Below are 53,643 nucleotides of genomic sequence, written 5' to 3'. Positions count from 1 at the left end.
CCCCGGTTCGGCCACTTCTCGACTACGGTCCTGGCATGACCACTCCCGCCTCCTCCGCCGTCTCCACCGCCCAGGGTGTGGGCCCGCTGCTGCGGGCCTGGCGGGAGCGGCGCCGGGTCAGTCAGCTGGAGCTGGCGCTGCGCGCCGACTCCTCCGCCCGGCACATCAGCTTCATCGAGACGGGCCGTTCCCGACCGAGCGAGGAGATGGTGCTGCGGCTGGCCGAGCACCTGGACGTGCCCGTCCGGGAGCGCAACGCGCTGCTGCTCGCGGCCGGTTACGCCCCGCGCTACCCGGAGACCCCGCTGGACGATCCGGCGCTGGGCGCGCTGCGCGAGGGCATCGAGCGGCTGATCAGCGGCTACGAGCCCTATCCGGCGCTGGTCGTGGACGCCACGTACAACGTCGTGGCGGCCAACCGGGGCGTCATGATGCTGCTCGACGGGATCCCGGAGCAGCTGCTCACGCCGCCGCTGAACGCGATGCGACTCACCCTGCACCCGCGGGGCCTGGCGCCCCGCATCCGCAACCTGCGCGAGTGGCGCGGCCACCTGCTGGCACAGATGGAGCGGCAGATCGCGCTGCACCGCTCGGCGCCGCTGCGCGCGCTGTACGAGGAGGTGGCGGCGTACCCCGTGCCGGAGGCGGGGCCCGGGCAGGCGGACGAACCCGCCGATCCGGTGCCGTACTTCGCGCTGCCGATGCATATCGAGCACGAGGGCCGGACGCTGTCCTTCATCTCCTCGATCTCCACCTTCAACACGCCGATGGACGTGACCGTCGCCGAGCTGGCCATCGAGACGTTGCTCCCGGCCGACCCGGCGACGGTGAAGTACCTTCAGTCGCTCATGGCCTGACGGGCCCTCAGGGCCGTGTACTGGAGGACCGCGAACCCTGCCACGGTCAGCGCCTGGAGCACCGTCCAGACCGCACCCGCCGTGCTCGGCGTGAGCCACAGCGCGAGGGCGACACAACTCACCGCCGCCCAGGCGAGGTTGGACTCGACGACGACGCGCACACCGAGCGCCGACGGCCGGCGCCGCGAGGCCAGCAGGCCCACACCCGCCGCGAACACCGCGAGGAACACGCCGAGTTCGAGCAACAGGGTGCCGTCGACGTCGAAGAGCCGTCCGAGCGGGCCGGAGAGGGCGAGGTAGGCGAGCGCGTTGGCGCCGGTCACCACCGCGTCCAGCGCCAGGAAGCGGCGCAGCATCGACTGCGGCTCGGAGGTACGGGCGAGCGCGGCAAGCTGGGTCGCGGACATGGTGAATCACCCTCCGTCGGGTTCGGGTTCGGCGTCGGCCTTGGGGCCGGGGCACGAGAGCGGGAACCGGATCCCGGGCCGGAGTGCGCCGGCCCGGAACCCGATGGCTCCACGATCCCGTCCGGGCCTGGGCCGGGTCGATTACCCAAGGGGTAATGCCGTAGGTAATGCCGTGGGGGCACGTGGTCGGCCGGATCTGGGCCGTCAGCGGTGACAGGGGGCGGCCCCGCAACGTGCAGGGCGCGCAAAACAACCCTTCCGTGCGCCGAGCGGCTCCTCGACCGTCACGCAGGGCCCGCGGGACTGGTTCCTTCCCTCCCACCCCGTGAGACTGTCGGCGGAACATGACAGACTGATCGCATGCTTCGGCGCGTTGGGGAGGCGTGGCGTGAGTGATCGGCGGGCCGCGCCCACTGTGGGCCAGGTGGTGCTGGGAAAGCGGCTGCAGGAGCTGAGGGAGGCGGCGGGCCTCGGGCGTGAGGAGGCCGCCCGGGTCCTCAGGGTCGCCCCCGCGACGGTCAGGCGGATGGAGACGGCCGAGGTCGCGCTGAAGATCCCGTACGTGCAGATCCTGCTGACCGCGTACGGGGTGCCCGACGACGAGGTCGCCGCGTTCGTCGACCTCGCCGAGGAGGCGAACCGGCCGGGCTGGTGGCAGCGGTACCACGACGTGCTGCCGGACTGGTTCAGCCTGTACGTGAGCCTGGAGGGTGCCGCCCGGATCATCCGCTCGTACGAGCCGCACTTCGTGCCCGGCCTGCTGCAGACCGAGGACTACGCGCGAGCCGTCATGGAGGCCGGGACGATCGGCACCGCGGGCCCGGAGACGGTCGAGCGGCATGTGTCGCTGCGCATGGAGCGGCAGCGGCTGCTGGAGCGCCCGAATCCGCCCCACCTGTGGGTGATCATGGATGAGACGGTCCTGCGCCGCCCGGTGAGCGTGGACGGTCAGGTCATGCGTGACCAGCTCGACAAGCTGCTGGAGTACGCGGCGCGTGACCGCGTCACGCTCCAGGTCGCCGAGTTCCGGGACGGCCCGCATCCGGGGACGTACGCGCCGTTCTCGCTGTTCCGGTTCGCCGAGCCGGAGCTGCCCGACATGGTCTTCACGGAGTACCTGACGGGAGCGCTGTACCTGGACTCCCGCAGGGAGGTCTCGGCGCACCTGGAGGTCCTGGATCACATGACGGCACGCGCCGCCTCCACCCAGCGCACGGAGAAGCTCCTGCGGGAGTACCGCGAAACCTTCTGAGGCGTGTGCGGCAACCTCCGGGCCGTGGGCGGCGTCTTCCCGACGACCCGACCGTTCTCGTCCTGGGCGACCAGCCGTCCCCTTTCCCGGGCGAACACCCGTTCCTCGCCCCGTACAGCGAACTTCGAGGACAAGACAGCGCATGACCGGATCCGACGCCGTGTCCGCCGGCATCGACACCAGCCGGCCGCATCCCGCCCGGGTCTACGACTGGTGGCTGGGCGGCAAGGACAACTACCCGGTGGACGAGGAGCTGGCGCGGAAGATCCTCGCCGTGGACAGCACCGTGCTGCGCGGGGCGCGCGCCAACCGCCGGTTCATGCACCGGGCCGTGCGCACCGCCGCCGAGGCCGGGATTCGCCAGTTCCTGGACATCGGCACGGGCATCCCGACTGAACCGAACCTGCACCAGGTGGCGCAGACGGTCGCCCCGGAGTCCAAGGTCGTGTACGCGGACAACGATCCGATCGTCCTCAGGCACGCCGAGGCGCTGTTGCACGGCACCGCCGAGGGCAGCACCGATTACGTGCACGCCGACGTCCGCGACATCGACATCCTGCTGCGCCGGGCCGGCGAGGTGCTGGACTTCGGGAAGCCCGTCGCGCTGTCGCTGGTCGCGCTGACCCACTACCTGGGCGACGACCCCGACGGCGACGACGTGTACGGCCTGCTGAAGAGGTACGTCGCCGCGCTCGCTCCCGGCAGTTGCCTGATCCTGTCCCAGGTCACCCCGGACCTCAGCCCGGAGGCGATCGAGCAGGCCGCGAACCACTTCCGGCGCAGCGGCACCCCCTTCCACCCGCGCTCGCTCGCCGGGTTCTCCCGCTTCTTCGAGGGGCTGGAGCTGCTGGGTCCCGGTGTGATCCCGGTCCACGGGTGGCGGCCGGAGGCCGAGGACGTGGCGGCCCAGGCGGAGGGCATCGTCCCGGTGTACGCGGGTGTGGCCCGCAAACCCTGACCGCACGAGGGGCCCGTCCTGACCGTACGGGGGGGCTCACGAGGCCTCACCGTACGAGGGGCCCCTGACCGTACGAGGGGCCCGCAAGACCCCTGACCGTACGGGCCGGTGGCGGCCCACTGACCCGTACGGGCCCCGTCGGCGGGTGCGCTCCGCTGTCCGCCCCTAGCGTCGGAGCGGAGGCGAGGCAGGGGAGCGCACGCGAAGGAGGCCCGATGCCCGGCTTCGAAGTGCTGTACCAGGCGGCCGCGCTGTGTCTGATGTACCCCGGCGAGGACTTCCGCGCCCGGCTGCCGCTGCTGCGCGAAGCCGCCCCGCAGCTGCGGGAGTTCACCGATCACGCGGCCGTCACCCCGGCCGGGGAGCTGGCCGCGCACTATGGGGAGGTCTTCGCAGCGGACAACGGCCCAAGCCTGTACCTGAGCGCGTGGCGCGGCGGCGACTCGCGGCCGCAGGCCTCGTTCAGGGAGCCGTACCGGGCCCACGGCCTGGAGTTCACCGGGGAGGAGCCGCCCGACTTCCTGCCCGCGGTGCTGGAGTTGGCGGCCCGCACCGGCGACACCGACCTGCTGACCGAGCACCGCGACGGCCTGGAGCGCCTGCACTCCCGGCTCGTCGGCATCGGCACACCGTACGCGTCCGTCCTCGACGCGGTGTGCGCGACTCTGCCGGCCGTACGCACGGAACCCCGGGCGGCCCCGCCCGGACGCTAGGCCCTGTCGTCGAACTCCCGCCTGCTCCGCGACGCCATGCACGCACTCTCACCGCACCGGGGGCCCGGCCCAAGTACATCCAGTACGTGGGCCAGGGCCCGGCACGCCGAAAGCACGCACCTGACGCCGCAAAGCCCGTCCTCCAGGCGGACGACGGGAGTTTGACGAAGGGCGGCCTAGGCCGCCCCGCCCTTCGAGCCCTTGTCGTCCTTCTCCTCGTCGACGATCTCCGCGTCGACCACACTCTCCTCGTCCTGCGGGGGCGAGGAGGCGGAGGCCTCTTCGGTGGGGGGCTGCTGGGTCTGGGCCTGGGCGTACATCGCCTGGCCCATCTTCTGGCTGACGGAGGCGAGTTTCTCGATGCCTGCGCGCAGTGCGGCCGTGTCGGCCTGCTGCTCCAGCTGGTTCTTCAGCTCGGCGACGGCGGCCTCGACCTCCGACCTGGTGTCGGCCGGGACCTTGTCGCCGTTGTCCCGGACGAACTTCTCGGTCTGGTAGACGAGTTGCTCGGCCTGGTTGCGGGTCTCGGCGGCCTCGCGGCGCCTGCGGTCCTCCTCCGCGTACTGCTCGGCGTCCCGCATCATGCGGTCGATGTCGTCCTTCGGCAGGGCCGAGCCGCCGGTGACGGTCATCTTCTGCTCGCGGCCGGTCGCCAGGTCCTTCGCGGAGACGTGCATGATGCCGTTGGCGTCGATGTCGAACGCCACCTCGATCTGCGGGACGCCGCGCGGTGCGGGCGGCAGGCCGGTGAGGTCGAAGACGCCCAGCTTCTTGTTGTAGGCGGCGATCTCGCGTTCGCCCTGGTAGACCTGGATGCCGACCGAGGGCTGGTTGTCGGTGGCCGTCGTGAAGATCTCCGAACGCCGGGTCGGGATGGTCGTGTTGCGTTCGATGAGCTTGGTCATGATGCCGCCCTTGGTCTCGATGCCCAGGGACAGCGGGGTGACGTCGAGCAGCAGCACGTCCTTGACGTCGCCGCGCAGGACGCCCGCCTGGAGTGCGGCGCCGACGGCCACGACCTCGTCCGGGTTGACGCCCTTGTGCGGGTCCTTGCCGGTGAGGTCCTTCACCAGGTCGGTGACGGCGGGCATGCGGGTGGATCCGCCGACGAGGATCACGTGGTCGACCACGGAGAGCTCGATGCCGGCGTCCCGGACCGCCTGGTGGAAGGGCTTCGTGCAGCGGTCGAGGAGGTCGGCGGTGAGCTCCTGGAACTGGGCGCGGGTCAGCTTCTCGTCGAGGTGGAGGGGCCCTTCGGCGGAGGCCGTGATGTAGGGCAGGTTGATCGTGGTCTCGGTCGACGAGGACAACTCGATCTTGGCCTTCTCGGCGCCCTCGCGCAGCCGCTGCACGGCCATCTTGTCGGTCCCGAGATCGATGCCGTACTGCCCCTTGAAGCGCTTGACGAGGTGGTCGACGATCCGCTGGTCCCAGTCGTCACCGCCGAGGTGGGTGTCACCGTTGGTGGCCTTCACCTCGATGACGCCCTCGCCCATCTCCAGCAGGGAGACGTCGAAGGTGCCGCCGCCCAGGTCGAAGACGAGGACCGTCTGGTCGTTCTCCTTGTCCAGCCCGTACGCCAGCGCCGCCGCCGTCGGCTCGTTGATGATCCGCAGGACCTTCAGGCCCGCGATCTCACCGGCCTCCTTGGTCGCCTGCCGCTGGGCGTCGTCGAAGTAGGCGGGCACGGTGATCACGGCATCCGTGACGTCCTCGCCCAGATACGCCTCCGCGTCCCGCTTCAGCTTCTGCAGCACACGCGCGGAGATCTCCTGCGCGGTGTACCGCCTGCCGTCGATGGAGCCCTGGTCCGGGAAGCGCCAGGGTGCGTCGCCCATGTGGCGTTTGACCGAGCGGGCAGTGCGCTCCACGTTCGTCACGGCCTGCCGTTTCGCCACCTCACCGACCAGCACCTCGCCGTTCTTCGCGAACGCCACGACCGAGGGAGTGGTCCGCTGGCCCTCCGCGTTGGCGATGACGGTGGGCTCACCGCCCTCCAGCACGGCCACCACCGAGTTCGTCGTCCCGAGATCGATTCCGACCGCACGTCCCATCGCTGTCCCCTTCCGCCAGGGCACCTCCGGAACTCCAGCACAAAACTTGAGTGGCCCGTTGTCAATCCCTTGAGTGGGTTCTTGTCAACGAGAGGGGTGTCCGAGGGGGCGCATGGAAGGGGCGCGCGGGTCCGGTGGCTGCCCGCGCAGGTCCACGGCGCGCCGGGGGCGGTCGGTGACGAGCACGTCCACGCGGTCGTCGGTGAGGAAGGCCCGCATCAGCGCGTCGTCGTTGACGGTCCACACCAGGGTGAACAGGCCGCCGCGGGCGGCCTCGCGCAGCACGGTGGCGCGCGCGAGCCGATGGTGCACGGCCACCCCGTGGGCGCCGCAGGCGCGGACCCGGCGCATGGGCAGCAGCTCGCTCAGCCGGGTCCCCGGCAGCCGGGCCGGCCCCAGCTCCCTGCGGTCCCGGCCCAGGGACAGCGCGGTGCGCACGCCCGGGAAGGCCCGGGTGACCGCGGCGACGGAACGGTCCTCCAGGCTCGTGGCGACGAAGCCGTCGACGCCGAGCAGGGCGATCGCGCGGTCGATCACGTCCCGCTCGTACCCGGCCTCCTTCAGGTCCAGGTGGCCCAGCAGCTTCCCGGCGATCAGCTCCATGACCTCGTCGACGACGGCCACGGGGTATCCGGCGTGCTCGCACAGTTCGGCGTAGGTGAGCGTGGACAGCAGTGGCCCGGTGTGCCGGACGCGCGGGTCGTGGTGGACGACGAGGACGCCGTCCGCGGTGCGCCGGACGTCGAACTCGACGTACTCCGCGCCGGAGTGCAGGGCGTCCTCGTACGCCTTCCAGGTGGCGGGGCGAACGCGTTCTGCTCCTCCCTGGTGGGCGGACACGGCGGGTCGCGTCATGGGTCAACTCCCGGAGGAAGGGCGTGGTGCGGGCACGGGAACGGGGTCGTCGCCGGGCGGCGGAGCGGGCGTCGGTGGTCGGTGACGAGGTGAGGCGCTCGACCATGCGGGCGGCGATCAGCAGGCTGCCGCCGTGGGCCTCGACGCCGAAGGCCGGATCGAGCGGGAGCTCGTCGACGCCCGCCGAGAGGCGGGAGATGAGCGGCACGGCGGGCGTCGTCCGTGGCCTGCGGCGGCCGCTGCCGCAACCGGCCGCAGAGAAAGCCGAGTGGGGCACGTACGCGCGGCCGAAGGCGAGCGGGCGGGGCGGGGCGAGCCGTTCGGCGAGCGCCGCCGGCGGCAGCGCTGCCGCCCGTCGCCCGCCCGTCGCCCGACCGATGCCGACGGAGAGCTTCGTCCCGGTCCCGGGCATACCCGTGCCCTGGGGCCGACGACATCGCGCAGGCCGCCCGGGGGGATGGGCGGCCTGCGCGACGTGGCGGGTGACGGGCCGGTCGTCAGGCGAGCTTCGCCGTCAGCGTGATCGGTACGGCCTTGAGGGCCTGGCTGACCGGGCAGTTGACCTTGGCGTCCTCGGCGGCGGCGAGGAAGGCGGCCTCGTCCATGCCGGGCACGGTGCCCTCGACGGTGATGTGGATGCCGGTGATGCCCTCACCGGGCTGGAAGGTGACGTCGGCGGAGGTCGTCAGCCTGGCCGGCGGGTTGCCCGCCTTGTCGAGGATGTTGGAGAAGGCCATGGAGAAGCAGCTGGCGTGGGCGGCAGCGATCAGCTCCTCCGGGCTGGTCTTGCCGTTCGCCTCCTCGGTGCGTGCCGCCCAGGTCACCGGCTGCTCGGCGAGGATGCCGGAGGAGTCGAAGGTGACGACGCCGCTGCCCTTGAACAGGTTGCCTTCCCAAACGGTGTGTGCGGAGCGCGTGGCTGCCATGACGCATCCTTTCGGATTTCCGGCTGTACGTGGTCATCGGTTCCCGTGTCCGGGTTCCTGGCCCCCATCCGATCACACTCCGGCTCAGCTCACCCGGAAGACGGGTCCTCTCGCGGTGAACGGCAGCCACGCGCCCCGCGGGATCAGATAGGCGTGCTCGCGCCGCACCCGCAGCACGTCGCACCAGCCGTCGGTGATGACGAGGAGCGGCGCGCCCGGAGGGAAGTCGCCGGCGCGGTGCAGCAGGTCGATACCGGGCTGGAGCACCGTGCCGCCGCGTCCGTGGACGCGGACCTTCCCGGCGATCTCCGTGACCGGCAGATAGCCCGCGTCGTGCGGGGCCGCGTCGCAGAACACGACCCGGGCGGCGGGTACGTCGCGGGCCTCGGCGTAGGAGGCGATGGCGCCGAGCGCCTTGCCGAGCAGGCCCCGGTTCACGGAGCCGGAGGTGTCCAGGACCACGCCGAAGGTGCAGCGGGCGACCTCCTCGGGCGGGAAGTACCGCCCGGCGCGCGGAATGCCGGGGGTGGCGGCCTGGCGGCGCGAGGGGCGGGCGTACGACCGTACGGGCTCGGGGCGGGGCACGAACTCGTCGAACCAGCGGGCCAGCCGGGCGTCCCACGGCAGCGGGGGATGGCTGAGCGCGCGGATCTCCTCGACCAGGCCGCCGGGCAGGAAGCCGCGCTCCTGCCGCTGGTGCAGGTCCAGGCCGTGGGCGAGGCCGCGGCGGTAGAACCCGTCGAGGTCGACGTGGTCGCGGGGGCTGCCGAGCGGGCCGCCGAGGATGTCGCCGGCGCCCTTGCCGCGCAGGGTGGCAAGGCGCCGCATGCGGCGCAGGTCGCCGGCGATGCGGTCGTAGACCTCCTCCGCGGACAGGCCGGCGAGCTCCGGGTCGTACAGCAGCCCGTCGGGCATGGTGCCGACCTGCATCTCGCGCAGCCAGCCGTTGATGACGTAGTCGCAGGCGATGTTGAACAGGTACGGGTCGCGGGTACCGCAGCGGTCGCCGTGGCGCAGGGCGGCGTGCAGCATCTCGTGGGCGAGGATGAACCGCCACTCCTCGTCCTCGAACTGGCGGACGGGGTTGATGTAGATCTCGCCCGCCTCCGCGTTGACGGCGGCGACGGAGATGCCGTGGGCGCGGGCCAGTTCGGCGTCGGCGACCAGGGTGATGCCGACCGCGATGCCGCCGAGCAGGGGGTAGGAGGAGACGAACCAGCTCAGGGCCCGCTCCCAGGGGCGCAGCCGGGTGGGTTCGCCGGACATGGAGTCGCGGCGGCCACCGGCCATGTCCAGGGCGGTGGACATGGTGCGGGTCAGGGCGTGCGCGAACGACAGCTGCCAGTCGGGGATCTGCCCGCTCCAGCGGGCCCACGGCACGAGCAGCTGATCGGGTTCGCCGCCCGCCGTGCCGCAGCGCTCGTAGGCGGCCGGGATGCCGTCCCGGCGCCAGCGGGCGGCGAGCTGCTCCTCGTCGCCGTCGGGGTAGGACGCGGGCAGGTCGTCCGGGGGGCTGCCGACCGGGAGGGTCTGCAGGAAGCGGTTGACGACGACGCAGCGGGCGGCGAGGTCGTACCGGTCGGGCTGTACGCGGGGGCCGGCCGCCGCGGGGACGTGGCCGAAGCCGAGGTGGATGAGGGCGTGGGCGACGGCCCACGCCCACTGGGCGGGTGCCGCGAGGCGGGTGGCGTGCAGGTGGAGGCGGCCGTTGGAATCGATGCGGACCAGTCCGTGCCGGGGTCCTGCGTCGCAGTCCTCGGAGCGGCAGGTCGTGGCCTCCAGCGCCGCCAGCGCGGGGTTGGCCCACACCATCCGCAGGCCGTCGGCGCACGCCTCCGTCGCGGGGTCCGGCTTCTTCTTCCGGGCGCGGCTCACCGCCGGGCCTCCACCAGGCGGGGCATGTCGCGGGCCGCCTCGATGAGGAACCAGGCGGGCAGTACCGGGTTGCCGTCGGCGTCGGAGGCGATGACGCTCTGGGCGACCTCGACGGAGATCTCGGCGAGCTGCACGAGCAGCGACTTGGCGCGGTACGCGGTCTGCCGGCCGCTCGCCGACATGTGCTCCTTGGAGGCGGGCAGTTCCTTGATGAGCCGCCGCGGAAGGACTCGGCGAGGTAGTACAGCAGGTCGCGGTCCTGAAGGCGGTGCGGCCAGCGGGCGTCTCCCTTGAGGATGGCCTCGATGCCGTACCGGCTACGGACGATCTTGACGTAGCCGCAGAAGGCCGTCGCGTGCGCCGGCGTGAGCGTGCCGTGGGCGAGGACCTTCAGGGTCTCCTCGTCGAGGCCCTGCCCGAAGGAGTGCAGCGCGTCGGAGAGCATGTGCCAGGAGCGGGGCGTGGAGAACGGCTCCTCGGTCTTCGGCGGCTTGGACCACAGGTGGTCGGGCCGGTCGGTGAGGTGGTCCAGGATCCACGGGTGGATGCCGTTGTTCGCGGCCCAGGTCAGCCAGTCCTTGGGGGAGGCCTCCAGGTGCACGTGGGTGAGGCGGTTGACGAGCGCGGAGGCGATCGGGCGGGCGAGGGCGTTGTCGGTGGCGCGGTTCCCGGCGCCGATGACGATCGAGCCCTCGGGCAGCTCGTAGGTGCCGATACGGCGGTCCAGGATCAGCGAGTAGAACGCCTTCTGCACATCCGGTGTGGCCGCGTTCAGCTCGTCCAGGAACAGGCAGTACGGCTCGTCACGGGCGATGGCCTCCGGCGGGCAGAACACGGACCGCCCGTCGCGGATCTGCGGGACGCCGATCAGGTCCTCCGGGGCGAGCTGGGTGCCCAGCAGGCTCACGCACTCCAGTCCCAGCGACTCGGCGAACTCCCGTACCAGGGAGGACTTCCCGATGCCGGGGGCGCCCCAGAGGAAGACCGGCCGGACGGTCGCGAGACCGAGCAGCAGCTCCGGGACGCGGGCGGGAGTGACGGTGACGGCGGCCTGCAACGCAGGGGCTCCTTGCGGTGGTTCGGGAAGGATGTGCCCGACCAGTGTGTGCGTACGGCCCCGAACACGCAGCCGATTTTCAGGCCGCGCGCTCCTGGGAGGCCTCCTGCTCGGCGGTCAGCGGCACCTGGGGGCCGCCCGACTCCAGCAGCCAGCGGCTCAGCACCTGGTGGACGTGCTCGGCACCGGACAGTTCCCCGCCCTCGTCGACCGGCGCGGACAGCGCCAGGGGCGACAGCAGGAAGGGTCTGGTCTGGGCACCGCCGAGGCCGCCGTGCGAGCCGATCTGCTCCTCGAAGGACAGGACCTCGCCGTCGGCCGGGTCGTAGAAGGAGTTGACCATGATGTCGGCGGTGTGCGGGAAGGTGTGCGTGCGGCGCACGACGTCGGCGGCGCCCGGCCCGAAGGGCGCGAGCGGGCCCGGGTTCTCGTCGAGCTCGTCCAGGGGGATCTCGGCGCCGTACGCGCCGAGGACGACACCGCCGTGCCGTTCGCTGCCCACCAGCAGGAAGCCGATCCCGGGGTGGTTGGCGAGCGTCGGCAGCAGGGCGGGGTGCCGGGCGTCGATCTCCTCCTTGCTCATGCGGTGCGGCACGTCCGGGAAGGAGACCAGGCCCAGGTTGCCGGAGGCCAGCACGATCGGCTCCGAGCGGCGCGCGGGGCGGTGCTGCTCGCCGGCCTCCTCGACGGGGATGCGCAGGGCGGCGCGGACGGCGGCGCGGGCCTCCGCATCGCTGCGGGTGCGCCGCGCCCGGCGCGGCACGGGCAGCCCGCAGCCGGCCCGCACCAGGTCGCCGAGGGTGAGGCCGTAGCGGGCGCGGAAGGTCTCGCCGGGGCTCTGGCCGTGGTCGGACAGCACCACGATCCGGTAGGGGCGCGGGGCGTGTTCGACGATCTTCTCGACCAGGGCGAGGGAGCGGTCGAGGCGTTCGAGGACCTTCTCGGCGTCGCGGCTGAACGGCCCGGAGTGGTGGGCGACCTCGTCGTAGGCCACCAGGTCGGCGTAGACGGCGGTGCGTCCGGCGAGCATGTCGCCCATCACGGCGGCGACGACGACGTCCCGTTCGACGACGGTCGCGAAGGCCCGCACGAGGGGGTAGAGGCCGCCGCGGCTCACGCGCGGGCGCTGCTTGCGCAGCCGGGCGCGGGTGGACTGGCCGATCTCGCGGCCCACCTCGGCGACGAAGGACAGGGCGGTGCGCACGGCGTTGGCCGGGTCGGAGAAGTAGGCGAAGTAGCCGGCGCGGGAACGGTGCTCGCGGCCGCGGCGACGGGCGGCGATGGACAGCACGAGGGCCTGTTCGCCGGCGCCGCCGCTGAAGAGGTTGCCGCGGCTGGCGCCGTCGACGGCGAGCAGGCCGTCGTGGCCGGCCTGCTTGGTGGCGCGGCGCTGGAGTGCGGCGGCGCTGGTCGGGCGGTTGCAGACCACCACCTCCCGGCTGTCCTTCTCGTACCAGCGGAACGCCGGGACGTCGAAGTTGCTGCCGTGCAGGATGCCGAGCTGGCTGGCGCCGGTCTGGCTGGACCAGTCGGTGCGCCACTCGGTGAGCCGGTGGGTGGGGCGCTGTCCGTCGCCGGTGCCGAGCCATCGGGCGACGGTGGGCATCAGGCCCTTGCCGACGGCGTCGGTGAGCACGTCGTGGCCGACGCCGTCGAGTTGCAGGAAGACCGTGCCGTGCGTGGCGGGGCAGGGCGGGCCGGCGCCGCGGCGCCGGTCGGCGAGGCGGTACAGGCGGCGCCGGTAGGCGTCGTCGTCGCGCACGGCCAGGGCGGCGCCGGTCGCGGAGGCGACGGCGGACATCACGGCGGCGACCACCACCGCGGTCTCCCAGGCGGCGCCGCCGCGCTCGGCGGGGTTCAGGCGCAGGGCGAGCAGCAGCAGGGCGCCGTTGAGGAAGAACACCAGCAGCCCGAGCACCAGAGCCGGTACGAGCAGCAGGAGGCGGACGAGCAGCGGCCACACCAGGGCCGACAGCAGACCGAAGGCGCCGGCGCCGGACGCGGCGGTGACCGCGATGTCGGTGGCGCTGTCGCCGTCGGCGGAGCGCAGCCGGAACTCGGGCAGGATCCCGGCGAGCACGAGCATGGTGACGGTGGAGACCGCCCACACGGCGACGCTCCGCCCGATCTGACTGGCGACCCGCCGCCACCGTCCGCCGTGCACGCACACCCCTCATGTCCCGGCCCGTCGTCGGTGCGGGCCCTCACCTACCCTGACACAACGGCCGGGCCGGGCCCTTCGTCCCCCGGGCCGCCTGTGGGCCGGGGGCGGCCCGGGGGGTGTCCCCCTGAATGTGCCGACGACGTGAAGACACGCCTAGCGCCCGTCGTAGCCCGCCGTCGGCATCGACAGCCGCCGGTGCACACAGGCCTTCATCGCCGCGTCGTACGACGGCTCGGCGTGCCCGACCGTCTCGATCCGCACCCCGCGCCGGGCGCACTCGGCGGTGAACTCCTCGACGGACGTGAGCGCGCTCTCCAGCACCCGGCGGCTCGGGGCGACGAACACGTCCACACCCGGCCGCACCCCGTCCCACAGCGCACCGTGGTCGGGACGCAGGCCCCGCACCAGCAGCTCCCGGCTGACGACATAGCCCCGCTCGGCGGCCCAGCGGGCGCACATGGCGTGCTGGCTGCGGGAGTCCACCAGGAACGGATCGGCGTCCAGCTCCTCCAGCGGCGTCAGGCTCGCGATCGCCGTCACCCGGACCGGCCCCATGGCGTCCCCCTCACCTCCGGTTTTCGCCGCCGACCCTACTCCTGCCCGTAGGCTTCGGGGAGTCGCGCGAAGGAGGCAAAGAGGTGCCGGTGGAGATCACCTGGTGGGGTCACGCGACGTGCGCGGTGCGGGATTCGAACGTACGCGTCCTCACCGATCCGCTGTTCGCGCGCCGGCTCGCGCATCTGCGGCGCCGGCGCGGCGCCCTGCCGCCCCCCGACGCCCGGCACGCGGACGTCGCGCTGGTCTCCCATCTGCACGCCGACCATCTGCACGTGCCGTCGCTGGCCCGGCTCGCGCCGGGCACGCGCCTGCTCGTGCCCCGGGGCGCGCTCCGGGCGGTGCCGGGGCTGCGCCGGCTCACACATGTGCGGGTGAGCGAGGTGGTTCCCGGGGACGAGAGGCGGGTCGGCGACCTCCTGATACGGGCGGTGCCCGCGCGGCACGACGGGCGGCGACTGCCGTTCGGCCCGCACCGCTCCCCCGCCCTCGGCTATGTCGTCGAGGGCGAGGCCCGCACCTACTTCGCCGGGGACACCGGCCTGTTCGACGACATGGCCAAAGAGGTCGGGCCCATCGACGTGGCGCTGCTGCCGGTGGGCGGCTGGGGGCCGTACCTGGGCGAGGGGCATCTGGACGCGGGGCGGGCGGCCCAGGCGCTGGCCCGGCTGGCGCCGCGCAGTGCGGTGCCGGTGCACTACGGCACGTACTGGCCGATCGGGATGGACGCCGTGCGCCCCCACGAGTTCCATGCGCCGGGCGACGAGTTCGTGCGCCTGGCCGCCGAGCACGCGCCGGGCGTGACGGTGCACCGGCTGGGGCACGGGGAGAGCGTGCGCCTGGAGGTCGCGCGGTGACCTGGCCCGCCGCCGTGGCGCAGTCCGGTGTGCCGCTGTCCGTGGCGGCGCTGGCCGCCGCCCCGGCGAGTGTGCCGCCGGAGACCACGCAGCAGGCGATCGGCTATCCGTCGCTGTTCCTGCTGGTGTTGATCGGGGCGTTGGTGCCGGTGGTGCCGACCGGGGCGATCGTGAGTTCGGCGGCGGTGGTCGCCGTCCACCAGACGGCGCCGTTGTCGCTGGCGCTGGTGTTCGTGACGGCGTCGCTGGCCGCGTTCCTCGGGGACGTGGCGCTGTACTGGCTGGGGCGGCGCGGCATGAAGTCGAAGAACGGGTCGCGCTGGCTGGAGGCGCTGCGGGCGCGGGCGCCGGAGGACCGGCTGGCGCAGGCGCAGCAGAAACTGGCCGGTCATGGGGTGGCCGTTCTGGTGCTGTCCCGGCTGGTGCCGGCGGGGCGGATCCCGGTGATGCTGGCCTGCCTGATGGCGAAGTGGCCGATGCGGCGGTTTGTCCGCGGCAATCTGCCGGCCTGTCTGGCGTGGGCGGTGACGTACCAGTTGATCGGGATTCTCGGTGGTTCGCTGTTTCCGGAGCCTTGGGAGGGTGTGGTCGCGGCGGTCGCGCTGACCTTGCTGATCAGCGCGACGCCGACCGTTTGGCGGCGCATGCGGAGCAGGGTGCGATAGCGCCGTGGGAGTTGGCGTTGTCCCCGGGGTGCGGGGTGTTCGCGGCTGGGCGCGCGGTTCCCCGCGCCCCCTCGAATCGGCTGTCCTACAGCACCCTTGAGCCTCCCACCGGGATGTCCCACAGGCTTTCGCGGGGCAGGCCCGCCGTCTCCCAGGCCGCGCGCACGCGGGTCAGCGGCTCCAGGACCGGTTCGGCGGACAGGACGAACGTCGCCCAGTGCATGGGTGCCATACGGCGGGCGCCGAGGTCCTGGACGGCCCGTACCGCCTCCTCCGGGTCGCAGTGGACGTCGCTGAGCCACCAGCGCGGGTCGTAGGCGCCGATGGGCATGAGGGCGAGGTCGATGCCGGGGTAGCGCTGTCCGATGCGGGAGAACCAGTGGCCGTAGCCCGTGTCGCCCGCGAAGTAGACGCGCTGCCCGTCGGGGTCGGTGAGGACCCAGCCGCCCCACAGGCTGTGGCAGGTGTCGGTGAGGGTGCGCTTGGACCAGTGGTGGGCGGGGACGAAGTCGAAGCGGACGCCGTTCAGTTCCGCCGCCTCCCACCAGTCGAGCTCGGTGACGCAGGTGAACCGGCGGCGGTGGAACCAGCGGCCGAGTCCGGCCGGCACGAACACCGGGGTGTCGCGCGGGAGCCGGCGCAGCGTGGGGGCGTCCAGGTGGTCGTAGTGGTTGTGGCTGATGACGACCGCGTCGACGCGCGGCAGGGCGTCCCAGGGAATGCCGACGGGGGTGATCCGGGCCGGGGTGCCGATGATGCGGCGGGACCAGACCGGGTCGGTGAGCACGGTCAGTCCGCCGATCCGGACGACCCAACTGGCGTGTCCCGCCCAGGAGACCGCGACGGTGCGCGCGTCGACACGGGGCAGCGGTTCGGGGGCGAAGGGCAGCCGGGGGATGTCGGCGAGGCCTTCCTTGCCGGGGCGTACGGCGCCCTCGCGGGCGAACCGGGCGATGGCCTTCAGGCCGGGCAGCGGGGCGGTCAGCCGGTCGTGAAAGGTCCGCGGCCACACCCGTCGCCGCCCCAGGGGCAGGGGGTCGGCGAGCGGCGGGAACGGGGTCGCGAGGGGGAACGCGTCCGCCGGAACGTCGGCTTCTGGGACGGTCGTACTCGTGGTGGTCGACTCGGACTGCTGCGTCATCGAGGAGGCTCCCATCGCTGAGCGTCGTCGCGGAGATCGTCGAAGACCGACGTCAGTAGGATCAACGCGCGTTGAACGTGTGGCAGTTCCAACGGCGAGGGTGCCTCGAGGCATTCCGCGCGTTCCTCGTCCGAGCCGTCCAGCAGCGGGCCGGTCGACAGTCGTACGCGCGGTGCCGCGAGGTCGTCGCCGAAGCGGTGGCCGCCGGGCGCGGGCATGCCGAGCCGGGCGGCGAGGAAGTCCTCCAGTTCCTGCGCGTCGCCGACGCCGTGCGCGGTCAGCGCGGGACGCAGCGGGGAGAGGTCGACGTACAGGTGGCGGCCGGCCTGCGGGGGCCGGGCGACGGCGCCCGCCGCGACGACGGCGGCGTGCGCGGCGGCGGCCACGCGCGCGTGCAGGCGTACGGCGGCGGCCACGCGCGTGGTGACCGGCTCCGGCTCGGACAGCGCGTACCCGGCCGCGGCGGCGACGGGTGCGGCGACGCGGGCGCCGAGCGCGGTCAGGACGTCGAGCACGCGCGCGTGGAGGTCGTCCCCGGCGCCGTCCGCCGGGCAGCGGGCGACGGCGGCGGGCCAGCCGGGCGGGAGGAGGGCGCCGGCCAGGTCGGTGACGACGGTGACCCTCTCGGGCAGCATCTCGGCGGGGCTGAGCAGCACCGTGTCGTGCGGGTCGTGCAGGGTGTCGCGCCAGGTCTCGTCGCTGACCAGGTGCAGCCCTTCGCCGGCGGCGGCCTCGACGGTCTCGTGCAGCAGTTCGGGCGGGGCGACGGTGGCGGTGGGGTCGTCGGCGACGGACAGCACGAGCAGGCGTGGATCGCCGCCCTCGGCACGGACCCGGCGCACGGTCTCCAGGAGGGCGTACGGGTCGGGGACACCGCCGTTCTCGGCCGGGGTCGGCACGTGGAAGACGGGTCTGCCCAGCAGGCGTGCGTACGGCGCCCACCAGGTGGCGCAGGGGCGGGGTACCAGGACGTCGCCGCCGAGCGCGGCGGTCAGCGCGACCAGCAGGGCGGGCGCGCCCGGGGCGGCGGCCACGCGCCCGGGTGCGGCGGGCAGGCCGCGCCGGTCCCAGTAGCCGCAGGCGGCCTCCAGCAGGGCGGGGCCGCCGCCGACCGGTTCGGCCTCGGCGCGGGCCGCGGCGGCGGCGAGCACGGTGGACAGTTCGTGCAGCACGGGCAGCCCGTCCTCGGGAAGCGGCGGCCCGAACCGGACGGGGCCGTGGCCTTCCGGGTCCGTCCGCCCCATGCGTGCCTCCGCGCGGTTGCTGGTGCCGTACATGTCCTCGGCGCGTGCTCCTGTGCCGTCCGCTGCCGGGTGGTGCGTACGGTGCGGCTCGTGCCCTCGGCCACTGAGTACCCACCGAGGCGCCGCCCCATGGGCGTCCGGCCGGGTTGTGACGCTCACAGCATGGGCGGGGCGGGGCGGGGAACGGCGGGCACGATCGGCCGTGCCGACCGTTTCACCGGCCGGTCAGCCGTGGCTGCCGGTGTCGCGGTGGCGCAGCCGGTGCACGGCGGCGCCGGCCGCGCCCGCGATCAGCAGCCCGCCGGCGACCAGGGCGGGCACCGAGTCGGTGAAGGCACCGCCCTGCCCGGCACGCACGCCGCGCTGTACCGCCGCGCCGTGGCAGGGGGTGGCGTGCGGGTCGGGACACACGTGGCCGGAGGCGGATGCGGAGGCGGAGCCGCCGTGGCAGGGCGTGGTGTGGCCGTCGGGACACGTGTGGGCGAAGCCATCGGCATGGGCGGGACCGGAGTCCTCCGCGGAGCCGGCGTCCTCGGCGGAACCCGGGACCTCTGCGGAGCCGGGGACCTTCGCGGAGCCAGTGTCCTTCCCTGAGCCGAGGCCCTCGACAGGACCGAGTCCCTCGTCAGAAGCGAGGTCTTCGTCAGCAGCGAGGTCTTCGTCAGAAGCAAGGCCCTCGTCAGAAGCAAGGCCCTCGTCAGAAGCAAGGCCCTCGACCGAGCCGGGGCCCTCCCCGGAATCGGAGCCCTCCTCAGGGCCGGAGCTGCCGCCGTGGGACACCGTGAGCGGCGCGCTCCACGGCTTGCCGTCCTCTCCGGAGGCCGACGGACAGGTGCCGTCGACGGTCCACCCGGAGTCCTCGCCGAGCGCGTCGGGGTCGCCCTCGAAGTTCTCGGCGGAGGCGATCTTCGCCGTGCCGTGGTAGGCCGGGCCGGACACCGTGTCGTCGTTGCCGGTGACCAGACGCAGCTGGACGGTGCCCTCCTCGAAGGCCTGCGAGACGGCGTCGATGGTGGCGGGCGGGGTGCCGCTGGTCGGGTCGCAGGAGACGGCGACGGTGACGCTCGCGCCCCCGGAGACGGTGCTCGGGCTGACCTCCGCGGCGGGCTCCGCGAAGGCGGCCGGCGCGAGGACGCCCAGGGCGGTGCCGGCCAGGACGGCGACGGACAGGGTACGGGCGGTGCGGCGCATGGTGCGGGCTCCTTCGGGCAGCGACGGCTACCCAGCCATCACAGCCCGGGCACCACCCGAACGCGCGCGGCCGGACCCCATTCGCAGGACGCGGGGCGCCCTAGTGGGTGACACAGGGCCGCGTTCGCCGCCCCGAGAGGCGTTTCGGCGGTAGCGCTGTGCGGCTCCGCCGCGGGGGCGCGGCAGCCCCGCACGGCCCGCACCCGGCAACAGACAACAGACAACCGACACCGACAACCGACAACCGACAACCGGAGCCATCGACGGCGCTACTGCGCATCCCGCATCACTTGCTCCCGCACCCGCCCGCAGCACCGGCTGATCAGCCGGGACACGTGCATCTGCGAGATCCCCAGCTGCTCGGCGATCCGGCTCTGCGTCATGTCCCCGAAGAAGCGCATGTACAGAATGGCCCGTTCCCGCTCGGGCAGGGCGGCGAGCCGGTCCTTGACCGCCTCGCGGTCGACGACCGTGTCCAGCGCCGGGTCGGGCGAGCCGAGCGCGTCGCTCAGGGAGTACCCGTCCTCGCTGCCGGGCAGCTCCGCGTCCAGGGAGAGCGCCGTGAAGCTCTCGAGGGCCTCCAGGCCGACCTGGACGTCCTCCTCGCTCATGTTCGCGTGCTCGGCGATCTCGGCGACGGTGGGCCGGCGGCCGGAGATGGTCTGGGACAGGTCCTGGCAGGCGAAGCGGACGCGGTTGCGCAGGTCCTGGACGCGGCGCGGCACGTGCAGGGTCCACATGTGGTCGCGGAAGTGCCGCTTGATCTCGCCGGTGATGGTGGGCACGGCGTAGCTCTCGAAGGCGTTGCCGCGGTCGGGGTCGTACCGGTCGACGGCCTTGACCAGGCCGAGGGCCGCGACCTGGCGCAGGTCCTCCAGGCTCTCGCCGCGGCTGCGGAAGCGTCCGGCGATCCGGTCGGCCATGGGCAGCCAGGCCTCGACGATCTCGTCGCGCAGCGCGTCACGCTCGCGGCCGTCGGGGAGGGCGGCGAGCCTGCGGAAGGCGTCGGCGGTGTCGGGGGCGTCGTCGTGCGGGTGGCGCCTGGTGCTGAGTTGGGTCGGCATGGTGCGTCGCAACTCCCTTGAAGGTGCTCTGGGTTGGACGGTCACCGTGGGAGCACCCGGGTTTCGGGACAGGGGCACCGTGGCGGCACCGCGCCGCTCCCACGGACGTGCCTCCTGTCCGAAGCACTGAGAGTGCGCCTGCCCCCGGCCCTCTCCCGCAAACCCCGGCAGGTTTTCCGGCAACGCGCAGGGTGACTCGTACTGCTGTGCCCGTGTCCCCTGACGTCCGGGAGGTCGTCCATGAGCACCAAGGTCTCCGACCATGTCCTGCAGCGGCTGCGCGAATGGGGTGTGGAGCACGTCTTCGGCTATCCCGGCGACGGCATCAACGGCCTGCTCGCCGCGTGGGGCAGGGCCGAGAACGAACCCCGTTTCATCCAGTCCCGGCACGAGGAGATGTCCGCGTTCCAGGCGGTCGGTTACGCCAAGTTCAGCGGTCGCCTCGGAGTGTGCGCGGCCACGTCCGGGCCGGGTGCGATCCATCTGCTCAACGGCCTGTACGACGCCAAGCTGGACCACGTGCCGGTGCTCGCGATCGTCGGTCAGACGCACCGCACCGCGATGGGCGGCTCCTACCAGCAGGAGGTCGACCTGCACACGCTGTTCAAGGACGTCGCCTCGGAGTTCGTGGAGACGGTGACGGTGCCCGAGCAGCTGCCGAACGTGCTGGACCGGGCGATCCGCACCGCGTACGCGCGCCGTTGCCCGACCGCGATCATCATCCCCGGCGATGTGCAGGAGCTGGACTACTCGCCGCCCACGCACGAGTTCAAGATGGTGCCCTCCAGCCTGGACCGCAGCTCGTGGACGGCGGTGCCCTCCGACGACTCCGTGCGGCGGGCGGCGGAGATCCTCAACACCGGTGACAAGGTGGCGATTCTGGTCGGCCAGGGCGCGGCCGGGGCGCGGTCCGAGGTGGAGCGGATCGCCGAGCTGCTCGGAGCGGGCGTCGCCAAGGCGCTGCTCGGCAAGGACGTCCTCAGCGACGAACTGCCCTACGTCACCGGCTCGATCGGCCTGCTGGGCACCCGCCCGTCGTACGAGCTGATGCGGGACTGCGACACGCTGCTGACCATCGGGTCGTCGTTCCCGTACACGCAGTTCCTGCCGGAGTTCGGCAAGGCGCGCGGTGTGCAGATCGACCTCGATCCGCACATGGTCGGGATGCGGTACCCGTACGAGGTGAATCTCGTCGGCGACGCCAAGGCGACCCTGGAACAGCTGATCCCGCTGATCGACGCCGAACGCGGGCGCGAGTGGTACGACACGGTGTGCGCGAACGTGGCGCGCTGGCGGGAGGTCATGGAGCGGCGCGCGGGCCTGTCGGCGGACCCGATCAACCCGGAGTACGTGGCGCGGGCCCTGGACCCGCTGCTGCCCGACAACGCCATCGTCACCTCCGACTCCGGTTCGACGTCGAACTGGTACGCGCGGCACCTGACCATGCGGTCCGGCATGCGGGGCTCGCTGTCCGGGACGCTCGCCACGATGGGCTGCGGCGTGCCGTACGCGATCGGCGCGAAGTTCGCCCACCCGAACCGGCCCGCGATCGCCCTGGTCGGGGACGGGGCGATGCAGATGAACGGCATGGCGGAGCTGATCACGGCGGCCAAGTACCGCGACCAGTGGGACGATCCGCGCCTGGTCGTGGGCGTGTGGAACAACCACGACCTGAACCAGGTCACCTGGGAGATGCGGGCCATGGAGGGCGCCCCCTCCTTCCTGCCCTCGCAGGAGCTCCCGGACGTGCAGTACGCCGCGTTCGCCCGCTCCCTCGGCCTGACCGGGATCCGGGTGGAGAAGCCGGAGGACGTCGAGGCCGGCTGGCGCGCCGGTCTGGAGGCGGACGGCCCCGCGGTGATCGAGTTCCTCACGGACCCGGCCGTACCGCCGATCCCGCCGCACGCCACCTGGGACCAGATGGAGGCCACGGCCGCCTCGGTCCTCAAGGGCGACGCGGACCGCGGCTCGGTGGTCAGGCAGGGCTTCAAGGCGAAGGTGCAGGAGTTCCTGCCGGGCGGCCGGGAGAAGAAGAAGTAGCGGGGTGCTGAACGGCTCCGACCAGCCCGCCGGCCGGCTCACCGGGCGCCGGCAGGCGACCGCCTGGCCAACCTCACCGGCAGGGCAGTTGGCGGGGCGAGGGCAACGACATGATCCGGATCGACGACGACCTCCTGCCCGACGGCTCCACCAGCTGGCCGCCGTCCCCGCACGGCACCGGCACCGAGGACTACTTCAACCACGCTGGGGGATGCAGAAGAACGCCTACCTCTGCCACGGCGCGATCGTCCACGTGGCCGACGTCCCCGGTTACTCGGTCAACTACCGCTTCCACGTGGCCGATCCGGTCCGCATCGAGAACGTGTCCGGGTCACCGTGGAGCACGGCCACGGCAACCACCTCGTCGGCGACTGGGCCTCCATCGCGTACTGGTATGCGCGGCGAGCGGCGTATCGCCGCCGTCGGCGAGGTGAGCGCCGGGCGGCCGGTGGAGCTCGGCGAGGTGGGCCGCGCCGGTGAGCTCACGGTGCGGCTGGGACCCGGCGGGCGTCTGCGGCTGCTCACCTCCGCGGCGGGAACCGAGTACCTCGACATCCGCCATGATCCGGTCACCGGCGAGCTGGTCGTCAACCGCGACCACGCCTGACCGGACCCCCGCGCCAAGCCCGGCCACCGGCGGCTGCCGGCCCGGCAGCCCGGGGCGGACCTGCGGATCCTGCTGGACCACTCCGTCGCCGAGCTCTTCACCGCCTGCGGACGCACCCTCACCCTGCGCTTCTACCCCGTCGGCGACGTCCCCTGGCGCGTGCAGACCGGCGCCGAGGGCGTCGCCACCGCCGCGTACACGGTGCAGGCGTGGGACCTGGTGCCGCCGGGGCCGCCGTGAGGTGCTCCCCGGCTCAGGCCGCGCGAGTGCGAAGGGCGTCCTGTCGTGCGACCGCGGGAGGCACGACCGCCGGTTCGCGCCGCTCGGCGTGCTCCCCGCCGTCCTGCGGCAGCAGCAGTTCCTCGTAACGGGCCAGCCCCAGCACCACTGCGAGCATGACGACCGGGATCAGCACAGCGAGCATCGCCATGGCGTGTCCTTCCCCAGAAGGTGCGTGGGGGGTGTGATCCGGGTCTCCCGTCGCCCGCCGGGCAAACTCCCGGGCCGCCGATCCGGCCCGCGAACCCGGTGTCGGCCTCTGGTGGACGGGTACGCGGAGCGGACCCCGAAGGTGTGGAGGGAGACATGCAGCGAGGCAGCGACCGCCTGAGCCGTCACCGTGACGACGAGATGAAGCACGAACTGCAGGGTCTGCTGCGGTCCGGGCACCCCACCCGCAGCGAGGAGTGGCACGACCCGGAGCCGGCCGCCGAGGACGACCCGGAGGTCGCCCGCGGCCCGGTGACACCGAGCCGCGCGCCGACGTCCCTGGAGGCGGTCCGGCTGGAGCTGGCCCGGATCCTGGGCCGCAAGGCGTTCCCCGCGACCCCGCGTGAGCTGATTCGCGCCCTGCGCAGCCACCAGGCGCCCGACTCCCTGGTCGAGGCGCTGGAGCGGCTGCCGCACCAGGCGCGCTACAGCAACGTCCAGGAGGTGGCCGAGGCCGTGACCCGGGCCCCGGAGCGGGGGCCGGAGCAGGCCGTGCGGGCGGACACCGGCGGGCGGTCCGGCCGCGAGAACCGCGCATAGGGACCCGAGCCGGGGGTACTGCGGGCGGCGTCGTGCCGGTCGGCCGTGGTGCCCCCACGGGCCGGGAGCGGAGAAAGGGCCCACAGTGATGGCCGAGTTCGTCAAGGACGTCATGACACCGGGCGTGGTCGCCGTCCGCCCGGACGCCTCACTCGTCGAGGCGGCGCAGCTGATGCGCACGCAGAACATCGGCGACGTGGTGGTGGCCGACGGGCAGCGCATCGTCGGCGTGCTCACCGACCGTGACATCACCGTCCGGGCGGTCGCCGAGGGTATCGACCCGCTGACCGCGAGCGTCAGGAGCGTGTGCACCGCGGATCCGGTGACGGTCGCGCCGCACGACCCGCTGTCGGCCGCGGTCGCGCTGATGCGCGCACACGCCGTACGGCGGCTGCCGGTCGTGGAGAACGGGCTGCCGGTCGGGATGCTGAGCCTCGGCGACCTGGCCGAGTCCGAGGATCCGGACTCGGCGCTCGCCGACATCAGCCGTGCCGAGCCGGATACGAGGGGTGAGCCGGATATGAGGGGTGGTGCATGAAACCGAGACCGGCCTGCGCCGCGGGCGCGCCACCGACGGCCCGCGGACGGGCCCACCGACGGACTGAGTGAACTGAATGAAGGGAAGGGCGCTGAACATCATGCGCATCGCGTTTCTGACCGCACCCGAAGGCGTCGAGCAGGTCGAGCTCACCGATCCGTGGCAGGCGGCGAAGGACGCGGGCCACGAGCCCGTGCTCGTGTCGACGAAGCCGGGCGAGATCCAGGCCTTCCACCACCTCGACAAGGCGGACACCTTCCCCGTCGACGAGGTCGTGGGCGAGGCCTCGGCCGATTCCTTCGGTGGGCTGGTGCTGCCGGGCGGCGTGGCCAACCCCGACTTCCTGCGCATGGACGACAAGGCCGTGGCCTTCGTACGGGCCTTCTTCGAGCAGGGCCGGCCGGTCGCCGCGATCTGCCACGCGCCGTGGACGCTCGTCGAGGCGGACGTCGTACGCGGCCGGGAACTGACCTCCTGGCCGAGCCTGCGGACCGACATCCGCAACGCGGGCGGCACCTGGGTCGACGAGCAGGTCAAGATCTGCGACCACGGCCCCAACAAGCTGGTCACCAGCCGCAAGCCGGACGACCTGAAGGCGTTCTGCGAGGCCTACCTCGACGTGTTCGCCCAGGAGACCGCCTGAAGGCTGTCTCCTTCGGTCTGTTCCTTTTAGGGGCGGTCTGTTCCTTTCAGGGGCTCAGGTGCCGGGGGTCGTGGGGGTCGCCGAATCCCCGCTCCCCCGCTCCCGGGCCCCTTCGCGCGTGCGGCCCGCCGCCACCGGACGCCGCGGGTTGCGGCGCAGGTACTCGCCCTCCAGTTGCGCCATGCGCTCGTTGTGGGCCCGCAGCGCGTCGTTCGAGCCGTACAGCAGCGCGTCGTGGCGCGTGCGGTGGATGGTCTCCAGCTCCTTCATGAGCTGCTGGTCGTCCAGGTGGCTCGGGTCGACTCCGGTCATGGTGGTGCCCCGCTCGTCGTGTTCGTTCATGCGGTCCGGGTACCCGCCCCGGGAGCAACTGAGCACTACCCCCGAGCGGCATCCGGGAGGGAGCCATGGATCTCGCTTTTCTGCATCCACTCTACGAACATCCGGGGCCGTGGGCCTCCGTATACGTCGACACCTCCCGACACACGGAGGACACCCCGCACGAGCGGCACCTGACGGCCCAGGCGATGGCCAGGGAGCTGGCCGCGCAGGGCGCGGACGAGGCGACCTGCCGCGCCGTGCAGAACGCGATCGAGGATCTGCGGCACTCCTCCGAACCGCACGGACGGGCCCTGTTCGCCCGCGGCGGCGAGGTCGTCCTCGACCCGCCGCTCGCCCGGCCCCCGCAGGGCGGCGACTGGGCCGTCTGGGCGCCCCTGCCGCGCGTGGCGCCGCTGCTGGAGCTGGCCGGTGAGGACCCGGTCTGCATCGTGGCGTACGTCGACCGCAAGGGCGCGGACTTCGAGCTGCGCAGCGGGCTCGGCAGCGAGGACGCCGGCGGTGTCACCGGCCGCCAGTGGCCCATCCACCGCACCAGCTCGGTCGACTGGTCCGAGCGGCACTTCCAGCTGCGGGTGGAGAACACCTGGGAGCACAACGCGGCGGAGATCGCCGACGCGCTCGCCGTCTGCCAGGAGGAGACCCGCGCCGACCTGCTGATCCTGGTCGGCGACGACCGGGAGCGGCGGTCGGTGCACGAGCGGCTGCCGCAGCGGCTGCACGACCTCGTGGTCGAGGCCCCGCACGGCGCCGGCAGCCGGCTGCTCGACGAGGACGTGGAACAGGCCCGCGCGGAGCACGTGCGCCGCAGGGCGGCGGCGGAGCTGGAGCGGTTCCTGGCGGCCCGGGCCCCGGACGAAGAGGGCCGTGCGAGGGCCGTGGAGGGCGTACCCGCGCTGGTCGAGGCGGCGCGCGAGCACCGGATCGACGAGCTGCTGATCCGGCCGGACGGGCCGGACGCGCACCGCGAGGTGTGGATCGGCGAGGACCCGGACCAGCTGGCGGTGCGCCGTACGGACCTGAAGGTGCTCGGCGAGCAGCACTCCTGGCCCGCCCGTGCGGACGACGCGCTGATCCGCTCCGCGGTCGCGACGGACGCGGCCGCCCTGTCGGTGACGCCTGCCCCGGCGACGGAGCAGGAGGCGCCGGTGGGCGGACTGGGGGCGCTGCTGCGCTGGAAGTGAGCCCCCTCGTCGAGAGAGGGGCTGAGCACCCTTCGAGGAGCTGAGCCCCTCGCTCGAGCAGCGCTGGTGGTGCCTCGGCCGCCGTGCGGGTACGTCCTGTGCCCGTGCGGCGGCCGGTGGCCTATCTGGCCCGCTCCACCCTGCGTTCGTCCCACACCGGCTCCGTTGTCTCCCGGACCCGGCCGTCGCTGCCGAAGACGAGGTAGCGGTCGAAGGAGCGGGCGAACCAGCGGTCGTGCGTGACCGCGAGGACCGTGCCCTCGAACGCCTCCAGGCCCTCCTGGAGCGCCTCGGCCGACTCCAGGTCGAGGTTGTCGGTCGGCTCGTCGAGCAGCAGGGCGGTGGCGCCCTGGAGCTCCAGCAGGAGGATCTGGAAGCGGGCCTGCTGGCCGCCGGACAACCGCTCGAACGCCTGCTCCGCCTGGTTCGTCAGCTCGTAGCGGCGCAGCCGGGACATGGCGGCGCCGCGGTCCTGGGAGTGCTCGGCCCACAGGATGTCCAGGAGCGTGCGGCCCTCCAGCTCGGGGTGCGCGTGCGTCTGCGCGAAGTGGCCGGGTACGACCCGGGCCCCGAGCTTCCACTCCCCCGTGTGCGCCACGTCGTCCCCGGCGAGCAGGCGCAGGAAGTGCGACTTGCCGGAGCCGTTGGAGCCGAGCACGGCGACGCGTTCGCCGTAGAAGACCTCCAGGTGGAAGGGCTTCATCAGGCCGGTGAGTTCGAGGTTGTGGCAGGTGACGGCCCGTACGCCGGTGCGACCTCCCTTGAGCCGCATCCTGATGTCCTGCTCGCGCGGCGGCTCCGGGGGCGGTCCTGCCTCCTCGAACTTGCGCAGGCGGGTCTGGGCGGCCTGGTAGCGGGAGGCCATGACGTCACTGATGGTGGCCGCCTGACGCAGGCTCAGCACCAGTTTCCTCAACTGGGCGTGCTTCTCGTCCCAGCGCCTGCGCAACTCCTCGAAACGGGCGAAGCGTTCGCGGCGGGCCTCGTGGAACGTGGCGAAGCCGCCGCCGTGCACCCAGGCGTCGGCGCCGGTGGGGCTCGGTTCGAGGGCGACGATGCGCTGGGCGGAGCGGGCGAGGAGTTCGCGGTCGTGCGAGACGAACAGGACGGTCTTGCGGGTCTCGGCGAGCCGCTGCTCCAGCCAGCGCTTGCCGGGAACGTCGAGGTAGTTGTCGGGCTCGTCGAGGAGCAGCGCCTCGTCCGTGCCGCGCAGCAGGGCCTCGAGGACCAGTCGTTTCTGCTCGCCTCCGGACAGGGTGCGGACCTGGCGCCACTGCGCCTTGTCGTACGGGATGCCGAGGGCGGCCGTGGTGCACATGTCCCACAGCGTCTCGGCCTCGTAGCCGCAGGCCTCGGCCCAGTCGGCGAGAGCCTGGGCGTAGCGGAGCTGGGCGGCCTCGTCGTCGACGGTCATGAGGACGTGCTCGGCGGCGTCGACGGCGCGGGCCGCTTCGCGGATGCGGGGTGGGGCGACGGAGACGAGCAGGTCGCGTACGGTCGTCTCGTCGCGTACGGATCCCACGAACTGCCGCATCACGCCGAGCCCGCCGCTGACGGTGACCGATCCGCCGTGGGGTTTGAGCTCGCCGGCCAGCAGCCGCAGCAGGGTCGTCTTCCCCGCGCCGTTGGGGCCCACGAGGGCCATCACGGCCCCCTCCCCCACCCGGAAGGACACGTCGCCGAGCAGTGCCCTCCCGTCGGGGAGGTAGTACTCCAGGTGCGCGGCTTCGAGGTGACCCATGGGGAGCGATTCTGCGGGCGGCTTCGGAGGCGGGGCAAACGCTTTTCCCCCCGCGGGTGCGTGGGGGTGCCCTGCCTCAGCCCATCGCCCCCCGCCCCAGGGCAGGAAACCCCCACCCCCGGGTACCCGCAAGGACATGACGACCCCCGACGTGGACCTCACCGTCCCCACCCCTGGGCACCACCCCCTGCGCGACCGCGTCCTCGCTCTGGACTGCCGTCTCTTCGAGGCCGTCGCCGCCCGGCACTGGCCCGGTGCCGACCCGCTGCTGCCCCGGCTGAGCCGCGGCGCGAACCACGGCGGGCTGTGGTTCGCCGCGGCGGCCGCGATGGTCGCGGCCCGCACGCCGAGGAGCCGGCGCGCCGCGGCGCGAGGGCTCGCCTCGCTCTGCCTCGCCTCGCTGACGATCAACACCTTCGGCAAGCGCACGGTCCGCCGCCCCCGCCCGGTGCTGGACCCGGTCCCGCTGGTCCGGCAGTTGAGGCGTCAGCCGATCACCACGTCCTTCCCGTCCGGGCACGCCGCGTCGGCCGCCGCGTTCGCGGCCGGTGTCGCCCTGGAGTCCCCGGCCTGGGGCGCGGCCGTCGCCCCGGTGGCCGCCGCGGTCGCCCTCTCCCGTGTCTACACCGGCGTGCACTTCCCGAGCGACGTCGTGGCGGGCGCGGCGCTGGGTGTGGGGGCCGCGTTCGCCGTCCGGGGCATGGTGCCGTCGCGGTCCCAGTCGGTCCCGTCGGCCCGGCCCCGCGCCGAGGTCCCGGCGCTGCCCGACGGCGAGGGTCTGGTGCTCGTGGCGAACACCGCTGCGGGGACCGCCGAGCGTGCCCGTGCCCTGCGGGACGCGCTGCCGCGCGCCGAGGTCGTCGAGTGCGAACCCGCCGACGTGGCGGCGGAGTTGGAGAAGGCCGCGGCCCGTGCGCGGGTCCTCGGCGTGTGCGGTGGCGACGGCACGGTGAACGCCGCCGCCCGCATCGCCCTGCGGCACGACGTGCCCCTCGCGGTGCTGCCCGGCGGCACCCTCAATCACTTCGCCTACGACCTCGGGGTGGAGGACGTACGGGACCTGGCGCGGGCCCTGCGGCAGGGCGACGCCGTACGCGTCGACGTGGGCCGGTTCACCAGCGGCGACCAGCAGGGCGTCTTCCTCAACACCTGCAGCCTGGGCGTGTACCCCGAGCTGGTACGTGAGCGGGACCGCTGGTCGCACCGGATCGGCGGCTGGCCGGCCGGGGTGTTCGCGGCCCTGCGGGTGCTGCGGGCCGGCCAGCACCCGCTGGAGGCCGAGTTCCAGGGCCGTGCGCATCCCTTGTGGCTGCTGTTCGCCGGCAACGGCACGTATCACCGCATGGGGCTGGCGCCCGGCCGGCGGCTGGACCTCGCGGACGGGCAGCTCGACGTGCGGGTGGTGCACGGCGGCCGGCGGCCGGCCGTGCGTCTGCTCGCCGCGGCCCTGGCCGGACCGCTGACCCGCTCCCCCGCCCACGCCGCGGTCCAGGTGGGGCGTCTGCGTCTGGACCACGTGGCGCCGGGCACGCTCCTCGCCTACGACGGTGAAGTCACCGAGGTGGAAGGGCGGGTGACGCTGGAGAAGCTGCCCGAGGCGCTGACCGTGTACCGGCCCATCACCACGGCCTGACAGACTGTCAGTCCGTATCGTGAGACTTGGGTCTCATCATTCGGCATGCGTGCGTACGGTGAGGGCATCCCGGGCCGGACGAGAAGGGGTGGGCAGCATGCCGAAACCGCAGGAGACCGCCGTCTACACGCATGGGCACCACGAGTCGGTGCTGCGCTCGCACACCTGGCGGACCGCCGCCAACTCGGCGGCGTATCTCCTCGGCTCCCTGAAGCCTCACATGCGGATCCTGGACATCGGGTGCGGGCCGGGGACCATCACCGCCGATCTGGCCGAGCTGGTTCCCGACGGGCAGGTCACGGGCGTGGACCGCGCCCCGGAGATCCTGGAGCAGGCCCGGAGCACGGCCGCCGGGCGGGGGCTCGGCAACGTCGGCTTCGCGGTCGCCGACGTGCACGCCCTGGACTTCCCGGACGACACGTTCTGCGTGGTGCACGCCCATCAGGTGCTCCAGCACGTGGGCGACCCCGTGCAGGCGCTGCGGGAGATGAAGCGGGTCACCAGGCCGGGCGGCCTCGTCGCCGTGCGCGACTCGGACTACGCCGCCATGACCTGGTATCCGGCGTCCCGGGGGATGGACGACTGGCTCGATCTGTACCGCCGGGTGGCCCGGGCCAACGGCGGCGAGCCGGACGCCGGGCGGCGGCTGAAGTCCTGGGCGCTGCGGGCCGGGCTGACGGACATCACGGCCACCTCCGGCACCTGGACCTTCTCGGCACCCGAGGAGCGGGCGTGGTGGAGCGGCCTGTGGGCGGATCGCACGGTGGCGTCGGCGTATGCGCGGCTGGCCGTGGAGGGCGGGCACGCGACCGAGGAGCGGCTGCGGGCGGTGGCCGAGGCCTGGCGGGAGTGGGGCGGGCGGGAGGACGGCTGGTTCAGTGTGCTGCACGGCGAAATTCTCTGCCGCAAGGAAGCCTGATCCGCCGTTTTCGGGAAACTCGGAAAGCAGGAGGTTCAACTATGGTTCCCATCCTGCTCGTGCTTCTTCTGGCGGTGATTCTCTTCGGCGCCGGATTCGCAGTGGAAGCGCTTTGGTGGATCGCGTTGGCGGTTCTTGTCGTGTGGCTGCTGGGATTCTTCTTCCACGGCCCGACCGCGACCGGAGGCAGGGGCCGCTGGTACAGGTGGTAAGTCAAACGGAAGTCATCGGTTAACCGGAAACGCCCGGGGCATCACTCCCGGGGCAGCAGAGGTCCGAGCGGCCCGAGGTCCAGATTCAGGTCCTCGGGCCGCAGTCCGTAGCGCTCACGCAGCTCCGTCATGCGGTCGTCGAGCAGCATCAGGGTGAGCCCGATGCGTTCCTCCTGCTCCTCGCTCAGGTCTCCCTCGTCGAACCGGCGCAGCGCCTGGCGTTCCATGAGCTGGCGCAGCAGCTCGACGACGGTCAGGACCAGCTTGACCAGGTCGCGTTCGACGGTGTCGGGTTCGAGGTCGAGTCGGTTGCGTGGGGTCACGAAAGCTCTCCGAAGGGCGAGGGCACGTTCGCGTTCACCGAGCTGATGAGCGCGTTGAGGTCGATACGGACCAGGTCGACGTCCGCGATGCGCAACGTGATGTCCCCCGTGATGACGACGCCGCCGGCGAGCAGCCGGTCCAGCAGGTCCACGAGGGCGACCTCACGGCGTTCGACGACGGTCACTGCTTCTTCTCCCCCTCGGTGGTCTCCTCATCGGTGGTCTCCTCACCGGCGAACGAATAGGCCGCCCACGGCCCGGTGAGTTCGACGCGTATTCCGGGCGCCTCGTCCTTCGTCCGGTCCACCATTTCCACGAATTCCTCGGAACGCCCGCGCGGCACGAGATAGGCGGCGTTGAGGACGTTCCGTCCGGCGGCGCCGGAAAGCGCGGGGTTCTGCGGTGCGTGCAGCCGGGAATCCTCGGCGAACGAGGACAGTGTTTCGTGCAGGCGGCTCGCGAATCGCTCGGCCCTCTGCCACATTTCCTCGTGCGATTTGGTCTGCATGCGCCGCTGCCGCAGATAGTCGCGGCCCGATGCGGGCTTCTGGGCGGGCCGGGCGCTGTCCGACGGCGACGGCTCGGCCTCGACGTACACCTTGACGCCCCACTCCACGCGGCCCTCCAGCCGGTCGAGGGTGCGCCGGAAGTCCTCCTCGCGGGCCTCGATCATCGTCCGGACGCCGCTGTCGTCCCGGAAGACGGTGCCGAGCCGCAGCGGCAGCGGGGTCGTGACCGTGGTGAGCGCGTCGATCACGCCCTGGTGGGCGCGGGCGGTCGCGGTCAGCCAGTCGAGGTCCTCCAGGTGGGCGTGGAGCGGTTCCTCCGCGAAGTCCCGCTCCGGCACATGGCTGACGACGGCGACGAGGTCGTGGTGGTGCAGCAGCCGGGGCGGGTCGCCCGCCACCCCCGTCAGCTCGGCCTGGAGCGGCGTGCCGAAGGGGCGGCAGACGGCATAGACGTACCGCAGTCCGCTCATGATGCCTCCTCCTGTGCGCGGCCGGGCTCCAGTTCCTCCAGCCGGGCCAGCCGCTCGCGCAACTCGCTGTTCTCCCGGGCCAGTTCGTCACGGCGGGCCCGGGAGGACAGCGCGGGGTCGGTCTCCCACCAGTCGATGCCCATCTCCTTCGCCTTGTCGACGGAGGCGACGATCAGGCGCAGCTTGATGGTGAGGAGTTCGATGTCGAGCAGGTTGATGCGGATGTCCCCCGCGATGACGATCCCCTTGTCGAGCACGCGCTCCAGGATGTCGGCGAGGTTGGCGCCGCTGCCCTGGCTGTACGGCTCGGGGAGCCGGCTGGACATCGTCATCGCCGGCTCCCTCCTTCGGCGTACTCCTCCTCGTACTCGGCCTCGGGCTCGTACGCCCCCTCGTCCTGCTCTTCGTCTTCCTTGTCGTCCCGGGGTTCGTACTCGGCCTCGTCTTCGTACTCGTCCTCGGGTACCGCTTCTTCCTCTTCTTCCTCCGGCTCCTCCGCCTCGTACTCGCCCTCCTCCGCCTCGTACTCGCCCTCCTCGGGCTCCGCCTCACCCTCGGGGCGCTCGTCCTCGCCCTCCTCCTCGGCGAGCGCGTCCTCGTGGCTGCGGACGACCTCGCCGTCGCGGATCTCGCCGCGCCAGCCGTCCTCCGCCTCGCCCTTGAGGGTGACGAAGCGGGCGAAGTTCTTCAGGTCGAGCCGGGCCCGACGGCCCTGGGCGCGCCAGATGTTGCCGGTCTTCTCGAACAAGCCCGTGGGGTAGTACTCGATGACCAGCAGCACGCGGGTGAGGTTGTCCGCGAGCCGGTGGAAGGTGACCACGCCCTTCGTCGTGCCCTTGGCGCCCTCCGACGTCCAGGCGATGCGGTCGTCGGGCACCTGTTCGGTGGTGGTCGCCTTCCAGCTGCGGTTGGACCAGAAGACCTTCAGCTGCCAGTCCGAGTGCGTGTCGTCGGCGCGGTCCGCGCTCTTGACGCCCTTGGCGAAGGTGCTGAAGTCCTGGTACTGGGTATACTGGTCGTACGCCGTGCGCAGCGGCACGCCGACGTCGATGTGCTCGATGATGACCGTGGGCTTCTTGCCCGCCCCACGCTTGCCCTTGCCGTTGCCCTTGCCGCCGCCCAGGTTCTTCAGGGCACCGAGGACGTTGTCCTTGGCGTGCGAGGCGCCGGACTCCAGGGCCGAGCGCACCGGGCCCTTGCCCTCGGAGAGCTTGCGGCCGGTGTCGAGGGCGAGTTGCGCGAAGCCGGGGCTGTTTCCCTCGGCGATGTCGTTGAGCCGGGCCGTGGTCTGTCCGAGCTTGCGGCCGAAGCCGACCAGCAGGCGCGTGACCTGGGCGGCGAGGTACTCCTGCAGTTCGGCCTTGAGCCGGTCGGCGGCCTCGCTGTGGGCCACGTCGGTGAGCGGGTTCTTCGTGGCCGCTCCGCGCGCCGCGGAGGCCGTCGATCCGAGGGTCTCCGTCATCGCTCACCGCCTCCCTTCGGCAGCCGGGCCCGGGTGCCGGCGCTCGTGGCCGCGGTCGCCTTCTTCCCGGCGGGCTTTCCGGCGGCCTTCCTGGCCGTCGTCTTCTTCGCCGCCGTCTTCTTGGCCGCCGCCGTCTCCTTGGCGGGGGCCTGCTGCTGCGCCGCCTTCTTCGCGGGCGCCTTCTTGGCGGCCTTGCGTGCGGTGCCCTTCGGCGGAGCCTTCTTCGCCGGCTCCTCGTCCGCTTCCGGCTCCTGCTCCTCGGCCTCCACGTCGTCCGGCTCGGCGGCCTCGGGCTCCTCGCCCTCCGGCTCCTCCTCGTCGGCTTCCTCCTCGCCCGCACCGCGGGCCGACGCGCCGGGCACGACGCCCGCCAGCTGGTCGCGGACCTGGGCGGTACGGCCCTGCAGCCGGTCGGCGATGGCGCTGATCCGCCGTTCGACCATGGCGCCGGAGGCGGCCTTGCCGACACCGCGCAGGTCCTCGCGCAGCTGGTCCCCGATCTCCTTGACCTGCGGGTTGTTCCGCAGCTGCTGGGACATCAGGTCCGCGACGGCCTTCGGACTCAGGTTCATCCGCTTCCCGGCGACGAGCCCGCCGACGGCGACCGCCAGTTTCAGTTTCCTCGTCCGTCCGAGGACGTATCCGGCCCCTATGGCGAGGCCCAGTCCCACTCGGTTCATCGTGCCGTCCCGTTGCCCGTTCCCGCGCTTCTGCGCGAAGCGATCTCCAACCGGTCGAGGAGTTCGTCCTCGATGCGGTCGAACTCCTCCTCCGTGATTTCTCCGGCCTCCAACCGCTCCTCGAGCCGGCCCAGTTCGGCCCGCACCGTGCCGGGGTCGTAGTAGATCCGTTCGGCCTCCTGGACCACCTGTCTGATGGCCCAGGCGCTGCCGCGCACCGGGGCGAACGGCAGCAGCAGCACCTCAGAGATCAGGCCCACGTCCTCACCCCGCTCCGGTGCCCGCGCCGCCGCCGGCCGTGGTGCCCGCCGGCTCGGCGGGGCCGGGCTCGACGAAGCTGTACGGCGGCAGCGGGCCGTTGACCCGCACCTCCAGGTGTGGCATGTCCTTGCGGGCCTGCTCCACGGCGGCCAGGAAGTTCTCGGCCGAGCCGCGGTCCACCAGGAACGAGACGTTGGCCAGCCAGCCGGTGGACTCGGGTCCCACGCTGACGGCCTCGGCGACCGGCTCCAGGGCGCGCTCCAGGGTGGTGGCGTCGTCGGCCTCCTTGGCCTTCACCGCGGCCGCGACCATCTCGCCGAGCCGCAGCTTGTCCTCGTAACTGCCGCCGCCCGCCTGCCGGTTGGCCTCCGCGAGCGAGCGGATCTCCGGGCTCTCGGCCATCACCTGGTGCAGGACGGCCTCTTCGACGTGGTTGGCCTTGATGTTGTACTCGACGCGGCCGTCCAGCGCCCGCAGGCGTTCCTTGTAGTGCTCGACGCGCTCGGCGAGCACCCCGGTGACCGCCTTGTCGTCGGGGGCGATGCTGCCGAACCGCATGGGCAGCACGCAGCCGGCGGCGCCCGCCTCGCTGAGGACGTTCTGGTGGGCGAGCAGGTCCTTGCGCTTGGGACGCAGCCCCTCGGGCGCGTCGCTGACGACGGCCGCCAGTTCGCCCTCCCTGAGGATGCGCACCGGGCGCGGCGGGTCACCGACGCCGCCCATACCCTCGGGAAGCGAGGGATGCGAGCTCGCCGTGATGCCGTAGACGTACGTGCTCACTCCTGCTCCTCCTTCCGGCGCGCCGACGTGGTCTTGCGGGCACGCGGGCGGGACTCGGCCTCGCGCTCGGAGCCCTCGTCACGGGCCTGCTTGAAGGCGTCGGAGATGGTCTGCGCGGCGCCCGACAGCGCTCCCTTGGACTTGCCGCGCGCACCCGACTCGGTGATCTCGCCGACCATGTCGGGCAGGCCCGGGCTCTTGCGCGGCCCGGCCTCCAGGTCGAGCCGGTTGCACGCCTCGGCGAAGCGCAGATAGGTGTCGACGCTGGCCACGACGACGCGGACGTCGATCTTCAGGATCTCGATGCCGACCAGGGAAACGCGCACGAACGCGTCGATCACGAGCCCCCTGTCCAGTACAAGTTCGAGCACGTCGTAGAGGCCGCTGCTGCCGCCTCCGCCGCCGGTCTGCTGTGCCGGTACGACAGTCATGCCGGCTGTTCCTCCTCTTTGTCCGGGGATGTGGGCTCTTTGTCCGGGATCCGGTCGGGCGGCCTAGTGGCCGCCGGGCCTGCGCGCGTCGGACCGTCCGCGCTCGTAGCGCCGGACGCGCCGGTAGCCGGTGAGCTGTCCCTGCGGATCGAGTTCCACCTGGTAGCTCGCCATCAGGCTCATCGTGTCCGGCACGCGCGGGAGTTCGAGGACCTCGACCTCCAGCGACCAGCCCTCCTCCGTCTGTTCGAAGGACGACACGGATTCGGCGGCCATGCCGGTGAGCTCCGCGAGCTGACTGCGCGCCTGGCGCAGCACCTCCATGGGGCTCGGCCGGTCTTCCGCCGTGTGGCTGCCTTCCGATGTGTCAGATTTTTGGGGTTTCTGCGAGCCTTGTGGCTCTTGGGTGTTCTTTGTGTTCGACATGGTCCCCCTTCGTGTGGCCGCAAGTGTGTTCGTCAAACCTCCGCGGTGGCACTCATCTGCCCCGCCCCTGCTCAGCGGCCCGGAGTGAACCGGTCAGCCGCGCAGGGCGTTCAGTCGCCGCCGCGCGGGGGCCAGGGAGCGGCCGCGGTTCATCAGGCCGGACCAGGGGTTGGTGCGGGCCTGCTCGACGGCGTCGGCGATGGTCCAGCGGCGGGCGTGCAGCTCGGGGTCGTCCAGCTGGTCCCACGAGACGGGGGTGGCGACGGGAGCGCCGGGGCGGGCTCGGACGGTGTAGGGGGCCACCGCGGTCTGCGCGTAGGCGTTGCGCTGCACGTCCAGGTAGAGCCGGTCGCCGCGGTCCTTCTTACGGGCGGCGGTGGTGAGCCGGTCGGGGTGGGCGTCGGCGAGGGTTTCGGCGACGTCCCGGGCGAAGGCCCGTACCTCGTCGAAGTCGTGGTGGCCGCCCAGCGGGACGATCACGTGCAGGCCGCGCGAACCGGTGGTCATCAGCGCCGACGGCAGGTTCAGTTCGTCGAGGAGTTCACCGAGCAGCCGGGCCGCCTCGCGGACCGCCGCGAAGTCGTCGCCCGCCGGGTCGAGATCGAAGACCATCCGGTCGGGCCGGTGGACGCGGCCGGTGCGGGACAGCCAGCGGTGCAGGGTGAGGCTCGCCTGGTCGACGAGGTAGAGGAGGGTGGCCGTGTCGTCGCAGACGGTGTGGCAGACGGTGCCGCCCTCCTTCGGCAGCTCGACGCGGGTGATCCACTCCGGGTAGTTCTCCGGGGTGTTCTTCTGCATGAACCGCGGGCCGTCGATGCCGTCCGGGTGCCGCTCGAGCATCAGCGGGCGGCCCCGCAGATGCGGCAGCATGAACGGGGCGACGGCCCGGTGGTAGTCGACGAGGTCGCCCTTGGTGTACTCCTTGGCGTCCCCGCTGCCGGGGAAGAGCACCTTGTCCGGCCGGTGGAGGCGCACCGTGCGCCGGCCGGCCCGCACCGTCCGCGCCGCCGCGTCCGCGCTCACGGCACGACCGCCTCCTCCACCAGCAGCCGCCCGGCCGCCGCAATCGACTCGGCGTCGATGCCCGCGGCGTGCAGCTGCTCGGCCGGGGACGCCGAGCCCGGCATCGTACGGACCGCGAGGCGCGCCAGACGGGGTACGGGCCGCCCGTCGAGGAAGGCCTCGAGGACCGCGTCCCCGATGCCGCCCTCGGGGTGGTGGTCCTCCACGGTGATCAGGCAGCCGGTGTCCTCGGCGGCCTGGCGCAGGGTGGCCCGGTCGACGGGCTTGACGGAGTACAGGTCGATCACCCGGACCGCGATGCCCTCCCGGTCGAGGGCGTCGGCGGCGGCCAGCGCCTCGTGCACGGTGACGCCCGCCGCGACGAGGGTCATCCGGTCCCGGTCCGAGGAGCGCAGCACCTTGCTCCCGCCGACCGGGAAGTCCTCGTCGGGGCCGTAGATCACCGGGCTCTCGCCGCGCGAGGTGCGCAGGTAGCGGATGCCCTCCAGGCCCGCCATCGCGCCGATGAGCTGTGCCGTCTGGTTGGCGTCGCACGGGTACAGCACGGTCGACCCGTGCACCGCCCGCATCATCGCCAGGTCCTCCAGACCCATCTGGCTGGGCCCGTCCTGGCCGATCGCGACGCCGGCGTGCGAGCCGACGAGGTTGATGCCGGAGCCGCTGATCGACGCCATGCGCACGAAGTCGTACGCACGGGTGAGGAAGGCGGCGAAGGTGGCGGCGTACGGCACCCAGCCGCGTGCCGCGAGTCCCACCGCAGCGGCGACCATCTGCTGCTCGGCGATGTAGCACTCGAAGTAGCGGTCGGGATGCTCCTTGGCGAAGAGCTCGGCGCGTGTGGAGTCGCCGACCTCGCCGTCGAGGGCGACGATGTCGCCGCGCCCGGTGCCGAGGGCGGCCAGCGCCTGCCCGAAGGCGTTGCGGGTGGCCACCTCCTCGCCCTTCTCCCACCGGGGAAGGTCGAAGCGGCCGGTGTGCACGGCGTGCAGCATGCGGGCGGCCGGCGGCTCGTGCACCTGGACGCGCAGGTCGCGGGGGCCGCCGAGTTCGGTGATCGCCTCGTCTGCGTTCTTCAGCGGCTTGCCGTGCAGGCCCTCGCGGTCCTCGACGTCCGTGACGCCCTTGCCCTTGAGGGTGCGGGCGAGGATCGCGGTGGGCTGGCCCTTGGTGGACAGGGCCTCGCCGTAGGCGCGGTCGATCGCGTCGACGTCGTGGCCGTCGATCTCGATCGTGTGCCAGCCGAAGGCCTGGAAGCGGCGGGCGTAGGCGTGGAGGTCGTGGCCGTGCCGGGTGGGGCCGCGCTGGCCGAGCCGGTTGACGTCCACGATCGCCGTGAGGTTGTCCAGGTGCTCGTACGCGGCGTGCTCGGCGGCCTCCCACACCGATCCCTCGGCCAGCTCGCTGTCCCCGCACAGCACCCACACGCGGTACCCGGTGCGGTCCAGCCGCCGGCCGGCCAGGGCGATGCCGACGCCGACCGGCAGCCCCTGTCCGAGCGAGCCGGTGGCGGTCTCGACCCACGGCAGCCGCTGCGGTGTGGGGTGCCCTTCGAGGCGGCTGCCGAGCTTGCGGAAGGTCAGCAGCTCCTCGTCGTCGATGGCGCCGGCCGCCTTGTACGCGGCGTACAGCAGGGGCGAGGCGTGTCCCTTGGACAGCACGAAGCGGTCGTTGGCGGGGTGGGCGGGGCGGTCGAAGTCGTAGCGGAGGTGGTGCGCGAGGAGGACGGCCATCAGGTCCGCGGCGGACATCGAGGACGTGGGATGCCCGGAGCCCGCGGCGGCGGCGGCGCGGACGCTGTCCACGCGCAACTGCCGGCCGAGGTCGACGAGTTCACCGGTGTTCATGAGTCTCCTTCGGCGGGGTCGTCGGATGCGTCGGGTCGCTTGACGGGGCCGGGGGCGGCGTCGGAGCCGGGGGGTGGCTGGTCCGCCGGTGGCCGGGGGGTGGGTCGGGCCTCGCGGGGCCCGGCGCCCGGCTGCTTCTGTGCGGGTTCGCCGCCGGGCTGGTTCTTGGCGGGCTCACCGCCGGGCTGGTTCTTCGCGGGCTCGCCCCCGGGCTGGTTCTTGGCGGGCTCACCCCCGGGCTGGCTCTTCGCGGCCTCACCGCCGGGCTGGCTCTTCGCGGCCTCACCGCCGGGCTGGGCCTTCGCGGCCTCACCCCGGGGCTGGTTCTTCGCCGGCTCGCCCCCGGGCCGGGCCTTCGCGGCCTCACCGCCCGACCGGCTCTTCGCGGCCTCACCACCCGACCGGCTCCGCGCGGGCTCGTCGCCCGTGTCCGCCAGGGTCGCGGCTCCCGGTCCCGAGCGGGATCCCGCCCGCCGCCGCGCCTCCGGACCGGCCACCACCTGGCCCAGTTCCCGGCCGCCCGCGTCGCGCTGCCCCGCCTCGCCCGGCTCGCCCCGCCGACCGGGGCCGCCCGGCACCCGCGCGAGCTCCGGCGAGGAGGTGTCCAGCGGCACCGACCAGGACCGTACGAGCCCCAACTGCACGGCCTGCCGCGGCAGTACGGCGTCCAGGAGCCAGTCGGCGGCGACCCGGACGCGATTGCCGGGCATGGCGGCGAGGTGGTAGCCCCGGGTGACGGCGCCCGCCGCCACACCGGACAGGGGCACGCCGAGCGGGTTGGCGGCGGCCTTCACGCCGCCCAGGTCCACGACGAAGCCCAGGTCGCGGTGGCGGTAGGGCCGCAGCTCGCCGTCCCCCCGGCCGAGCGACGCGGCGACGTTCAGCGCCGCGACCTTGCCCTGCCGCCAGGCGTGCTGCGCGGTCATCGGCGTGTAGTTGCCCGGCTTCTCCAGATCGGGCACGGCGGCGGCGTCCCCGCACGCGAACACCTCGGGCCTGCCCGGGACTTGGAGGTGCGGATCGACCAGCAGCCGACCCCGTTCCAGGGGCAGTCCGAGTGACTCGGCGAGCGGATCGGGCCGTACGCCCACGCACCACACCAGCGTGCGGGTCTCGACGAACTCGCCGTCGGTCAGCAGGACTCCGTCGTGCGTGGCCTCCTTCACGGAGGTCCCCATCCGCACGTCGACGCCCCGCTCCCGCAGCACGCGGTCGGCGGTGGCGGAGAGCTTCTCGTCCATCTCGGGCAGCACGCGCGGCGCGACGTCCAGCAGCATCCAGCGCGGCCGCATGCCCTGCCGCAGCGGGTGCTTGCGGACCTGCGCGTCGGTGAACAGCTGCCCGTGCGCGGCGACCTCGGTGCCGGTGTACCCGGCGCCGACCACGACGAAGGTGCACCGGGCCGCGCAGCTCTTGGGATCGTCGGCGGCGGCCGCCAGCTCCACCTGCCGGGTGACGTGGTCGCGCAGGTACAGCGCCTCGGGCAGGCCGCGGAAACCGTGCGCGTGCTCGGCGACACCGGGAATCGGCAGCAGCTTGTTGACGCTGCCGGCGGCCAGCACCAGCCGGTCGTAGGCCAGCGTGCCGCCGCCGCCCTCGGGGTCGGTGTAGTGCACGGTGCGCCCGTCGAGGTCGATGCGGTCGGCCTCGCCCAGCACCAGCCGTACGTGCGGCAGGGTGCCGGAGAGGGAGACCGTGACCCGGCGCGGCTCCAGGATGCCGGCGGCGACCTGGGGCAGCAGGGGCAGGTACAGGAAGTAGTCGGTCGGGTTGAGCAGGGTGATGTCGGCCTTGCCGCGGGTGAGCTTGGACAGGGTGCGGGCCGTCCGGTACCCGGCGAAGCCGGCTCCGACGATCACGATGCGGGGTCGACTCACGGTTCGCCTCCGGCGCTGTTCGCGTGGCTCGGGAGCCTTCCGCGTCCCCCTGGTCAGGACACCCAAACGTGCGCCGGCCGCCGGGGCACCGGTGTCCGCCGGTTTCCGGCCCGGCCCCCGGGTACCCGGAGCCGGATACGAACCACCCACGTCTCGGAGGCCCACCCCCCATGCCCGAGTACGGCTATTTCCTCTCGTGCGAGCAGTACGGTCCCGCCGAGCTGATCGAGCAGGCGCGCATGGCCGAGCAGGCCGGCTTCCAGGCGCTGTGGATCAGCGACCACTACCACCCGTGGAACGACGAGCAGGGCCAGAGCCCGTTCGTGTGGTCGGTGATCGGCGCGCTGTCGGAGGCGGTGTCGCTGCCCATCGAGACGGCGGTGACCTGCCCGACCGTGCGGATGCACCCGGCGGTGGTGGCGCAGGCCGCGGCGACCAGCGCGGTGATGACGAACGGCCGCTTCCGCCTCGGCGTCGGCTCGGGCGAGGCGCTCAACGAGCACATCCTCGGCGACCACTGGCCGCCCGCGCACGTACGGCTGGAGATGCTGGAGGAGGCCATCCAGGTGATGCGCCGCCTGTTCACCGGCGAGGAGGTCAACCACCACGGCCCGCACTACACCGTGGAGAACGCCCGCCTGTACACCGTCCCCGACGAGCCGATCCCGATCGACATCTCCGGCTTCGGCCCCGCGGCGACCCAGTTGGCCTCCCGCGTCGGCGACGGCTACATCACGGTCATGCCGGACGCCTCGATGGTCGAGCAGTACCGCAAGGGCGGGGGCGGCGGAAAGCCCGTCAGCGGCGGCACCAAGGTCTGCTACGGCACCGACAGGGACGAGTGCGTACGGACCGTCCACCGGCTCTGGGCGAACGAGCTGCTGCCCGGCGAGCTCGGCCAGGTGCTGCCCTCACCGAAGCACTTCGAGCAGGCGCAGCAGCTGGTCACCGAGGACATGGTGCGCCAGAACCGGGTGTGCGGCGACGACGTGGAGGAGCACATCGCCGAGCTGAAGCAGTTCGCCGACGCCGGCTTCGACGTCGTCTACGTCAACCAGATCGGCCCCGACCTGCGCGGCTTCTTCGACTTCTACCGCACGAAGGTGCTGCCCCAGCTCCAGCGGCACGGCTGACGGAAGGCCGGGCGGACGATGAAGCTGCGCCGACCCGTGGTGTCCGTGTACACGGTGCCGACCGACGCCCCCGAGGCGGACGGCACACTGGCCTGGAACGCCACCACCGTCGTGATCTGCGAGGTGGCGGCGGGGGACGCCACCGGCACGGGCTGGACGTACGGCCCGGCCGCCGTCGGCGACTTCCTCACCGGGCACCTCGCCCCGCTCGTCGAGGGCATGAGCGCCCTGGACATCCCGGCCGTGCACGACGTCATGTGCCGCTCGGCGCGCAACGCGGGCCGCCCCGGCATCGCGTCCGGCGCGATCTCGGCGGTGGACATCGCCCTGTGGGACCTCAAGGCCCGGCTCCTGGAACTCCCCCTGGCACGGCTGCTGGGCGCCCGCCGGGAACGCGTCCGGGTCTACGGCAGCGGGGGCTTCACGACGTACCACGACACGCACCTGGCCGCGCAGCTGAACGGCTGGGTGCACGGGCAGCACATCCCGCGCGTCAAGATCAAGATCGGGGAGAGCTGGGGGCGCGAGGTCCTGCGCGACCTGCACCGGGTCCGGGCGGCCCGGCACATCATCGGCGACCGGGCCGAGTTGTACGTCGACGCCAACGGCGCCTACACCCGCAAGCAGGCGGTGCGCGTCGGGCACGCGCTGGCCGAGCACGGGGTCGGCTGGTTCGAGGAGCCGGTGTCCTCCGACGACCTGACGGGGCTGCGACTGGTCCGCGACGCCCTGGTGTGCGACGTGACGGCCGGTGAGTACGGCTTCGACCTGCCGTACTTCGCCCGCATGATCACGGCGGGGGCGGTGGACTGTCTCCAGATCGACGCGACGCGCTGCGGCGGCCTCACCGAGTTCCTGCGCGCGGCCGCCCTGGCCCACGCGCACGGCCTGGAGGTCTCCACGCACTGCGCCCCGCACGCCCACGCGGCGGCCGCCGCCACGATCCCCAACCTGCGGCACATCGAGTGGTTCCACGACCACGTCCGCATCGAGGACATGTTCTTCGACGGCGCCCTGGACCCCGCGGGCGGCACGGTCCACCCCACGCAGGGCGTCGGCCACGGGCTGACGCTGCGGGCGGAGGAGGTGGAGGAGTACCGCGTCGCCTAGCGGCGAGCCGGGCCGGGCGGGCCCTGACGGCGGGCCGGCCGGATCAGCCGGTGTGCGGCCAGTGCGCCGGCGCCGACCGTGAGGGCCGCGCCCATCCGCCCCCGGTTCCGCGACACCCAGTCCTGCGGGCTGTCGTCGACGGCCTCGTCGTCGAAACGCCCGTGCGCGCCATAGTCGTGGCCGTGCGGACCGTCCGCCGGCGCCCACAGGTTCCCCGGCCCGGCGTGCTCGCCCTCGTCCTGCTGGGAGTCGAACCCCGTACGGGCCAAGTAGCGGTCCAGCAGCCCGGGGCCGACCGCGTTCGCGATCAGCGTGGCCACCGTCGAGCCGCCCACCCGGTACTCCCGGCGCCGCCCGTGCCCGGCCGCGTGCACGATCGCCCGTGCCGCGACCTCCGGCTGGTAGACGGGCGCGACGGGCCGGGCCCGGCCCGGCATCCGGTTCAGCACCCAGTCGAACTGCGGGGTGTTGACCGCCGGCAGCTGCACCATCGTCGTCCGGACACCGCTGCGCGCGTGCAGCAGCTCGCAGCGCAGCGACTCGTTGAAGCCCTGGATCGCGTGCTTGGCCCCGCAGTACGCGGACTGCAGCGGAATCCCGCGGTAGGCGAGCGCGGAACCGACCTGCACGATCGTGCCGCGGTCGCGCGGCAGCATGTGCCGCAGGGCCGCCCGGGTGCCGAACACACAGCCCAGATACGTCACTTCGGTCACCCGGCGGAACTCGTCCGGGGTGATCTCCGTGAACGGCGCGAAGACCCCGGCGAAGGCGTTGTTGACCCATACGTCGATCCGGCCGAAGGTGTCGGCGACCTTCTGGGCGGCGTCGTCGACGGCCTTGGCGTCGGCGACGTCCGCGGGGACGACGAGCGCCTCACCGCCGGCGCGCTGCACCTCGTCCGCCGCCGCGGCCAGTCCCTCGCGGCCCCGGGCCAGCAGGGCGACCCGGTCGCCCCGGGCGGCGAAGGCCCGGGCCGTGGCCCGCCCCACACCGCCGCTGGCCCCGGTGACGACCACGACCCTGCCGTGCCTCGGCAGCGGTTTCGTCCAGGCCTTGCGCACCACTGGTCACGCCCGGTGGTGCGGTGCTTCGGGGTCGTCGTGCGGCCGTGGCGGCACGGTGCCCGGGGCGGGCGGGGCGGGCGGCACCGGCGGGTACGCGATGCCGGCCGGTGCCCCGGCGGACGGGACGGCCGTACCGGTGTCCTGGGCCGTGGCCGGGCCGGCCGCGCACTCGGGGGCCGGCCGGGAGGCGGACGGCCGGGCCGCGCCGCGCAGCACATAGGCGACGACGCCCAGGATCGCGGCGGTGATCAGCGCGGCGGCCCAGTCGGGCAGAGCGAGGGCCAGGGCCAGGCCGACGGCGAGTGCGAGGGCCGCGCCCGCGTACAGGGCGAGCGCGCCGGACGCGGCGTACAGCATGGCCGTGCGGCGCTGCTTGCGCGTCTGCTCGCGTAGTTCGTCCCGGACGGTCTCGCGCGCCACCTGCGCCAGCTCGTCGACCAGATGCTTGTCCAGATGCTCCAGGTGATCCAAGCGCTCCATGGCCGCCGGGTACCCGGGCCCCCTGCCGCGTAACGCCCGCCGCCACGGCTGCCCGCCCGCCGCACCCTGCCACGGGCGCAGCCCACCCGACCGACACGCACGTCGACTTCGCGCACTTCGACCGGGTCGCCGACCGCGGGAGGCTGGAGAACCCGGCCCGCGACCGGGCCCGGGACGTCGTACGCAGGGCCATGGGCTGATCCGCGCATCGGCCCGCGCCGGCGGCCGGGACGGGAGATCGAGGAGACGGTGAAGATCGTCCGGATGGATCTCCTGCCCCGGCCGTCGCAACTAGGCTCCTCCGTATGGAGATTCTCGGTGCCACACTGCGCGTCTGCGTCGACGACCTCGAGACCGCGATCCCCTTCTACGAGCGGCTCGCGGGCGGCAGAGCCCTCCGCTTCGAACGCGGCGGCGTCCAGGTCGCCGCGGTCGGCTGCTTCCTGCTGATGAGCGGTCCCGCGAGCGCGCTGGAGCTGCTGCGCAAGGTCGCGGCGACCATCGCCGTCCAGGACGTCGAGGAGACACACCACGTGCTCACCGAGCTGGGCGCCGACATCATCGCCGGCCCGCTGCCGACGCAGGTGGGCCGCAACCTGATCGCGCGGCATCCGGACGGGACGGTGTACGAGTACGTGGACCGCCGCGCCTGAGCCGTCAGGGCCCGCAGGGTCCCCCGAAGGCCGGCACGGCACTCACCCGGTCCTTCACCTGCGGAGCATCTCGACGGTGATCGCCCAGCGCTCGTGGTCCCGCCACGCCCCGTCGATGAAGAGCATGTCCGGGGAGAAGCCCTCCAGGCGGAACCCGCAGCTGCGGGCCAGGGCGATCGACGCGGCGTTGGCGGGCTGCACGTTGATCTCGAGCCGGTGCAGCCGCATCGGCCCGAAGGCGTGGCGCACCACGAGGTCGAGGCCCTCGCGCATCAACCCGCGGCCCGCCGCGTGCGCGAAGGCGCCGTAGCCCAGCGTCCCGCACTGGAAGCCGCCCTCGACGATGTTGTTGATGTTGATGAACCCGGCGATGGCGCCGGGCCGGGCGGCCCGGGCGTCCTTCTCGCAGACCAGGAACCCGGCCTTGGTCGGGTCCTCGATCAGCCGGCCCGCGTACGCGGCGTACGCCTGGGCGGTGTCCGGCGGGAACAGCCACGGGTGGTGCAGGTCCTTGCTCTCCCGGACGCGGGCGGTGAACTCCGCACCGTCCTCGTAGGTGAAATGGCGTATGCCGACCCGGGGGCCTTCGGCGAGGTAACGGGAAGCGTTGTCAGGCACGCCGCCACCCTACGACGTGCCTGACGTGCCGGTTCATGAAAGCGGCCCCTCCGGGTGACTCACCGGCCGGCGACCGGCAACTGGAGCACCCCGGTGTCCTGCGGCGCGCTGACCACGGTCACCGGCTTGATCCCCCGGTTGCCGAAGTAGGCGTCGTCGCTCGCCGCGATCACGAACCGCAGCCGGTGGCCCTTGTCGAACCGGTGCACGATCCCGGGCAGGGTGACGGTGAAGCGCCGGGTCACGTCGGGCACACGGACCGGTGCCACCAGGCGCCGCGCCAGGGTCTGGGTGCCGTCGGGGGCCACGTCGTAGAGCTTGGCGAACAGGACGAGCTTGTCGGCGGCGTCGCCCGAGGCCTGCGTCCGCTCGGCCGCCGGGGAGACGACCTTGAGGGTGACCCGGGGTGCGCCCACGACGTCGAGGGCGCTGCCCAGCGGCGCGCTGGTCCAGCCGAGGTGGGTGCCCTTCCGGTCGTACGGCGCCGGGTCCGGCAGTCCGAGGATCCCGGCGAAGGAGCTCTCCGAATGGCTCGTCGGCACCAGCAGGTTGGTGTAGGAGCGGCTGCCCCGGACCACCTCGCTTCGGTCGTCGACGAGTGTGCCGTCGCCGGAGAGGTACAGCTTGAGGTCGGGGGACGGGAGGCGGTCGGCGGTGGCGTACGTGCGCTCCGGGTCGGTGATCCAGTCGCGGTGGTAGGCGAAGGCCGGTCCCGTGTCGACGCCGGTCCGCCCCCGCAGGTGGCGGTCGAACCAGGCGAGGACACGCCGCCCGACGTAGCTGGTCTCAAGGTTGCCCTGGGACAGGTCGAGTTCACCGGCGGTCATCCCGCCGCTGTGGCCCCACGACTGCCAGATCATCTTGGTGGGGGTGCCCTGGGCCCTGAGCGTCCGGTACGTCGCCGTGGCCTCGTTGAGGTTGAACAGGGTGTCCGCCTGGCCCTGGACCAGGAGGGTGGGGGCCTTGACGCGGCTCAGGTACGACACGGGGGACACGCTGCGTGCGTAGGCCAGCAGTTCGGCGGTACGGCCGGCCGGGTAGCGGCCGGAGTTGAGGGTGCGGACGGTCTCGCAGGCCCGGGTGACGAAGTGCAGGCAGTCGATGGAGTTGATGCGGGAGGGGTCGATGTTCGGCTGGGTCAGCGGCTGGCTCTCGCCGATGAGGTAGAAGCCGTTGGTCCACTGCCACTTGAAGGCGCCGGGGACGTTCTTGCCGCCGGCGGCGTTGTTGGGGTCGAGCGAGTACGCCAGATCGTGCCAGGTGATCATCGGGACGAGCGCGTCGACGCGGTGGTCGACAGCGGCCGTCGCCAGCTGGATGGCGCCCCCGTAGGAGCCGCCGATCATGCCGGCGCGCGGGTCGCCGGGGCCGTCGCGCGTGACGAAGTCGGCCGTGGTGCCGTCGTCGGCGGCCCGCTTGCCGCCGAGGAAGTCGACGAGCTGGGCGGCGGCGACGCCGTCGACGGCCGGGTCGTCGAGGGAGATGAGGCAGCCGGAGCGGCCGAAGCCCAGGCCGGAGTAGACGAGGGAGACGTAGCCGCGCCGGGCGAAGGCCTTGCCGATGGCGTCGGTGGAGCCGTCGGACTTGCTGCCGCCGAAGCCGTTGGTGGCCAGTACGGCTGGTGCCGGACGGGCACGGTCCACGCCCGCGGGCCGGTACAGGTCGGCGTCGACGGTGCAGACGCGGCCGCCCGCCCGGACGGTGAACGTGAGCGGGGTGACGGTGTACGGGACGGTGGTCGCGGCGGCGGGGGCGGTGAAGGCGAGGGGCGCGATGAGGGCGGCGCAGACGGCGAGGGCGAGCGGGGCGCGAGATCTGGGCACGCGTCGGGACACATGGACCTCCACACTGAGGACGACCCGAATACCGGCCAGTAGGTACTGGCCGGTCTCATGCTGTGACACGTGTCAGGCGGGGTCAATCACCGCACCCGGGGTTTCTTGACGGACATTCAGTGAAGCTCTGCCCGTGCCCTGTTGGGGTGGGATCAGCGGAGCGCGGGTTCGTCGAGGGTCAACGTGCCCGCGTCGGCGTCCAGTTGGGCCGCGAGACCGAAGGGGATCGTGAGCGCCCCGTCGCAGTGCCCGAAGCCGACGTCCTCCACGACGGGCACGCCGAGGCCGCCGAGCCGGTCGGTGAGCAGCGCGCGGACCCGCTCGTACGGGTCGCACTGCTCCCACGAGCCCAGCAGCACCCCGCGGACCCCGTCGAGCCAGCCGGCCCGCAGGAGTTGGGTGAGGTAGCGGTCGAGCCGGTACGTCTCCTCCCCCACGTCCTCCAGGCACAGCAGGCCGCCGCGGGCGGAGGGACGGGCGTGCGGGGTGCCCAGGTCGGCGGCGAGCAGGCTCAGGCAGCCGCCGAGCGTGACGCCCCGGGACCGCCCGGGGACCAGCGCGGTGCCCGCGGGGAGGGTGCGGACCGTCTCCGGGGCGAAGAGGGTGGCCTTCAGGTGCTCCTGGGCCCGGGCGTGCTTGATGAAGTCGACGCCCGCCGCCATCGGCCCGTGCAGCGTGGCCAGGCCCAGCCGGGTGGCGAACGCCTCGTGCAGCGCGGTGATGTCGCTGAACCCGACGAACACCTTCGGCCCGGCCGCCCGCATCGCCGTCCAGTCGAGCAGGTCGACGATCCGCTGCGCACCGTATCCGCCCCGGGCGCACAGCACGGCGTCGACGGACGGGTCGCACCAGGCGTGCTGCAGATCGGCGGCCCGGTCGGCGTCCGTGCCCGCGAGGTAGTCGAACGCGCCGTGCCGGTCCAGGACATGGGGCGCCACCACCGGGTCGAGGTCCCAGCCGCGCAGCACGTCGAGCCCGGCCTGAAGCCGCTCCTCGGGTACGGGCCCACTGGGCGCGACGACGGCCACGCGGGCGCCCGGGGCGAGTCGGGGCGGTCGTACCAGCTGTCTCACTTGACCAGCTCCAACGTGGGGACACCGGGCGGATTGAGCCGGAACACCTGCGCGTACAGGGAGAGTTCGGCTTCGAGTGCGCGCACCATGGTCTCGGCCCGGCGGAAGCCGTGCCCCTCGCCCTCGAAGGTGAGGTAGGCGTGCGGCACCCGGCGGCCGGTGAGCCGGGTCAGGAAGCGCTCGCACTGGGCGGGCGGGCAGATCACGTCGTCCAGGCCCTGGAGCAGCAGGAAGGGCGCGGTGAGGCGGTCGGCGTGCGCGGCGGGCGAGCGCTCCGCGTACCGCGCGGGCACCTCGGCGAGCGGCCCGATCAGGGTCTCCAGGTACTGCGACTCGAAGTCGTGGGTCTCGCCCGAGCCCCAGCCGGTGAGGTCGAGGACGGGGTACTTGATCGTGCCGCAGGCGTAGACGTCGGTCGTGGTGAGGGAGGCGGCGGCGGTCCAGCCGCCCGCGCTGCCGCCGCGGACGGCGAGCCGTGCCCGGTCGGCGGTGCCCTCGTCGGCCAGGGCCTGCGCGACGGCGGCGCAGTCCTCGACGTCGACGACGCCCCACTGTTCGCGCAGCCGGTTGCGGTAGGCGCGGCCGTACCCGGTGGAGCCGCCGTAGTCGACCTCGGCGACGCCGATGCCGCGCGAGGTGAAGTAGGCGATCTCCAGGTCGAGCACGAGCGGTGCCCGGCTGGTGGGCCCGCCGTGCGCCCAGATGACGTAGGGCGGCAGCTCGTCGTCGCGCGCGACGCAGTCCGGGTGGTGCGGCGGGTAGACGTGCGCGTGGATCTCGCGGCCGTCCGGCCCGGTGAAGGTGCGGATCTGCGGTTCCGGGTAGTACGCCGGGTCCACCGCGTCGTCGTGCTCTGCGCCGATCACCCGGGCGTGGCCGGTACGGGCGTCCAGCTCCACCACCTCGTACGCGCTGCGCGGGCTGGCGCCGACGGCGACGACGCGTTCGCCGTGCACGGCGAGGGTGGGCGCGAACTCGGTCCAGGGACCGGCCGCGTCGACGAGCTCACCGGTCTCGGGATCCAGTATCCCGAGTACGGTCGTCCCCCGACCGTGGACGACGGCGATCAGTCCGTTCTCCAACGGGGCGAACCATCTCAGGCCGATGTTCCACAGCGGCCCGCCGAACTCCTCCTCGCGCAGGCACACGGGTTCGCCGTCGCGGTACAGGTTCCACCAGCCCGTACGGTCGCTCGTATACAGGAGACGGCCGTCTGTCGACCAGTCGGCTTGTGCGATGGACTCCTCCGGTCCGCCGGCCACCGTGCGTGCGCCGCGCAGGGTGCCGTCGGCGCCGGCCTCGGCGACGAGGAGTTCGGTGCCGTCCCACGGCATGCGCGGGTGGTCCCAGGCCAGCCAGGCCGCGCGCCGCCCGTCGGGCGAGAGCCGCGGCCCGGTCACGAACCGGTGCCGGGCGTCGGTGAGTTCGCGCACGGCGTCCCGGTCCCGGGCGGCGGAGCCGTCCAGGGGTACGGCGGCGAGGACGCGGCGCACGTCGGTGGGTCCGTCGCCGGTGAACTCCTCCAGCACGCACCACACTTCACCCAGTTCCAGGCGCAGCAGCGGCTCGGCCCAGCGCAGGCCGCCGCCGACCGGGGACACGGGGGTCAGCGGGCGCGGTGCGCCGCCCGGCGCGTACCGGTACAGCCGCTGGTCGGCGAAGTTCACGAAGACGACGAGCGGTTCACCGTCGACCACGGTCCCGGCCCAGGGCTGTCCGCCGTACTCGATGACCCGGCTGCGCACGTTCCACGGCGCGGGAAGCACCGACTCCTCGCCGCCGTCGGCACGGCGCCGCACCAGGGTGCGCCGGCCGCCCTCGGTGGGCCGGGACTCGGTCCACCACACCTCGTCGCCGACGAAGCCCACGAACTCGGGGTGCCCGTCGTGGGCGGCGGCCAGGGCCGCGTCGATGGGTGAGGGCCACGCACCGTACGGCAGGGTCCGCACGTCTTCCCCCTTCGTCTAGGCCGTGCGCAGGAACCGGTCGAGTACGCGGACGCCGAAGTGCAGTGCCTCGACGGGCACGCGCTCGTCCACGCCGTGGAAGAGGGCCCCGTAGTCGAAGCCCACCGGCAGCTTCAGCGGCGTGAATCCGTAGCCGGTGATGCCGAGGCGGGAGAACTGCTTGGCGTCCGTGCCGCCGGGCATGCAGAACGGCACGACATGCCCCTCGGGCGCGAACTCCTCGACCGCCGCCCGCATCCGCGCGAACGTCGCCGAGTCCACCGGCGCCTGAAGGGCCACCTCCCGGTGGTGGAACTCCCACTCCACGTCCGGCCCGGTGAGCCGGTCCAGGGTCGCGCAAAACTCGTCCTCGGTGCCGGGCAGACAGCGGCCGTCCACGTAGGCCACGGCCTCCCCCGGAATCACGTTGATCTTGTAACCGGCGTCCAGCATGGTCGGGTTGGCGCTGTTGCGGACGGTGGACCCGACGAGCTGCGCGGCCGGGCCGAGCTTGTCCAGCAGGGCGTCGACGTCGGTCAGGTCGGTCTCGATGCCGTACAGTGCGGCGAGTTCGGTGAGGGCCGCGCGCACGGTCGGGGTCAGCCGCGGCGGCCACTCGTGCTCGCCGATCCGGGTGATCGCGGCCGCCAGCCGGGTCACCGCGTTGTCCCGGTTGACCTTGGAGCCGTGCCCGGCCCGCCCGCGCGCGGTGAGCTTCAGCCAGGCCGTGCCGCGCTCCCCGGCCGCGATCGGGTAGATCTGCCGCCCGCTTCCGTCGTGGAAGGTGAAGGCGCCGGACTCGCTGATGCCCTCGGTGCAGCCCTCGAACAGCGCGGCGTGCTCGTCGGCGAGGAATCCGGAGCCGTCCTCGGCGCTGGCCTCCTCGTCCGCGGTGAAGGCGATCACGACGTCCCGCCGGGGCCTGAGGCCCTGCCGTGTCCAGGCCCGCACCACGGCGAGGATCATCGCGTCCATGTTCTTCATGTCGACCGCGCCGCGCCCCCACACGACCCCGTCGCGGATCTCACCGGAGAACGGGTGCACGCTCCAGTCGGCGGCCTCGGCGGGTACGACGTCCAGGTGACCGTGCAGGAGCAGCGCGTCGGCCGAGGGATCGCTGCCCTCGACGCGGGCGACGACGTTGGTCCGTCCCTCGGTGCGCTCCAGCAGCACCGGCTCCAGCCCCGCCTCCGCGAGCCGCGCGGCGGCGTACTCGGCGGCGGGCCGCTCCCGGCAGTCGCCGCCGCCCCGGTTGGTGGTGTCGATGCGGATGAGGTCGGAGGTGAACCTCACGACCTCGTCCAGTGCCTGCGCGTCCACTTGTTCCGCTTGCTCGGCCTGCTCAGCCATACTCCTCCTCCACCGCGGCGCCGACGATCGTGGTGACCGCCTTGAAGGTGCGGATCCCCTCGTACATGGTGGCGCTGGTGTAGGCCACCTTCCGCTCTCCGATCCGGTCCACACCCGGCACGACGGTGGCGGCCATCGCCAGGTGCTCGGCGTCGAACTCCACGGCGACGGTGAAGGGCCCTGCCTGGCCGGGTTCCTGTCGCACCGCCAGCCCGGCAGCCTCCTTGGCCGCCGCCCGGATCTCGGCGGCGGTCCTGGCCGGCGTCCGGCACACCGCCGCGTACCGCGATACGTGGTCCTTGACCGCGACCTTCAGCGCCCCGGGCGCGTATCCGAGGGCGTCCTCGCAGGCCACGTCGTCCCCGGTGACCAGGATGACGGGCACCCCGAACTCGGCGACGACGTGCGCGTTGAGCAGTCCCTCGCTGGCCCGTACGTCGTTCAGCCAGACCCCGGTGACGGAGTTGGCGAGGTAGGTGTGGGCGAGGACGCCCTCCATGCCGGCGCCCGCGTGGTAGCCGAGGAACGCGATGCCGTCCACGTCGCCGTGCTGCACGCCCTCCACCATGGACAGCGCCTTGTGCCGGCCGGTCAGCAGCCGGGCCCGTTCGTCCAGCCGCTCCAGCAGCAGATTGCGCATGGTCCAGTGCGCCTCGTTGATGAGGACCTCGTCGGCGCCGCCGTCGAAGAAGCCCAGCACGGCGGCGTTCACGTCCGAGGTGAACATCGCCCGGCACCGCTCCCACTGCGGCGTCCCCGGCAGCACGTCGGCCGGCCAGGTCACGCCGGTGGCCCCCTCCATGTCGGCGCTGATGAGGATCTTCATGGTGCTTCACACTACGCGTCGGCGAGGGGACTTCCTACGGGACGGAGAGGAGGTTGAGCCCTTTTTCCCGGACCTCGGCACCGCGCAGACCAGGCGCCGGAGGCCCCGGCCAAGATCGTGGGAGGACCTGGGAGTCCGGCGAGGCGCCGCCGACGTGCCGGGCGCCGGCCGCGGGACCGTGCGCGGCCCGGCCCTTCGCGTCAGGACCGGTGCGGCCCTCCGGGCCGTCGGCGGCATGGCCGGCGAAGCCGGGGCACTCGGTCGCCATGGGCACGGCTGTCCCGCACCAGGGCTCAGCCGCGCCGGAGCCGACGGTGGAAGCCGTTCCGGGAAGGACGTACCGACATGATCACACCCGAGCACGTGAAAGATCTGCTGGAGTCCGATGCCGGGAACCCGACCTTGGTCGTCGTCGCCGGCGCCGCCGAGGTCGTCCCGGCGTCGGCGCTGGACACCGACCGGTACCGAGGGGCCTTGGAGGTCGTCTCCCGAAAGGATCTCCTCGCCCAGCTCAGTACCGGCACAGCGTCCCGGCACGATCTGGAGGAGATGGCCGCTCGTCTGGACGGCACCGTGACACGGCTCGGCGCCTGAGGACCGCCGAGGGCAACCGACGGGGGCAACCGGCGGGACAACCTACGAGGGCAGGCGACGAGGGCAGGCGGATCGGGCAGCCCGCGCTGATCAGCCGTCCAGGCCCATCACCTTGCGGACGGCGTCGCGGGTCCGGTCGATCACGGCCGCCACGG

General features: G+C 72.9%; 55 protein-coding genes and 2 pseudogenes. 21 read left to right on the top strand and 36 right to left on the bottom strand.

What is annotated here, in order from left to right:
• Window positions 1-35 precede the first annotated feature (35 nt).
• Window positions 36-857, top strand: coding sequence for a helix-turn-helix domain-containing protein (locus tag ACYVMZ_RS35515; RefSeq protein ID WP_461086999.1), 822 nt, complete (start codon window positions 36-38; stop codon window positions 855-857).
• Here ACYVMZ_RS35515 and ACYVMZ_RS35510 read toward each other — a convergent pair.
• Window positions 839-1,264, bottom strand: coding sequence for a hypothetical protein (locus ACYVMZ_RS35510; protein ID WP_461086998.1), 426 nt, complete (start codon window positions 1,262-1,264; stop codon window positions 839-841). The two genes, ACYVMZ_RS35515 and ACYVMZ_RS35510, sit on opposite strands and share 19 nt — an antisense overlap.
• 388 nt (window positions 1,265-1,652) lie before the next feature.
• Here ACYVMZ_RS35510 and ACYVMZ_RS35505 point away from each other — a divergent pair, with 388 nt between their 5' ends.
• From ACYVMZ_RS35505 to ACYVMZ_RS35495, 3 genes are all read left to right on the top strand, one after another.
• The gene (locus ACYVMZ_RS35505) at window positions 1,653-2,516 is read left to right on the top strand and encodes a helix-turn-helix domain-containing protein (RefSeq protein ID WP_461086997.1); all 864 of its coding nucleotides are present in this window, start codon (window positions 1,653-1,655) and stop codon (window positions 2,514-2,516) included.
• A 142-nt stretch (window positions 2,517-2,658) separates the two neighbouring features.
• A complete protein-coding gene (locus ACYVMZ_RS35500; RefSeq protein ID WP_461086996.1) occupies window positions 2,659-3,474 on the top strand; it encodes an SAM-dependent methyltransferase in 816 nt (271 codons plus the stop codon).
• A 215-nt stretch (window positions 3,475-3,689) separates the two neighbouring features.
• On the top strand, window positions 3,690-4,187 hold the full coding sequence (locus tag ACYVMZ_RS35495) for a nitrate reductase molybdenum cofactor assembly chaperone (RefSeq protein ID WP_461086995.1): 498 nt from the start codon (window positions 3,690-3,692) through the stop codon (window positions 4,185-4,187).
• Between the two features lie 176 nt (window positions 4,188-4,363).
• Here the strand turns inward: ACYVMZ_RS35495 and dnaK are convergent, their stop codons facing one another.
• The 7 genes and pseudogenes from dnaK to ACYVMZ_RS35460 all read right to left on the bottom strand — a co-directional run bounded on the left by dnaK (window position 4,364) and on the right by ACYVMZ_RS35460 (window position 13,673).
• Window positions 4,364-6,241, bottom strand: a complete 1,878-nt coding sequence (gene dnaK / locus ACYVMZ_RS35490; RefSeq protein WP_461086994.1) for a molecular chaperone DnaK — start codon at window positions 6,239-6,241, stop codon at window positions 4,364-4,366.
• Window positions 6,242-6,325: 84 nt separating this feature from the next.
• The gene (locus ACYVMZ_RS35485) at window positions 6,326-7,096 is read right to left on the bottom strand and encodes a glycerophosphodiester phosphodiesterase family protein (RefSeq protein WP_461086993.1); all 771 of its coding nucleotides are present in this window, start codon (window positions 7,094-7,096) and stop codon (window positions 6,326-6,328) included.
• Between the two features lie 497 nt (window positions 7,097-7,593).
• A complete protein-coding gene (locus ACYVMZ_RS35480) occupies window positions 7,594-8,022 on the bottom strand; it encodes an OsmC family peroxiredoxin (RefSeq protein WP_461086992.1) in 429 nt (142 codons plus the stop codon).
• 84 nt (window positions 8,023-8,106) lie between these two features.
• Window positions 8,107-9,897, bottom strand: coding sequence for a vWA domain-containing protein (locus ACYVMZ_RS35475; RefSeq protein ID WP_461086991.1), 1,791 nt, complete (start codon window positions 9,895-9,897; stop codon window positions 8,107-8,109).
• Window positions 9,894-10,954 (bottom strand): annotated as a pseudogene (locus ACYVMZ_RS35470) (ATP-binding protein). Before ACYVMZ_RS35470 ends, ACYVMZ_RS35475 begins: the two are co-directional and overlap by 4 nt.
• A 79-nt stretch (window positions 10,955-11,033) precedes the next feature.
• A complete protein-coding gene (locus ACYVMZ_RS35465; RefSeq protein ID WP_461086990.1) occupies window positions 11,034-13,118 on the bottom strand; it encodes a phage holin family protein in 2,085 nt (694 codons plus the stop codon).
• Between the two features lie 153 nt (window positions 13,119-13,271).
• Window positions 13,272-13,673: a hypothetical protein gene (locus tag ACYVMZ_RS35460; protein WP_461086989.1), complete on the bottom strand. Its 402-nt coding sequence runs from the start codon at window positions 13,671-13,673 to the stop codon at window positions 13,272-13,274.
• 83 nt (window positions 13,674-13,756) lie between these two features.
• Between ACYVMZ_RS35460 and ACYVMZ_RS35455 the strand changes: the two genes are divergently transcribed.
• Both ACYVMZ_RS35455 and ACYVMZ_RS35450 read left to right on the top strand, forming a co-directional pair.
• Entirely contained in the window at window positions 13,757-14,530 is a 774-nt protein-coding gene (locus tag ACYVMZ_RS35455; protein WP_461086988.1) for an MBL fold metallo-hydrolase, read from the top strand.
• A 41-nt stretch (window positions 14,531-14,571) separates the two neighbouring features.
• The gene (locus ACYVMZ_RS35450; protein ID WP_461087010.1) at window positions 14,572-15,195 is read left to right on the top strand and encodes a DedA family protein; all 624 of its coding nucleotides are present in this window, start codon (window positions 14,572-14,574) and stop codon (window positions 15,193-15,195) included.
• Between the two features lie 85 nt (window positions 15,196-15,280).
• Here the strand turns inward: ACYVMZ_RS35450 and ACYVMZ_RS35445 are convergent, their stop codons facing one another.
• From ACYVMZ_RS35445 to ACYVMZ_RS35430, 4 genes are all read right to left on the bottom strand, one after another.
• Window positions 15,281-16,336 carry an MBL fold metallo-hydrolase gene (locus ACYVMZ_RS35445; RefSeq protein WP_461086987.1) on the bottom strand — a complete coding sequence of 352 codons (1,056 nt, stop codon included), beginning with the start codon at window positions 16,334-16,336 and terminating at the stop codon, window positions 15,281-15,283.
• Entirely contained in the window at window positions 16,333-17,580 is a 1,248-nt protein-coding gene (locus tag ACYVMZ_RS35440) for an aminotransferase class I/II-fold pyridoxal phosphate-dependent enzyme (protein WP_461087009.1), read from the bottom strand. The genes ACYVMZ_RS35445 and ACYVMZ_RS35440 overlap by 4 nt, the downstream gene beginning before the upstream one ends.
• A gap of 225 nt (window positions 17,581-17,805) precedes the next feature.
• On the bottom strand, window positions 17,806-18,771 hold the full coding sequence (locus ACYVMZ_RS35435) for a hypothetical protein (protein WP_461086986.1): 966 nt from the start codon (window positions 18,769-18,771) through the stop codon (window positions 17,806-17,808).
• 269 nt (window positions 18,772-19,040) lie between these two features.
• Window positions 19,041-19,835 carry an RNA polymerase sigma factor SigF gene (locus tag ACYVMZ_RS35430; RefSeq protein WP_461086985.1) on the bottom strand — a complete coding sequence of 265 codons (795 nt, stop codon included), beginning with the start codon at window positions 19,833-19,835 and terminating at the stop codon, window positions 19,041-19,043.
• A gap of 240 nt (window positions 19,836-20,075) precedes the next feature.
• On the opposite strand from ACYVMZ_RS35430, the gene ACYVMZ_RS35425 reads away from it, so the two are divergent.
• From ACYVMZ_RS35425 to ACYVMZ_RS35410, 4 genes and pseudogenes are all read left to right on the top strand, one after another.
• A complete protein-coding gene (locus ACYVMZ_RS35425) occupies window positions 20,076-21,875 on the top strand; it encodes a thiamine pyrophosphate-requiring protein (RefSeq protein ID WP_461086984.1) in 1,800 nt (599 codons plus the stop codon).
• A 110-nt stretch (window positions 21,876-21,985) separates the two neighbouring features.
• A pseudogene (locus ACYVMZ_RS35420) lies at window positions 21,986-22,045 on the top strand (hypothetical protein); the annotation flags it as partial.
• A 41-nt stretch (window positions 22,046-22,086) separates the two neighbouring features.
• Entirely contained in the window at window positions 22,087-22,482 is a 396-nt protein-coding gene (locus tag ACYVMZ_RS35415) for a hypothetical protein (RefSeq protein WP_461087011.1), read from the top strand.
• Between the two features lie 33 nt (window positions 22,483-22,515).
• Window positions 22,516-22,722 carry a GH32 C-terminal domain-containing protein gene (locus ACYVMZ_RS35410; protein ID WP_461087008.1) on the top strand — a complete coding sequence of 69 codons (207 nt, stop codon included), beginning with the start codon at window positions 22,516-22,518 and terminating at the stop codon, window positions 22,720-22,722.
• Between the two features lie 13 nt (window positions 22,723-22,735).
• Here the strand turns inward: ACYVMZ_RS35410 and ACYVMZ_RS35405 are convergent, their stop codons facing one another.
• Window positions 22,736-22,912 carry a hypothetical protein gene (locus tag ACYVMZ_RS35405; RefSeq protein WP_461086983.1) on the bottom strand — a complete coding sequence of 59 codons (177 nt, stop codon included), beginning with the start codon at window positions 22,910-22,912 and terminating at the stop codon, window positions 22,736-22,738.
• Between the two features lie 155 nt (window positions 22,913-23,067).
• On the opposite strand from ACYVMZ_RS35405, the gene ACYVMZ_RS35400 reads away from it, so the two are divergent.
• From ACYVMZ_RS35400 to ACYVMZ_RS35390, 3 genes are all read left to right on the top strand, one after another.
• Window positions 23,068-23,511 carry a DUF2795 domain-containing protein gene (locus ACYVMZ_RS35400; RefSeq protein WP_461086982.1) on the top strand — a complete coding sequence of 148 codons (444 nt, stop codon included), beginning with the start codon at window positions 23,068-23,070 and terminating at the stop codon, window positions 23,509-23,511.
• 88 nt (window positions 23,512-23,599) lie between these two features.
• Window positions 23,600-24,049, top strand: coding sequence for a CBS domain-containing protein (locus tag ACYVMZ_RS35395; RefSeq protein WP_461086981.1), 450 nt, complete (start codon window positions 23,600-23,602; stop codon window positions 24,047-24,049).
• A 100-nt stretch (window positions 24,050-24,149) separates the two neighbouring features.
• Window positions 24,150-24,692, top strand: a complete 543-nt coding sequence (locus ACYVMZ_RS35390) for a type 1 glutamine amidotransferase domain-containing protein (RefSeq protein ID WP_461086980.1) — start codon at window positions 24,150-24,152, stop codon at window positions 24,690-24,692.
• A 54-nt stretch (window positions 24,693-24,746) separates the two neighbouring features.
• On the opposite strand, the gene ACYVMZ_RS35385 is transcribed toward ACYVMZ_RS35390, so the two are convergent.
• Window positions 24,747-25,034 (bottom strand): DUF6158 family protein, encoded by a 288-nt coding sequence (locus ACYVMZ_RS35385; protein ID WP_461086979.1) that lies wholly within the window; start codon window positions 25,032-25,034, stop codon window positions 24,747-24,749.
• A 65-nt stretch (window positions 25,035-25,099) separates the two neighbouring features.
• On the opposite strand from ACYVMZ_RS35385, the gene ACYVMZ_RS35380 reads away from it, so the two are divergent.
• Window positions 25,100-26,215: a baeRF2 domain-containing protein gene (locus tag ACYVMZ_RS35380; protein WP_461086978.1), complete on the top strand. Its 1,116-nt coding sequence runs from the start codon at window positions 25,100-25,102 to the stop codon at window positions 26,213-26,215.
• A 121-nt stretch (window positions 26,216-26,336) separates the two neighbouring features.
• Here ACYVMZ_RS35380 and ACYVMZ_RS35375 read toward each other — a convergent pair whose 3' ends face one another.
• Entirely contained in the window at window positions 26,337-27,956 is a 1,620-nt protein-coding gene (locus tag ACYVMZ_RS35375) for an ABC-F family ATP-binding cassette domain-containing protein (RefSeq protein WP_461086977.1), read from the bottom strand.
• Window positions 27,957-28,092: 136 nt separating this feature from the next.
• Here ACYVMZ_RS35375 and ACYVMZ_RS35370 point away from each other — a divergent pair, with 136 nt between their 5' ends.
• From ACYVMZ_RS35370 to ACYVMZ_RS35360, 3 genes are all read left to right on the top strand, one after another.
• Complete coding sequence (locus tag ACYVMZ_RS35370) at window positions 28,093-29,589, top strand: bifunctional phosphatase PAP2/diacylglycerol kinase family protein (RefSeq protein ID WP_461086976.1); 1,497 nt, start codon at window positions 28,093-28,095, stop codon at window positions 29,587-29,589.
• A 97-nt stretch (window positions 29,590-29,686) separates the two neighbouring features.
• A complete protein-coding gene (locus ACYVMZ_RS35365; protein ID WP_461086975.1) occupies window positions 29,687-30,508 on the top strand; it encodes a class I SAM-dependent methyltransferase in 822 nt (273 codons plus the stop codon).
• Window positions 30,509-30,549: 41 nt separating this feature from the next.
• Window positions 30,550-30,720 (top strand): hydrophobic protein, encoded by a 171-nt coding sequence (locus ACYVMZ_RS35360; protein WP_461086974.1) that lies wholly within the window; start codon window positions 30,550-30,552, stop codon window positions 30,718-30,720.
• A gap of 41 nt (window positions 30,721-30,761) precedes the next feature.
• On the opposite strand, the gene ACYVMZ_RS35355 is transcribed toward ACYVMZ_RS35360, so the two are convergent.
• From ACYVMZ_RS35355 to ACYVMZ_RS35295, 13 genes are all read right to left on the bottom strand, one after another.
• A complete protein-coding gene (locus ACYVMZ_RS35355) occupies window positions 30,762-31,043 on the bottom strand; it encodes a gas vesicle protein K (RefSeq protein ID WP_461086973.1) in 282 nt (93 codons plus the stop codon).
• On the bottom strand, window positions 31,040-31,228 hold the full coding sequence (locus ACYVMZ_RS35350; RefSeq protein WP_461086972.1) for a gas vesicle protein: 189 nt from the start codon (window positions 31,226-31,228) through the stop codon (window positions 31,040-31,042). Before ACYVMZ_RS35350 ends, ACYVMZ_RS35355 begins: the two co-directional genes overlap by 4 nt.
• Complete coding sequence (locus tag ACYVMZ_RS35345; RefSeq protein ID WP_461086971.1) at window positions 31,225-32,022, bottom strand: GvpL/GvpF family gas vesicle protein; 798 nt, start codon at window positions 32,020-32,022, stop codon at window positions 31,225-31,227. The genes ACYVMZ_RS35350 and ACYVMZ_RS35345 overlap by 4 nt, the downstream gene beginning before the upstream one ends.
• Entirely contained in the window at window positions 32,019-32,354 is a 336-nt protein-coding gene (locus ACYVMZ_RS35340; protein WP_461086970.1) for a gas vesicle protein, read from the bottom strand. Before ACYVMZ_RS35340 ends, ACYVMZ_RS35345 begins: the two co-directional genes overlap by 4 nt.
• Complete coding sequence (locus tag ACYVMZ_RS35335) at window positions 32,351-33,484, bottom strand: SRPBCC family protein (protein WP_461086969.1); 1,134 nt, start codon at window positions 33,482-33,484, stop codon at window positions 32,351-32,353. The genes ACYVMZ_RS35340 and ACYVMZ_RS35335 overlap by 4 nt, the downstream gene beginning before the upstream one ends.
• Window positions 33,481-34,164 (bottom strand): DNA primase, encoded by a 684-nt coding sequence (locus ACYVMZ_RS35330; protein ID WP_461086968.1) that lies wholly within the window; start codon window positions 34,162-34,164, stop codon window positions 33,481-33,483. The genes ACYVMZ_RS35335 and ACYVMZ_RS35330 overlap by 4 nt, the downstream gene beginning before the upstream one ends.
• Window positions 34,161-34,424, bottom strand: coding sequence for a gas vesicle protein GvpG (locus ACYVMZ_RS35325; RefSeq protein WP_461086967.1), 264 nt, complete (start codon window positions 34,422-34,424; stop codon window positions 34,161-34,163). Before ACYVMZ_RS35325 ends, ACYVMZ_RS35330 begins: the two co-directional genes overlap by 4 nt.
• A 4-nt stretch (window positions 34,425-34,428) precedes the next feature.
• Window positions 34,429-35,205: a GvpL/GvpF family gas vesicle protein gene (locus tag ACYVMZ_RS35320; protein ID WP_461086966.1), complete on the bottom strand. Its 777-nt coding sequence runs from the start codon at window positions 35,203-35,205 to the stop codon at window positions 34,429-34,431.
• Window positions 35,202-35,636, bottom strand: a complete 435-nt coding sequence (locus ACYVMZ_RS35315) for a gas vesicle structural protein GvpA (RefSeq protein WP_461086965.1) — start codon at window positions 35,634-35,636, stop codon at window positions 35,202-35,204. Before ACYVMZ_RS35315 ends, ACYVMZ_RS35320 begins: the two co-directional genes overlap by 4 nt.
• Window positions 35,637-35,699: 63 nt before the next feature.
• Window positions 35,700-36,062: a gas vesicle protein GvpO gene (locus tag ACYVMZ_RS35310; RefSeq protein WP_461086964.1), complete on the bottom strand. Its 363-nt coding sequence runs from the start codon at window positions 36,060-36,062 to the stop codon at window positions 35,700-35,702.
• A gap of 93 nt (window positions 36,063-36,155) precedes the next feature.
• Window positions 36,156-37,085, bottom strand: a complete 930-nt coding sequence (ligD, locus tag ACYVMZ_RS35305) for a non-homologous end-joining DNA ligase (RefSeq protein ID WP_461086963.1) — start codon at window positions 37,083-37,085, stop codon at window positions 36,156-36,158.
• Window positions 37,082-38,929 carry a transketolase gene (locus ACYVMZ_RS35300; protein WP_461086962.1) on the bottom strand — a complete coding sequence of 616 codons (1,848 nt, stop codon included), beginning with the start codon at window positions 38,927-38,929 and terminating at the stop codon, window positions 37,082-37,084. Before ACYVMZ_RS35300 ends, ligD begins: the two co-directional genes overlap by 4 nt.
• The gene (locus ACYVMZ_RS35295; RefSeq protein WP_461086961.1) at window positions 38,926-40,806 is read right to left on the bottom strand and encodes an NAD(P)/FAD-dependent oxidoreductase; all 1,881 of its coding nucleotides are present in this window, start codon (window positions 40,804-40,806) and stop codon (window positions 38,926-38,928) included. The genes ACYVMZ_RS35300 and ACYVMZ_RS35295 overlap by 4 nt, the downstream gene beginning before the upstream one ends.
• Window positions 40,807-40,976: 170 nt before the next feature.
• On the opposite strand from ACYVMZ_RS35295, the gene ACYVMZ_RS35290 reads away from it, so the two are divergent.
• Entirely contained in the window at window positions 40,977-41,939 is a 963-nt protein-coding gene (locus ACYVMZ_RS35290; RefSeq protein ID WP_461086960.1) for an LLM class F420-dependent oxidoreductase, read from the top strand.
• An 18-nt stretch (window positions 41,940-41,957) separates the two neighbouring features.
• Window positions 41,958-43,049: an enolase C-terminal domain-like protein gene (locus tag ACYVMZ_RS35285; protein WP_461086959.1), complete on the top strand. Its 1,092-nt coding sequence runs from the start codon at window positions 41,958-41,960 to the stop codon at window positions 43,047-43,049.
• Here ACYVMZ_RS35285 and ACYVMZ_RS35280 read toward each other — a convergent pair.
• The gene (locus ACYVMZ_RS35280) at window positions 43,046-44,110 is read right to left on the bottom strand and encodes an SDR family oxidoreductase (protein WP_461087007.1); all 1,065 of its coding nucleotides are present in this window, start codon (window positions 44,108-44,110) and stop codon (window positions 43,046-43,048) included. The genes ACYVMZ_RS35285 and ACYVMZ_RS35280 overlap by 4 nt on opposite strands.
• A 6-nt stretch (window positions 44,111-44,116) precedes the next feature.
• Window positions 44,117-44,593, bottom strand: a complete 477-nt coding sequence (locus tag ACYVMZ_RS35275; RefSeq protein WP_461086958.1) for a phage holin family protein — start codon at window positions 44,591-44,593, stop codon at window positions 44,117-44,119.
• A 305-nt stretch (window positions 44,594-44,898) separates the two neighbouring features.
• On the opposite strand from ACYVMZ_RS35275, the gene ACYVMZ_RS35270 reads away from it, so the two are divergent.
• Window positions 44,899-45,246 (top strand): VOC family protein, encoded by a 348-nt coding sequence (locus ACYVMZ_RS35270; RefSeq protein WP_461086957.1) that lies wholly within the window; start codon window positions 44,899-44,901, stop codon window positions 45,244-45,246.
• Window positions 45,247-45,300: 54 nt separating this feature from the next.
• Here ACYVMZ_RS35270 and ACYVMZ_RS35265 read toward each other — a convergent pair whose 3' ends face one another.
• The 6 genes from ACYVMZ_RS35265 to ACYVMZ_RS35240 form a co-directional block, all read right to left on the bottom strand.
• Window positions 45,301-45,864, bottom strand: a complete 564-nt coding sequence (locus tag ACYVMZ_RS35265; RefSeq protein ID WP_461086956.1) for a GNAT family N-acetyltransferase — start codon at window positions 45,862-45,864, stop codon at window positions 45,301-45,303.
• Window positions 45,865-45,923: 59 nt separating this feature from the next.
• Window positions 45,924-47,711 (bottom strand): CocE/NonD family hydrolase, encoded by a 1,788-nt coding sequence (locus ACYVMZ_RS35260; RefSeq protein WP_461087006.1) that lies wholly within the window; start codon window positions 47,709-47,711, stop codon window positions 45,924-45,926.
• Window positions 47,712-47,851: 140 nt separating this feature from the next.
• Entirely contained in the window at window positions 47,852-48,772 is a 921-nt protein-coding gene (locus tag ACYVMZ_RS35255) for a S66 peptidase family protein (protein WP_461086955.1), read from the bottom strand.
• Window positions 48,769-50,721, bottom strand: a complete 1,953-nt coding sequence (locus tag ACYVMZ_RS35250) for a prolyl oligopeptidase family serine peptidase (protein ID WP_461086954.1) — start codon at window positions 50,719-50,721, stop codon at window positions 48,769-48,771. The genes ACYVMZ_RS35255 and ACYVMZ_RS35250 overlap by 4 nt, the downstream gene beginning before the upstream one ends.
• 15 nt (window positions 50,722-50,736) lie before the next feature.
• Window positions 50,737-52,068 carry a M20/M25/M40 family metallo-hydrolase gene (locus tag ACYVMZ_RS35245; protein WP_461086953.1) on the bottom strand — a complete coding sequence of 444 codons (1,332 nt, stop codon included), beginning with the start codon at window positions 52,066-52,068 and terminating at the stop codon, window positions 50,737-50,739.
• Window positions 52,061-52,894, bottom strand: coding sequence for a M55 family metallopeptidase (locus ACYVMZ_RS35240; protein ID WP_461086952.1), 834 nt, complete (start codon window positions 52,892-52,894; stop codon window positions 52,061-52,063). The genes ACYVMZ_RS35245 and ACYVMZ_RS35240 overlap by 8 nt, the downstream gene beginning before the upstream one ends.
• A gap of 345 nt (window positions 52,895-53,239) precedes the next feature.
• Here ACYVMZ_RS35240 and ACYVMZ_RS35235 point away from each other — a divergent pair, with 345 nt between their 5' ends.
• The gene (locus ACYVMZ_RS35235) at window positions 53,240-53,488 is read left to right on the top strand and encodes a hypothetical protein (protein ID WP_461086951.1); all 249 of its coding nucleotides are present in this window, start codon (window positions 53,240-53,242) and stop codon (window positions 53,486-53,488) included.
• Window positions 53,489-53,643 lie beyond the last annotated feature (155 nt).

It is taken from the genome of Streptomyces deserti (genome assembly GCF_054782695.1).
This window is presented reverse-complemented; position numbering and strand designations above follow the sequence as displayed.

What these genes read in the sequence shown, in the direction of transcription:
- ACYVMZ_RS35445 (WP_461086987.1), bottom strand. Translation starts at nt 16,336, where the DNA reads ATGACGCAGCAGTCCGAGTCGACCACCACGAGTACGACCGTCCCAGAA.
- ACYVMZ_RS35395 (WP_461086981.1), top strand. Translation starts at nt 23,600, where the DNA reads ATGGCCGAGTTCGTCAAGGACGTCATGACACCGGGCGTGGTCGCCGTC.
- ACYVMZ_RS35415 (WP_461087011.1), top strand. Translation starts at nt 22,087, where the DNA reads ATGCAGAAGAACGCCTACCTCTGCCACGGCGCGATCGTCCACGTGGCC.
- ACYVMZ_RS35480 (WP_461086992.1), bottom strand. Translation starts at nt 8,022, where the DNA reads ATGGCAGCCACGCGCTCCGCACACACCGTTTGGGAAGGCAACCTGTTC.
- ACYVMZ_RS35495 (WP_461086995.1), top strand. Translation starts at nt 3,690, where the DNA reads ATGCCCGGCTTCGAAGTGCTGTACCAGGCGGCCGCGCTGTGTCTGATG.
- ACYVMZ_RS35385 (WP_461086979.1), bottom strand. Translation starts at nt 25,034, where the DNA reads ATGAACGAACACGACGAGCGGGGCACCACCATGACCGGAGTCGACCCG.
- ACYVMZ_RS35330 (WP_461086968.1), bottom strand. Translation starts at nt 34,164, where the DNA reads ATGAACCGAGTGGGACTGGGCCTCGCCATAGGGGCCGGATACGTCCTC.
- ACYVMZ_RS35380 (WP_461086978.1), top strand. Translation starts at nt 25,100, where the DNA reads ATGGATCTCGCTTTTCTGCATCCACTCTACGAACATCCGGGGCCGTGG.
- ACYVMZ_RS35485 (WP_461086993.1), bottom strand. Translation starts at nt 7,096, where the DNA reads ATGACGCGACCCGCCGTGTCCGCCCACCAGGGAGGAGCAGAACGCGTT.
- ACYVMZ_RS35290 (WP_461086960.1), top strand. Translation starts at nt 40,977, where the DNA reads ATGCCCGAGTACGGCTATTTCCTCTCGTGCGAGCAGTACGGTCCCGCC.
- ACYVMZ_RS35460 (WP_461086989.1), bottom strand. Translation starts at nt 13,673, where the DNA reads ATGGGGCCGGTCCGGGTGACGGCGATCGCGAGCCTGACGCCGCTGGAG.
- ACYVMZ_RS35360 (WP_461086974.1), top strand. Translation starts at nt 30,550, where the DNA reads ATGGTTCCCATCCTGCTCGTGCTTCTTCTGGCGGTGATTCTCTTCGGC.
- ACYVMZ_RS35285 (WP_461086959.1), top strand. Translation starts at nt 41,958, where the DNA reads ATGAAGCTGCGCCGACCCGTGGTGTCCGTGTACACGGTGCCGACCGAC.
- ACYVMZ_RS35245 (WP_461086953.1), bottom strand. Translation starts at nt 52,068, where the DNA reads ATGGCTGAGCAGGCCGAGCAAGCGGAACAAGTGGACGCGCAGGCACTG.
- ACYVMZ_RS35365 (WP_461086975.1), top strand. Translation starts at nt 29,687, where the DNA reads ATGCCGAAACCGCAGGAGACCGCCGTCTACACGCATGGGCACCACGAG.
- ACYVMZ_RS35370 (WP_461086976.1), top strand. Translation starts at nt 28,093, where the DNA reads ATGACGACCCCCGACGTGGACCTCACCGTCCCCACCCCTGGGCACCAC.
- ACYVMZ_RS35510 (WP_461086998.1), bottom strand. Translation starts at nt 1,264, where the DNA reads ATGTCCGCGACCCAGCTTGCCGCGCTCGCCCGTACCTCCGAGCCGCAG.
- ACYVMZ_RS35315 (WP_461086965.1), bottom strand. Translation starts at nt 35,636, where the DNA reads ATGACTGTCGTACCGGCACAGCAGACCGGCGGCGGAGGCGGCAGCAGC.
- ACYVMZ_RS35435 (WP_461086986.1), bottom strand. Translation starts at nt 18,771, where the DNA reads ATGCGCCGCACCGCCCGTACCCTGTCCGTCGCCGTCCTGGCCGGCACC.
- ACYVMZ_RS35430 (WP_461086985.1), bottom strand. Translation starts at nt 19,835, where the DNA reads ATGCCGACCCAACTCAGCACCAGGCGCCACCCGCACGACGACGCCCCC.
- ACYVMZ_RS35235 (WP_461086951.1), top strand. Translation starts at nt 53,240, where the DNA reads ATGATCACACCCGAGCACGTGAAAGATCTGCTGGAGTCCGATGCCGGG.
- ACYVMZ_RS35390 (WP_461086980.1), top strand. Translation starts at nt 24,150, where the DNA reads ATGCGCATCGCGTTTCTGACCGCACCCGAAGGCGTCGAGCAGGTCGAG.
- ACYVMZ_RS35340 (WP_461086970.1), bottom strand. Translation starts at nt 32,354, where the DNA reads ATGACGATGTCCAGCCGGCTCCCCGAGCCGTACAGCCAGGGCAGCGGC.
- dnaK (WP_461086994.1), bottom strand. Translation starts at nt 6,241, where the DNA reads ATGGGACGTGCGGTCGGAATCGATCTCGGGACGACGAACTCGGTGGTG.
- ACYVMZ_RS35300 (WP_461086962.1), bottom strand. Translation starts at nt 38,929, where the DNA reads ATGAACACCGGTGAACTCGTCGACCTCGGCCGGCAGTTGCGCGTGGAC.
- ACYVMZ_RS35345 (WP_461086971.1), bottom strand. Translation starts at nt 32,022, where the DNA reads ATGAGCGGACTGCGGTACGTCTATGCCGTCTGCCGCCCCTTCGGCACG.
- ACYVMZ_RS35375 (WP_461086977.1), bottom strand. Translation starts at nt 27,956, where the DNA reads ATGGGTCACCTCGAAGCCGCGCACCTGGAGTACTACCTCCCCGACGGG.
- ACYVMZ_RS35400 (WP_461086982.1), top strand. Translation starts at nt 23,068, where the DNA reads ATGCAGCGAGGCAGCGACCGCCTGAGCCGTCACCGTGACGACGAGATG.
- ACYVMZ_RS35335 (WP_461086969.1), bottom strand. Translation starts at nt 33,484, where the DNA reads ATGACGGAGACCCTCGGATCGACGGCCTCCGCGGCGCGCGGAGCGGCC.
- ACYVMZ_RS35240 (WP_461086952.1), bottom strand. Translation starts at nt 52,894, where the DNA reads ATGAAGATCCTCATCAGCGCCGACATGGAGGGGGCCACCGGCGTGACC.
- ACYVMZ_RS35270 (WP_461086957.1), top strand. Translation starts at nt 44,899, where the DNA reads ATGGAGATTCTCGGTGCCACACTGCGCGTCTGCGTCGACGACCTCGAG.
- ACYVMZ_RS35275 (WP_461086958.1), bottom strand. Translation starts at nt 44,593, where the DNA reads ATGGAGCGCTTGGATCACCTGGAGCATCTGGACAAGCATCTGGTCGAC.
- ACYVMZ_RS35310 (WP_461086964.1), bottom strand. Translation starts at nt 36,062, where the DNA reads ATGTCGAACACAAAGAACACCCAAGAGCCACAAGGCTCGCAGAAACCC.
- ACYVMZ_RS35425 (WP_461086984.1), top strand. Translation starts at nt 20,076, where the DNA reads ATGAGCACCAAGGTCTCCGACCATGTCCTGCAGCGGCTGCGCGAATGG.
- ACYVMZ_RS35405 (WP_461086983.1), bottom strand. Translation starts at nt 22,912, where the DNA reads ATGGCGATGCTCGCTGTGCTGATCCCGGTCGTCATGCTCGCAGTGGTG.
- ACYVMZ_RS35515 (WP_461086999.1), top strand. Translation starts at nt 36, where the DNA reads ATGACCACTCCCGCCTCCTCCGCCGTCTCCACCGCCCAGGGTGTGGGC.
- ACYVMZ_RS35500 (WP_461086996.1), top strand. Translation starts at nt 2,659, where the DNA reads ATGACCGGATCCGACGCCGTGTCCGCCGGCATCGACACCAGCCGGCCG.
- ACYVMZ_RS35440 (WP_461087009.1), bottom strand. Translation starts at nt 17,580, where the DNA reads ATGGGGCGGACGGACCCGGAAGGCCACGGCCCCGTCCGGTTCGGGCCG.